The following is a 47,316-nucleotide window of genomic DNA, read 5'->3' on the forward strand; positions in this document are numbered from 1 at the left end:
TGGTCGGCAGTTACCGCCTGTCCATGCGTTCGATGCCGCATCATGTGCGTCGGCTGATCACCGCCGAGGGACGCGTCGCCGCCGCCGCCGTCGAGTACGCCGACGGGATCGCCGTGGCCAAGACGTTCGGCACCGGCGGCGGATTCCTGCGCCGCTTCTCCGCCGCCGTCGACGAGCAGACGGCGGCGATGCGGGTGTGGGTCGCCGAGAGCAGGGCCAGTTCGGCGGCCAGCCGCGTGCTGCTGTCGGAGGTCACCGTGCTGGCCGTGGTCCTGGCGGTGGGCAGCGCTCTCGTGGCCCACGGCTCGCTCACCGTCTCCGCCCTGCTGCCGTTCCTCGTCGTCGGGGTCGGGCTGCCCACGCCGATGCTGCCGGTCGTCCAGGGCTCCCAGACGCTGCGCAAAGCACGCATGGCGGCCGCCCACATCGAGGACCTGCTGGCCGTCACGCCCCTGCCCGAGCCGGCCGAGCCCCGGCTGCCGGAGGGCACCACGGTGGAACTGGACCGGGTGATGTTCTCCTACGACGGAGCGCAAAACGCGCTGACGGACGTGTCGTTCGTCTGCCACCGGGGTACCACGACCGCGATCGTCGGACCGTCCGGGGCCGGCAAGACCACCCTGGCGATGCTGCTGCCCCGGTTCTACGACGTCACCGCCGGCGCCGTCCGGATCGGCGGCGCCGACGTCCGCTCGATCCCCTCCGACGACCTCCTCGCCCACATCTCGCTGGTGTTCCAGGACGTGGCGCTGCTGTACGACACGGTCCGCGAGAACATCCGCGTGGGACGGCCGGACGCCACCGATGAGCAGGTGCGCGAGGCGGCCGGGGACGCGCGGATCCACGAGGTGATCGAACGGCTCCCCCAGGGCTACGACACCGTCCTCGGCGGGCAGGCGGCCGGGCTGTCCGGCGGCGAACGCCAGCGACTGAGCATCGCCCGCGCCATCCTCGCCGACGCGCCCGTCATCGTCCTCGACGAGGCCACCGCGGCGGTCGACCCGGACAACGAAACCGCGATCCAGCAGGCCGTCTCCCGGCTCACCGAAGGAAAGACCCTGATCGTGATCGCGCACCGGCTGCGCACCATCACCGACGCCGACCAGATCGTCGTCCTCGACCAGGGCCGGCTCGTCGAGTCCGGCACCCACCATGAGCTGCTCGCCCGCCGGGGACGGTGCGCCCGCATGTGGCGGGCCCAGCAGCCGGCTTCCTCCGAAGCCAGGGCCGAGCCCACGGGGAAGCCGGCATGATCCGCCGGCTGTTGCGGCTCTGGCCCCAGCGGTCGACGCTGCTCACGCTGGGAACCCTGCACATCGCGTTGGCCGTGCTCCAGGGCGCGTTGCTCGCCCTGCTCATCCCCGTGCTGCACAGGCTCCTGACACCGCACCCGGGCCTCATGGCGGCCCTGCCGTGGCTGCTGGCCGGTTCCCTCGGTGTGGCCGTGTACTGGGCACTGACCGTCTATGCCACGCCCGTCGGATTCGCGGCGAGCATGCAGCTCACCGCCGCCGCGCGCCGGACCGTGATGGAGCATGTGACCGCACTTCCGCTGGGCTGGTTCGGCGCCGCGAACAAGGCGCGTCTGGCCCGTACGACGGCCAGCTCCACCAGCGAACTGGGCCGGCTCGTGGCACAGATCGGCCCGCAGGTGATCGCCGCCACCGTCGTTCCGGCCACACTGGTCGTCGTCACCGCCCTGGTGGAGTGGCGCATCGCCGTGGTTTTCCTGCCGACGGCACCGCTGGCCGTCGCGGCGTTGCGCCGCTCGGGCCGGATCGCGGCCGAAGCCAACACAGCACTGGACGAGGCCGCCACCGAACTCGCCGGGCGGGCCGTCGAACTCGGCCAGGCGCAACACGTGCTGCGGGCCGCGGGCCAGGCCACCACCGGGGGTGAACGGTTGCGTGAGGCACTCGACGAGCACCGGCTGCGCTACCGGCGTGGACTGCGGCGTTCTCTGCTGCCGGGCCTGGGCTACGTGGCCGTCGTCATGGCCTGCTTCGTCGCTGTGATCGCGCTGGTCGCCCGGTTTCTGCTCGACGGCTCCCTCGCCGTCCCGGACGCCGTCGTGCTCCTCGTTCTGGCCGTGCGGTACGTGGAGGAACTGGGCTCGCTGAACGGGCTGATCGGCGGGTTGCGGGCGATGGAGAACGCCCTGGTGCGGGTGGAGACGCTGCTGCACACCCCGCCGCTGCCGCGGTGCGCACGGCCCGTCACCGCTCTGTCCGGCACCGACATCGTCTTCGACCGCGTCACCTTCTCCTACCCGTCCCCCGGCGATGCCACGGCCGCGGCGAGGCCCGCGCTCGCGGAGGTGTCCTTCCGCTGCCCCGAGGGCTCCACCACGGCGCTGGTCGGGCCGTCCGGCTCGGGCAAGACCACGGTCACCCGGTTGCTGGCCCGGTTCTACGACGTCAAGTCCGGCGGCGTACGGATCGGCGGCACCGATGTGCGCGACCTGGACCACGACGTCCTGATGCGGTCGCTCTCCATCGTCTTCCAGGACGTGTACCTGTTCGACGGAACGATCGAGGAGAACGTCCGGCTGGCCAGTCCGCAGGCCACCGACGCCGAGTTCGCGGCGGCGGCGCGCGCCGCCTGCCTGGACGAACTCGCCACCCGGCTGCCCGACGGCTGGGCGACCCGGGTCGGTGAGGGCGGAGCCCGGCTGTCCGGCGGGGAACGGCAGCGGGTCTCCATCGCCCGCGCGTTGCTCAAGCAGGCCCGGATCGTACTGCTGGACGAGGTGAGTTCGGCTCTGGACCCGGAGAACGAGAACGCCGTACAGCGGGCCGTCGCCCGCCTGTGCGCGGACCCGGGCCGTACCGTCGTCGTCATCGCCCACCGGCCGGCCACCCTGGCAGGAGCCGATCAGGTCGTCGCCCTGGACGAGGGGCGCATCGCAGAGACCGGAACCCCCGAGGAACTCCTCGGCCGCGACGGCGTCTTCGCCCGGATCTGGCACCAGTACGACCAGGCCCGCACGTGGCACGTCGGCCACAGGGACTAAACCCTCTTCTAGCCTTTCGGCCAATACGACCGGCCCGGCGCAACCGTCAGGATGAGGGGGTGACCCAGATGCGACGCACAGCGGAGATCGCAGGTGCCGGATTCGCCGGCCTCACCCTCGCCACAGGGCTCGCCCGTCAGGGGTGGCGTACGCGTACACGAACGCGGTCCACATCTGCGGGCGTTCGGTGCCGGCATCTTCCTGTGGGAGAACGGTCTGACGGTTCTCCGTGAACTCGGCGCGGCCGACGCCGTCCTGGCCGACAGCCACGAGGCGCCCGGCTGGCAGGAACGCGACGCGGACGGCACGCAGATCGGCTCCCGCCCGCTGCCCCTGCCCAACGGGCTGAGGATGGTCACACTCACCCGGCAAACCCTCTACTCCGCCCTGCTTGAACAGGCCAAGGCATCGGGGGTGCAGGTCCGTACCCGTTCCCGGGTCGTCGCGGCCGGGCCCGAGGGGGTGCTGCGCACCGCCGACGGACGCGCCTGGCCCGCGGATCTGGTCGTGGGCGCGGACGGCATACGGTCCGCCGTCCGCGAATCGCTCGGGCTGACAGCCGAGCACGGCACGTTCCCCATCGGCCTGTACCGGTTCCTCGTACCACTGGACCGCGCCCCCGGCGAGCACGGGCCATGGCGCGACTACGTGAACTACTGGAACACACGACTCGCGCGACGGGTCCTCTACGTCCCCTGCAACAGCCGGGATCTGTATCTGCTGCTGAGCGCCGAGCACACCGACCCGGCGCTGCGCACCCCGCTCGACGCGGACGTGTGGTGCGAGAGTTTCCCCGTCCTGCGCAGCGTCCTTGCCGACCTGCCGCCGCGGCCTCGTTTCGACCGCTACGAGATCGTACGGCTGCGCCGCTGGTCCACGGGACGCGCGGCCGTACTGGGTGACGCGGCCCATGCCATGCCTCCGACCATCGGACAGGGCGCGGGGACCGCCATGATCAACGCGCTCAACCTGGCCAGGGCCGTCGCGGCGGCCGCTCCGGGGGACATCCCTGCCGCACTGCACGGCTGGGAGACGGCGGGCCGCCCGGTCACCGAGCAGACCCAGCAGGAGTCACTGGACGCCCTGCGTGGCCTCTTCCCGCGTGCGGGGGAACGGCGGGACGAGGTCTGGACCGAGGGCACGCTGAACGCCGCACGCAACGTACCAACGCCCTGAGAACGACACGAAACGGCACCGCACGGGGGGACATACGCATGGTCGACCTGCACATCGAGGAATGGGGCCAGGGAAACCGGACCGCGGTCCTGCTGCACGGCCTCTCCGGCAGCTCGCGTACCTGGTGGCAACTGGCTCCTGCCCTGGCGGCACGCGGCTATCGCGTCCTCGCACCCGACCTCGCGGGGCACGGCAAGAGTCCGCGCGGCCGCTACAGCCGCGAGCGGTGGGCCGACGACCTGCTGGCCAACCTGCCGGCCGAGCCGAGCCTGGCGGTCGGGCACTCGCTCGGCGGCACCCTGCTGGCCATGGTCGCCGACCGGTTGCGGCCCGCCCTGGCCGTCTACGAGGACCCGTCCTGGTATGTGACCGAGGGCGGGTTCGGAGCCGCCATGGAGTGGATACGGACCTTCAAGGACCTCACGCTCACCGACCTCCAGCACACCTCGCCCCACTGGGCCCAGGGCTCCTACGAGGCGCGGCTGGCCGAACTGGCCGACTGGGACCCGGACACGACCCGTATGGACTACCTGGAGACGGCCTACCTCCCGGTCGTCCCGCTCGTGCCGTCCCTGGTGATCCTTCCGGACCCCAGCGAACTGATGCCTCCCGCCCGGGCCGCCGAATTCGAACGGGCCGGTTTCGAGATCCGTAGGGTGCCCGGCACGGGACACAACGTCCATGTGGACGACTTCGACGGCTTCCTCAGGGCGCTGACCGGCTGGGCCTGAGCGTGCCGCGGTCCGGGAGACGCAGCACGCACCGTGTCAGCGGTTCCGGGAGCCGCCTTCGGCTCAGCCCTGTGCGGCGGCTGCCCGCAACGTCTTTTTGTCGACCTTTCCGATGCCCAGGTACGGCAGTTCGTCGACGATCTCCAGGCGTTCGGGCAGCTTGTAGCGGGCGAGTCCGCGGTCCTGAAGGAACCGCCGGACGCCGTCCAGGTCGAGGTCCGGTCCCCCGGCGCGGGCGACGACGTACAGGCAGACGATCTCGCCGAAGCGGTCGTGCGGGGCCGCGACGGCCGCCGCGGCGGCAACGGCGGGATGCTCGGCGGCGAGCAGGTCCAGCTCCACGGCTGGGACCTTCTCCCCACCCCGGTTGATCACGTCCCGGGTACGGCCCTCCACGATCAGGGCGCCTGACGGGTGGAGCCGTACCAGGTCGCCTGTGCGGTAGAAGCCGTCGGGTGTGAAGGCGCGCTCGTCGGCGTCGGCGTGGTAGCCGACGACGGTGTACGGGCCCCGGGTCAGCAACTCCCCGGTCCCCTCGGCCCGCACCGGCCGGCCCTCGTCGTCCACGACCCGGATCTCGTCCGCGGGCGACAGGGGGCGACCCTGGGTGTGCAGCACGATGTCCTCGGGGTCGTCGAGCGCCGTGTAGCACAGCAGGCCCTCGCTCATGCCGTAGCACTGCTGCACGCGGCAGCCGAGGGTGTGCGGTATGTGCTGGATCTGGCGGGGGTGGGGCCGCGCGCCGCCGATCTGGAGCACCTTGAGGGCGGACAGGTCGCGCCCGGTCCCACGGGCGGCGTCCGCCCATCGTTCGGCCAGTGCGGGCACGAGGGTGCAGTGGGTGACCCCTTCGCGTTCGATGAGTGCGAAGGCCGCCTCGGGCTCGGTGGACGGGCCCAGTACCACCGTCCCGCCGGCGCCCAGCGTGCCGAGAACACCGGGGCAGCCGAGCACGAAGCCGTGGGTGGCGGGCATCACGGCCAGGTACACCGAGTCGGGGCCGACGCCGGCCACCGCCGGGGTGTGCCGGAGCTGGTGGCCGTAGGCCTCGTGAAGCCGTGGGATGATCTTCGGCTTGCCGGTCGTGCCGTTGGACAGCAGGCACAGCGCAGGATCGTCCAGGGTCGCGAACTCCGGCTCGGCCACCGGCTCTTCCTCGTCGCTCCCGGGCGTGGCGCACAGCGCGGACAGGTCGACCGTGTCCGCCGTGTCCTTCGGGCCGGCACCGGATACGAGCAGCTGACGCACGCCGGGGTGGCGGTCGCGCAACCGGCGGGCCAGGGTGAGATGGTCGAAACGTCCGTGTCTGCGCGGCACGGCGATCGCCACGGGTCGGGCGGTGGCGACGACATGCTCCAGTTCGAACTCGCGCAGGGTCACGGGAACCATGACCGGTGGCGCGCCGATCCGGGACAGCGCGAGGGTCAGCACGACCAGTTCGATGTCGTTGGGCAGTTGCACGACCACGGGCCGTCCGCGGCCGATACCCAGGGCGGCGAGCCGGGCGTCCGTCGCCCGCACCGCGCGGTCCAACTCCGCGTGCGCGTCAGCCGGCGGTCACCGCAGACGAGCGCGCAGGACCCGGCGCGTGACCCGGCGTGGGCCAGGACGATCTCGTCGACGCGCTCCGGGCGCCACAGTCCCTCGCGCCGGTACAGTTCGGCCCGCTCGGCCGCGATGACCGGCGCCCGCATGCGCTCCTGAGGGGGGCCGCCCCTGCCCTGCGACTGCCGGATACGGTCCTGCAGTTCCGCGAGGGTGAAGTCGTGCCATGCACTGGGGGAAGTGGCTTGCAGATGTCGTCCCAAAGCTATCTCGTTCCGTATCCCACCCGCGGCAGTGTGCTGGGAGAAGCAGAGCTGGCCGCTGTGTCACGCGTCCTGCGGTCGCACAGTCCGCTGTCGGCGGGCATCCACCGCGCCGCCTTCGAAAAGCGGTTCTGCGAGCTGACCGGCAGCGCCCACGCCCTGTCGGTGACCAGCGGCACCGTGGCCCTGGCGCTCGCGATCAGCGTGCTCGGTCTGCGCCCCGGCGACGAGGTGATCGCGACTTCGCAGACCTACAAGGCCACGGTGCAGCCCTTACTGGAACACCAGGTGACCGTGCGGTTCTGCGATATCGACCGAACCACTCTGAACGCCGACCCGGACAGCATCAAATCCCTGGTGAGCGAGCGGACGAAAGCAATTCTCCTGGTGCACTACGGCGGGCTTCCGGCCGACATGGAAAGCATCATGAGTATCGCGCGGCTCCACGGAATCGTCGTGGTGGAGGACTGCGCGCACGCGCTCGGCAGCCTGTACCGCGGAAGCACGCCGGGAGCCCTCGGTGACATCGGCTGTTTCAGTTTCCACTCCAGCAAGAACATCACCACCCTCGGCGAGGGCGGCATGGTGACGGTCCAGAACGATGCCTGGGCCGAGCGTCTGGACCGTATGCGTTCAAACGACTCCGACGCCGTGTTCGTACCATCGCCCCACCCGCTGGGCGGCCGGGAGGTGCCGCCCGACTGGATGCTGCACCCCGGGAACGCCTACACCCACGGCTGCGTAGAGGTGCTCAACGCCGGGACCAACGCCACCATGCCGGAGCCGAGCGCGGCGGTCGGCGTCGTCCAGTTGGACCGCCTCGACGAGTTGGTCGCACGGCGCCGGGACATCGCGCACCGGATCACGGCGCTGCTGAAGCGGTACCCGTTCGTGCGGACCGTCGAGGAGACGCACGGCGTCCGCAACGCCTACCACTTGTACACCTTCTTCCTCGACCCCGGCTGCGGGGTCGGCCGGGACGCCTTCGTCGACCGGCTCGTCAGGCGCGGGGTGGAGATACAGCTGCGCTACTTCCCGCTGCATCTGATGCCCGAGTGGCGGGCACGCGGGCACCGCCTCGGTGAATGCCCGGTCGCCGAGCGGCTGTGGTTCGAGGAACAGGTCAACCTCCCCTGCCAGCCCGGGCTGTCCGACCAGCAGGTGGCATGGCTGCTGGAAGCGCTGGAGGCGGTACTGACGGAGGTCGAAACCGGCACCTCCGTGCTCGCCTCCCCGTGAGTTGACGTCCGCGGCGCCGTGCGAGACCGCGGGACCACCTCCACACGACGACTGAGGACGGCGAAGACATGACGAACACAGGCTCCTCCCCCAGCCGCTTCGACATCGTGATCGTGGGTGGCGGCCCCGTCGGGCTGTCGACGGCATGGCACGCGGCAGCCCGGCGTCAGCGCACCCTCGTCCTGGACCGGTACGGATTCTTCAACGAACAGGCGGGCAGCAGCGGTGCGGAACGGCACTGGCGGCTGCAGTACACGCAGGAGGATCTGTTCCGGCTGACCATGGAGGCCCTGCCCATGTGGCGGCGGTTGGAGAATCTGGCCGAACGCCGGCTGGTGCACCACATCGGCAGCTTGTGGTTCGGCGACATCGACGTCGAGACCAACGAGGGGCAGATCGCGACGACCGCACGGATCATGGACAGGCTGGACGTGCCGTACCAGTGGCTGACGGCGAAGGACATCGAGAACCGGTTCGGGTTCACGGACCTGCCCTCCCACTACGAGGGATTCCTGCAACCCGATGGCGGCACCATCGATGTGCGGGGCACTCTGGCCGCGCTCTACGGCCTCGCCCAGCGCGAGGGGTGTGTGCTGAGCGGCGGGGAGACCGCCCTGGAACTCCTGCCCGACGCCGACGGCGTCACCGTACGGACCGACCGCGAGACGTACCGCGCCGGCACCGTGGTCCTGGCCAACGGGCCGGGCGTCAACGACCTGCTGGCGCCGCTCGGCGCGACCCTCGACATCCGGCTGTACGAGATGGCGCTGGTGTCACTGCGCCGGCGCGCGGCCGACGTGGACTTCCCGTTCTGGTTCGTCTTCCAGCAGCCGACCGAGGAGGACACGAACCTGTTCTACGGCTTCGGCCGCAACCCGTGGTCGCCCAGTGAACTGGTCCGGCTCGGACCGGACTTCGAGGTGCACCCCCTGGGCAGCGCGCAGGGTGCGACCGGACGGCCCGATCCCCGTCACGTGGACCGCCTGTGCTCCTGGGTGGAGCGCCACCTGCCTGCCCTCGACCCGGAACCCGCGCACACGTCGAGCTGCTTGGCCGTCCTGCCCGCTGATCCGCGCCGCCAGTTCTACCTCGGCCTCGCCGACGGCCTCGTCCCCGGCGGGAGGAACATCGTGCTCTACAACTCCGGTTGGGGCTTCAAGTTCGTGCCGCTGATCGGACGGATCTGCTCCGACCTGGCCATCGACGGCCGTACCGACTTCGACATCGCACGTCTCGCCCCGACCGGACCGCAGGAGGCAGACCGGTGACCGACCCGCGCCACACATCCGACACCACCGCCGGAGCCGTCGCCATCACCGGCATGTCCGGCCGGTTCCCGGGGGCGCCGGACCTGGACAGGTACTGGCTCAACCTGCGGGAGGGCGTCGAGTCGATCAGCACCCTGTCGCAGGAGACGCTCGCCGCCGAGGGCATCCCGCCCGAGCTGTTCTCCCGGCCCGAGTATGTCCCGCGGGCCGCGTCGCTGGACGGCGCGGACCTGTTCGACGCCGCCTTCTTCCAGATCAACGCCCGCGAGTTGGAGGAATCTGCGCCGGTTGACTTCGGGCATGGGAAAGGGCCTCTCATCTCTGGCGTACGGAACGTCAGGGGTGTGACGGAAGGTGCGCCGTGCGAGTGTTCCAAGAGCAGCGAACGCCAGAGAAGGGCGTGATGGCGTCGATGTGAAAGTCGGCGGTACAGGGAGGCGCGGGCGCCCGACGGGTCCGACCGGACCATCACGCCGGCAGCCCGGTGGAGGCGGCGGAGGCCATTGGTTCCGTCGGGCACAAGCCGGTTCGCCCCGCCGCGGCCCGGGAGCCGGGCGCCCGCATCGGTCTCGTCCTCGGTCCTGGGCGGAAGCGGACCGTGCTCGCTGTACGGCGACCCGGCGGATCGCGATGCTGCGGGGAGCCCCGGGATCGGAGGGGATGCGTGACGCGTCGGGGCGGGCCGGCACGCTGCGGGCGCGCACCCCCGCGCCCCGGTATCGGTTCGGCGTGGGCAGCGGTCGTGGCCTCGTGCGCGTACGGGCAGCGGCTCGCCGTCCTCGACACCCATGTGCACTCGCGCGGACGGGCACGGGCTCAGCGTGGGCGCGGTCGCGGCCTCGTACGCGTACCGGCAGCGGCGCGCCGTCCTCGACACCCATGTGCACTCGCGCGGACGGGCACGGGTTCAGCGTGGCCGCGGTCATGGCCTCGTCCGCGTACCGGCAGCGGCGCGCCATGCTCGACACCCATGTGCACTCGCGCGGACGGGCACGGGCTCAGCGTGGCCGCGGTCATGGCCTCGTCCGCGTACCGGCAGCGGCGCGCCGTCCTCGACACCCATGTGCACTCGCGCGGACGGGCACGGGCTCAGCGTGGGCGCGGTCGCGGCCTCGTACGCGTACCGGCGGCGGCGCGCCGTCCTCGACACCCGTGTAAGCCGGGTCTTCGCACGGGCGCGGGCCGGACCGCGAGCCGCTGCCCGAGGAGAAGCGGGCGCAGCCGCGCCGGCCCGGTGTCCAGCGGGGGACCTCGCCCGCTACGGCGACCGGGTGCCCGCCGCGCCGCAGGACGGGCCGGGCCGCTGGACCTCGGCCCGTGCGCGACGCCCAGCCCACAGGCACACTGCGCTCCAGGCGCGCTGTCCGGCGGGCGTCGCACGCGTGGCTGGGTCCGCGCTTCGCCGGGCTGTGGGGACGTGGGTGGCGAAGCGCGGGGCGGTGGGTCGGGTCAGGGCGTCAGGTAGGCCTCCACCTCGCTGAACTGCCCTGCGGGCCAGCCGGAGTTGGCGCCGACGGTCAGCCGCAGGTGGCGCAGGCTGGTGCCGCTCGGCAGGGAGACGGTGACCGTGTTGCCGGTGGCCGGGTCGAAGTGGTAGCCCTGTGCGCCGGCCACTGTGGCGTAGTTCTGGCCGTCGGTGCTGCCGAGCACGGTGATGGTCTGGGTGCGTGCGCCCCAGGCCGCGGACGGCGGCAGCTTCAGCACCAGGCGGCGCACCGCCTGCGCGGACCCGAGGTCGACCGTCAGGGACTGCGGGAAGGCGTTGTTGGTGGACTCCCAGTAGCTGTTCGCGTCGCCGTCGACCGCCCTGCCGGGTGTGTAGACGTCCACGGAGCCGGTGGCGGTGGCGGGGCGGCCCTTGGCCAGGTTGCGGGCCGGATCGGGGTCGGGGTTGCCCTGGCCCGGCTGGGGCCAGCCAGCGCAGTCCGACCAGGTGCTGCTCCAGCCGGAGTTGCCGCCGGCGTCGGTCAGGGTGAAGGAGCCGGAGCCCGTCGGGTAGGGGCAGTTGTAGATGCCGGCGGCACCGACCGCGGTGGCGGTGACGTTGCGGAAGGTGGCGGCGCCCTGGGCCTCGGCCTGGACGACGACGGTACCGGTGTTGCGCACCGTCGCGCCGTCCACGGTGACGCCCCGGACCGGGTGGCCCTGGCCGCCGCCGGAGACGAACTCGAAGGCGCTGTAGGGGCTGTCGGTGATGGTGGTGTTGGTGATGTTGACGGTCGCGTTGATGGCGCTGTCGTACGAGTCCACCCGCAGCGCGCCCATCGGGTGGTTCCAGTTCGGGTTCATGGCACCGGTGCGCACGAGGGTGTTGCCGTCGACGGTGATGGTGCCGGCCAGCGGGGAGAAGGGGTCGAGGAACTTCTGGTTGGAGATCGCGATACCGCTGCCGAGGGCGTTGGTGTCGGAGATCAGGTTGTTCTTCACGGCGATGTTCGTGCCGCCGTAGACGGCGATGCCGTTGGCGAGGTTGGGCTGCGAGATGGTGTTGTTCTCGAAGCTGCTGTCGGTGTCCGGCGCGTACAGCGACCACATGGCGAGCGAGTCGTCGCCCTGGTTGCGCAGGAAGTTGTTGCGGACCCGGACGCCCTTGGCGTTGCCGTTGAGGTTGAGGCCGTCGGCGGTGGTGTCGAGGATGCGGTTGTTCTCGACGACCAGGTTGTCGTTGTTGCCCGTCAGCCACAGACCGACCTTGACGTGCTGGATCCACATGCCGGACACCGAACTGTTCGGTCCCAGCGACCCGTTGACGAAGTTGTCGGGGCTGGAGTCGACGCGTTCGGTGACCTCGCCGATGACCGCGAAGTCCTTGATGTGGACGTTGCCCAAGGAGGCGGACTGGTCGATGAAGCGGGAGGTGTGTACGACGGAGTGCCAGCTGCCGGCGCCCTGCAGCGTCACGTTCTGCACACCGCCGAGCGACGAGGTCAGCCGGTAGTCGCCCGGCGGAATCCAGACCACTGCGCCCTGCGCGGCGGCGATGGCGTCCCGGAAGGCCTGGGTGGAGTCGCCGCTGCCGCTGGGGTCGGCGCCCTTGGAGGTGACGGAGACCGATCCGGCGGGCTGGGTGGCCGCGGCGGCCACCTGCTCGAAGTCGGCGACGTCCACGGTGACCTGGGTGCCCGTCGACTGGAAGGCGACCTTGTCGCCCGCCTGCACGTTCTGGCCGAGCAGCAGCCGGGCATTGTCGAAGAAGTGGTGGGTCCTGGCGCCCGGGATCCAGCCGGTGTCGATGTAGGAGTACTTGGCGGTGACCGTGAGCGTCTTCGCCAGCCGCTGCCCGTTGACGTACACGTCGAGGGTGCCAAGCTGGCCGTCCGGGACGCTGTAGGCGACGTTCACCGCGTTGGCCGCGCGCGGCACGGTGAACTCGACGCGCTGGCCCGAGGTGAGCCGCACGGCCTGGCGGCCGGAGGCCTCGGAGGCGAGTGTGCCCTGGGTGTGGTCGGGGCCGATCCTGGTGCCGGTGGTGGTCGCCGACTCGGCCTCGACCGAGGTGAACGGCAGGGTGGCGCCCGCCGCCGCGTGCGCGGACGGCGCGAGGGTGACGAGCATGCCGGCCGCGAGGGCGACGGCCGTGCCGATGGCCGGCATGCGCCTGACGGTTCTGCGGGTGCTGCTGAGCATGTGCTGATCCCTTCGTGGTGGGGGTGCGGGGATGAGCGAGGTGCGGGACAGCGGGGTGCCGTGGAGGGACATGGCCGGGGGTGCGGTGGGCGGGGATTGCGGGCGTGCGCCGGACGGGAACGGCAGGGGGCCGGTGGACGGGGACAGCGGCGGGTCCGGTGGACGGGGACAGCGGTGGGGCCGGTGGACGGGGACAGGGGGCCGGTGGACGGGGACAGTGGGGAGGTGTCGGCGGCTCAGGGCGGCTCAGGTGTGCAGCCAGGCCGCCGTGTCCTGGGGCAGTCGGCCCGCGCCGTCCAGCGGGCCGCTGGTGAGCAGGAGTTCACTGTGCGCGGGCAGGTCGGCGGGGGCCGCGGCGAGGTTCACCACACAGGTGGCGCCCTGCGCGCGAGTGAAGGCGAGGACGCCCTCGGGGGCGGGCAGCCAGGTCAGCGGACCGTGCCCGAAGGCGGCGCGCAGCCGGATCGCCGCGCGGTACAGGGCGAGCATCGAGGCGGGGTCCCGCTGCTGCCGGTCGGCGGCGTAGTCGGCCCAGCCGGCCGGCTGCGGCAGCCAGGGCTCCTGCCGGGATCCGAAGCCCGCGTACGGCGCCTCGGCCACCCAGGGCAGCGGCACCCGGCAGCCGTCGCGGCCCGGGTCGGTGCCGCCGGAGCGGAAGTACATCGGGTCCTCGATGCGGTCGATCGGTATGTCGGCCTCGGGCAGGCCCAGTTCCTCGCCCTGGTAGAGGTAGACCGCGCCGGGCAGGGCCAGGGACAGCAGCGCGGCGGCCCGGGCGCGCCGGGTGCCCAGGGCGAGGTCGGTCGGGGTGCCGAAGGCCTTGGCGGCGAAGTCGAAGCCGGTGTCCGCACGGCCGTAACGGGTGACGGTGCGGGTCACGTCGTGGTTGCACAGCACCCAGGTGGCCGGGGCACCCACCGGGGCGTGCTCGGCGAGCGTCGTGTCGATCGAGTCCCGCAGCCGCCCGGCGTCCCAGGGGCACGACAGGAAGGAGAAGTTGAAGGCGGTGTGGAGTTCGTCGGGTCGCAGGTAGCGGGCGAAGCGCTCGGGGTCGGGCAGCCACACCTCGCCGACGAAGACGCCGTCGTAGGCGTCGGCGACGGACCGCCAGGAGCGGTAGATGTCGTGGAGTTCGTCGCGGTCGACGAACGGGTGGGGGTCCTGCCCCTCGGTGAAGTCCGGCAGCGCGGGGTCCTTGGCGAGCAGGGCCGCCGAGTCGATGCGGACACCCGCGACGCCCCGCTCGAACCAGAAGCGCAGGATGTCCTCGTGTTCCTGACGGACCGCCGGGTGAGCCCAGTTGAGGTCGGGCTGCTCGGGCGTGAACAGGTGCAGGTACCAGTCGCCGTCGGGCAGCCGGGTCCACACCGGTTCGGTGGAGCCGGCGAACTGGGACGGCCAGTCGTTGGGCGGCAGTTCGCCCTGCTCGCCGCCCCCGGGCCGGAAGTGGAACAGTTCGCGTTCGGGGCTGCCCGGTGGCGCGGCGCGCGCGGCGCGGAACCAGGGGTGCTGGTCGGAGACGTGGTTCGGTACGACGTCGACGATGGTGCGGATGCCCAGCTCCCGGGCCTCCGAGATCAGCTTCTCCGCCTCCGCGAGGGTCCCGAAGGCCGGGTCGATGGCCCGGTAGTCGGCGACGTCGTAGCCGCCGTCCTTCATCGGCGACAGGTACCACGGGTTGAACCACAGCGCGTCCACGCCGAGTTCGGCGAGGTAGGGGAGCTTCGCGCGGACTCCCGCGAGGTCCCCGGTGCCGTCCCCGTCGCCGTCGGCGAAACTACGCACGTAGACCTGGTAGATGACGGCGGAGCGCCACCAGTCGGTCTGCTCGCGGGCCTGGGTGGGCTGTCCCACAGTGCGTGCCTTTCTGTCGAGGGGGCCGTGTCAGCCCTTGGTGCTGCCGGCGCTGATCCCGGCGATGATGTGCCGCTGGAAGACGAGGAACAGGACGACCATGGGGATGCTGGCGATCACCATGGCGGCGACCAGCACGGTCAGCTGGATGTTCTGGGACAGCTGGACCAGGGCCACGCTGATCGGCTGTTTGTCGGTGTCGGAGAAGACCATCAGCGGCCACAGGAAGTCCTGCCACACGGCGACCAGCGCGAAGATCGAGACCACGCCGAGGACCGGCCGGGACATGGGCAGCACGATGGACCACAGGGTGCGCAGCTTTCCGGCGCCGTCGATCTCGGCGGCCTCCAGGACGTCCCGCGGGAGCTGGTCGAAGAACCGCTTGAGGAGATAGAGGTTGAAGGCGTTGGCGACGGCCGGCAGCCAGATCGCGAGGGGGTCGTTGAGCAGGCTGGTGTGGAGCAGCGGCAGATCGGCGACCGTCAGGTACTTCGGTACGACCAGGGCCTGGGCCGGGACCATCAGGGTGGCCAGGATGCCGCCGAGGACCACCTTGCCGAAGGCGGGTCTCAGTTTGGCCAGGGCGTAGGCGGCGGCCGTGCAGAACACCAGCTGGAACGCCCAGGCGCCGGCGGCCTGCACCACCGTGTTCCCCAGGTGCTGCGGCAGCTGCATGAGGTCCCAGGCGTCGGTGAAGCCGTCGATGTGCCAGCGCTCCGGGACGAGGGTGGGCGGGGTCCGTGCCACCTCGTCCGGCGACTTCATCGCGCCGGTCACCATCCAGTAGACGGGGAAGAGGAAGGCGAGCACGAAGAGCACGACGACGCCGGTGAACACGCTCCAGTAGACGGCCTTGCCGCGCGGCCGGGCCAGGACGGACGGGGAGACGAGGGTCCGGGTGCTCATGCGTCCCCCTCCGAGCGGGTGAGCCTGAGATAGACGGCGGAGAACGCCCCGAGCAGGACCAGGAGCATCACGCTGAGCGCGCAGGCGCCGCCGAAGTCGTTGTAGAGGAAGGCGTACTTGTAGATGAGGTACAGGACGGTGACCGTGGCGTTCTCCGGGCCGCCGCCCGTGATGACGAACGGCTCCGTGAACACCTGCATGGTGGCGATGATCTGAAGGAGCATCAGCATGAGGATGACAAACCTGGTCTGCGGGATCGTCACGTGCCGCACCCGCTGCAGGAGGTTCGCGCCGTCCAGTTCGGCCGCCTCGTACAGCTCGCCGGGGATGGACTGGAGAGCGGCCAGGTAGATCAGCACGGTGCCGCCCAGGTTGGCCCAGGTCGCCACGATCACCAGGGAGACCAGGGCGGTGTCGGTGCCGTTGGACCAGGTGGAGGTCGGCAGGTGCAGGAGGCGCAGCGCCTCGTTGGCGAGGCCGGCCCCCGGGTCGTAGAACCACTTCCACAGCAGGGCGCTGACCACCGGCGGGATCATCACCGGCAGGTAGACCACGACCCGGAAGAAGGCCTTGGCGTGCCGCAGTTCGTTGAGCACCAGGGCGAGGACGAACGGGATCGCGAAGCCGATGAGCAGGGCGAGCAGGGTGAAGGTGAGCGTGTTGCGCCAGGCCGCCGCGAACTCCGGATCGTGCAGGACGCGGGTGAAGTTGGCGGTGCCGACCCACTCGGGCGGGGAGCCCGGTGTGTACTTCTGGAAGGCGATCACGACCGCGCGGATCGCCGGGTACCAGGAGAACAGGGCGAAGCAGACGAGGCCGCCGAGGAGGAATCCGTAGGCCTGGAGCTGGTCTTGGAGGAGGCGCCGCCCCCGGCCCCCTACCGGGGGCGGCGCCGGAAGGGGGCGTGCGGCGATCGCCGGGGCGTCCCGCCGCGCTGCCGTCTTCGTCATCGCGGTCAGCTCCGGGCCAGAATGCCGTCGATCTTGCCGGAGGCGTCCTTGAGGAGCTGGTCGATGTTCGCTTCCTTCTTGGTGAGGACGGCGGAGACGACCCCGTCGAGGACGGAGTAGATCTGCTGGGCGTTCGGCGGCTCGATCTTCATCCGGAGGTTCTGGTTGCCGTCGAGGAAGGCCCGGTAGTTCCCCACCGGGACGTTGGCGTTGGCCTTCTTGATCTCCTGGTCCTCGGCGTCGGCCGCTCCGGTGAACAGGCGCGGCTCCGGGAGGCCGACCGGGGCGTCGTTCTGCCGGGCGCGGGCGTAGTCGCCGAGGAAGCCGGAGCCCGGGGTGAGGAACATGTGGTCGAGCCACTTGAGTCCGGCCCGGATCTGCTCGGGCGTGGCCTTCTTGTTGACCATGTAGCCGTCGCCGCCGATGAGCGTGGCCTTGCCGCCGGGCATCGGGGCGAGCGCCAGGTCCTTGTAGTCGCCGCCCTTCTCCTTGACGAGGATCGGGATGTTGTCGGGGGCGGCGAGGTACATGCCGAGCTTGCCCGAACCCATCATCTGCTGCACGTCGTTGATGATGAGGAGCTGCTTGCTGCCCATCGAGTCGTCGCTCCAGCGCATGTCGTGCAGGTTCTGCAGGACGGCGTGGCCCTCGGGGGTGTCGACGGTGGCCTTCTTGCCGTCGGTGCTGACGACGTCGCCGCCCTGCGAGTACAGCTCGGCGGTGAAGTGCCAGCCGCCCTGGTTCTGGGCGCTGTAGTCGGCGTAGCCGACGGTGCCGCCGCCGAGCGCGGCGATCTTCTTGGCGTCGGCGCGGACCTCCTCCCAGGTGGCCGGCGGCTTGTCGGGGTCGAGGCCCGCCTTCTCGAAGAGCGTGCGGTTGTAGATCAGGCCCATCGAGTAGCCGGTGCGCGGAATGCCGTAGACCTTCCCGTCGACGGTGTAGATGTCGCGCAGCTGCTGCTGGATGGTCTCGTAGCTCTTCAGCTCCTTGACGTACGGGGTGAGATCGGCGGCCTGGTCGATGTCCACGACGTGCCTGGCGTCGGTGAAGTAGGTGTAGAAGACGTCCTCCATCTGGCCGCCGGCCAGTTTCGCGTCGAATGTCTTCGGGTCCTGGCAGGGGAAGGCGTCGCGTGCGACGACGTCGATGTCCGGGTTCTTCTTCTCGAAGGAGGCGATGTCCTCCTCGAAGAACTTCCGATCGACCTTGGCGCTCTTGGGCGGCTCGCAGTTGACGGTGATGCGGGTCTTGCCGCCGGCCGACTCGTCGTCGGACGACCCGCAGGCCGAGGCGGCGAGGGCAAGGGAGGAACAGACGCCGATCGCGACAAAGGTGCGGCGGAAGCCGGTGCTTGACATCGGTGGACCCCTCTGGACAGGAGCTGTGGGCGCCTCACACTCAAGCACCGGCGACAGCGCTTCGCAAGATGTCGCGCAGAATCTGTAATTATTCGACAGTCGCTGCAGGGGATCTGCTGGATCTCAGGCACGCGGTGCTTGCGCGGTGGAGCCACGGACCACCAGTTCCGGCTCGAACAGCAGCTCGTCGGCCGGTACGGAGGTGCCACCGATCTGCGCGTTGAGCAGCTCGACCGCGGCCCGGCCCATCGACTCGATGGGCTGGCGGACCGTGGTCAGCGGCGGTTCCGTGCAGTTCATCAGCGCGGAGTCGTCGTAGCCCACGACGGAGACCTGTGCGGGCACATCGAGTCCCTTGCGCCGGGCGGCCCGTACGACGCCCAGCGCGAGCGGGTCGCTGGCGCAGATGAAACCGGTGACCCCGCGGTCGATCAGCTTGGCCCCGGCCGCGTGGCCGCCCTCGATGGAGAAGATCGCGCGGGCCACGTGTGCGTCGGGCAGCCCGCCCGCGAGGGCGCGGGCGGCCGCGAGCTTGCGCGCCGACGGAACGTGATCGCCCGGCCCGAGCACCAGACCGATCCGCTCGTGCCCGAGGGAGGCCAGGTGCCGCCAGGCCTGCTCCACGGCGACCGCGTCGTCGCACGACACTCCTGGGAAACCGAGGTCGTCGATGGCCGCGTTGACGAGCACCACCGGGATGTTGCGGTCGGCGAGCCGCCGGTAGTGGTCGTGCGGCGCGTCCGCCTGCGCGTACAGGCCGCCGGCGAACACGACGCCGGAGACCTGCTGTTGCAGCAGCAGGTCGACGTAGTCCGCCTCGGAGACGCCGCCCTTGGTCTGGGTGCACAGCACCGGGGTGAGCCCGAGCTGGGCCAGCGCGCCCCCGATGGCCTCGGCGAACGCCGGGAAGATGGGGTTCTGCAGCTCGGGCAGGACGAGGCCGACGAGCCGGGCCCGTTCACCGCGCAGCTGGGTCGGCCGCTCGTAGCCGAGGACGTCGAGGGCGGACAGCACCGCCTGCCGGGTGGCCTCGGAGACTCCGGGCTTGCTGTTGAGCACCCGGCTGACCGTGGCCTCGCTGACCCCGACCTTCTTGGCCACTTCCGCAAGTCGTCGTGTCATGCCCGCAAGGGTAGCGCAAGTTACGCAAGCTGCTTGCATAAGAGGCTCGGGCAAGCACCCCGACCATGGCTGCCCCGGGTCACCGACGGCCCGGGGCTCCCGGGGTCTCCCCCACCCACCCCCGGCCCGCGGTCGTGCACGTCGCCGTCATGGCCACCATGAGCCTGCTGCGCGCCTGACTTGCACATCGCACCGTCGTACGCATCGCACCGTCGTACGCAGCGCGGCGGAGCCCACCCGCCGGGCGGAGGCCGCCGTGGCGGGCACCGCGCTGGAGGCGGCCGTCCGGCGTGACACGGCTCGTGCCCTGCCGTGGCGTGCCGCTGGTGCCGGCGGTGACGGCAGACGTCGTGACGGCGGGCCTAGCCGGCGCGCGGCGGACCCGCCCGGCGCCGTCGGCGACCTGAACGCCGGCGGTGCCGGGTCAGGGCTCCGGGGTGGGTACGACGGTCAGATGGGTGGCCGCGCCACGGGTGCGACGCGGGCGGCGCGCGGTGACCGCCCGGCGGCGGGAGTCGCGCAGCACGAGCGTGAAACGGGTGTAGCCGAGTTCCCGGAGGGTCTTCGCGGTGTCGTTCACGAACCGGCAGTCGGTCGCGCCCCAGCGCGGGTCCGGGTGCAGCAGCGGGCGGATGGCGCCGTCGTGCTCGGCGGCACCCTCGCCGACCGCGCGGATCCAGTGCGGCAGGCCCTGCCGGAAGGCCGCCTCCATGATCGGGTCCTGGGCGATCTCCCGGCGGATCGCCTGGAGCCCGTGGTCGTGGGCGTACCGCTCCAGGGCACGCTTGAAGTGGGCCAGCATCGGCAGGCCCCAGCTCGACTCGCGCTCCCTGAGGACCGTGCCCGCGTCCGGGTGGAACAGCACGAAGCGGAGGAAGTTGTCACCGGGCATGGCCGTGGGATGCGGGCCGATCCCGCGGAAAAGCGTCTCGAACGCGCCGTTGGTGAGGACCACGTCCCAGCGGTGGTCTACGACGAGGGACGGGAACGGGACCGATTCGAGGAGCGTGCCGTAGTCCTGGAGGTACGCCTGGGCCTCGCGGCCCTCGGGGACCAGCCGCGGCGCCGGCCGCTGCCCACCTGCCTGATATGCCATCGGGAGGTCACCCCTCTTGCCTATGCGGCCTTCACGCGGCGATGTGATCCTGCTGCCCCGACGACAGTCATGTCAACTATCGTGGCATTTCGTGGCCGTTGACGGCTGAAATTGGCCACAGTTGTGGCGAGACCTGGATGTGGGTTCGAGGCACGGGCTACCCTCCGGGAAGTTCACGGCAATCTCTGGTGGCAGGGCACTGAATCCCTTGAGAGACGTAGGAGTTCTGTCGGTGACGGATGGCTACGAGGATCCGGGCGCCACGGCGACCGCCCAGCTGCCGGCCGTCGTCGCCCGCGTCACCGCGCTCGCCGACCGGCTCGGCGTGCCGCATCCCGAAGTCTTCGACGTCGGGCGGCTCTCGGTCGCCTGCGGCGTCCCCGAGCCCGTCGTCAGGGCCCTGCTGAGCGGCCGGTCCGCGGGCGAACCCGATGTGCAGGCCCGCTTCCTGCAACGCCTTGACCTGTTGCGCCGCACCCGGCTCAAACCCAACGGACGCAAGTACACCCAGCAGGAGATCGCCGACGGGGCGGGCATGTCCCGGCAGCAGGCCGGGGCCCTCATCAACGGTGATCGCCGGCCCACCATGGAGCACTGCGACGCCCTCCAGCGTTTCTTCCGCGTGCATGCCGGATTCCTCACCGCGGAGGACCCAGAGGCCGTCGCGGGCGCCCTCCAGCGCACCGAGCAGGAACTGCTGCAAAAGCTCGCCGACCGTGAGCGGGAGGCGGCCGAGGCCGCCGCGGACCCGCTGGAACGGCTGCTGCAGGACCACGGTGTGCGGGGCATCGCCTGGCGCGCCGCGCAGCTGCCCACCGACCAGCACCGGGACAAGGTCGCCGAGTGGCTGGACATGCTCCTGGAGAGCGTCAAGCGGCCCGAGTCGTGAGCCGGGGGAGGAACGTGGGCATCGGCAAGGACATGCGGCGGCTGTGCGGGGCGCTGCTCGGAGAACTGACACTGCCCACGCCTGCCCGTCCGCGGGACCTTTACACCGCGCTGTGCGACGCGATGAGCCACCGCCGCGGCCGGCCCGTCCACTTCCGTACGGCCGTCTTCCCGACCGGGACGGCGAGCGGGCTGTGGCTGGACATGACGGACCAGGACCTCATCGTGATCGAGGAACGCACCGCGCCCGACCACCAGTTGGTGATCCTCGGCCATGAGCTGTGGCACATGCAGGCCGGGCACCGCGGCCACCTGGTCGGCGGCGCGGCCGTGACCGCGCGGCTGCTCGGCGACAGCGTCGACGACGCCGGCCGGGCCGCCCTCCAGGCGGCGGTGCACCGGGTCGCCGCACGCACCCGCTCCGACCTCCACGACGAGCGCGAGGCCGAGGCCTTCGGCCTGCTCCTCGCCAGCAAGTGCCGTACGCGGCTGACGGGTTCGGCGCTGCGCGGCCCCGCGCAACGCGACCACCTGGCGGGCCGGATCGAGGCGTCCCTGGGCTACCGCGGCCCCCAGGGCTGACCCCACGGTGCGCGGCTGCGCGGCCGGGGGCGGGGTGCCCGGCCGCACGGCCCGCGGCGGGTGCCTCCGAGGTTCCGGCTCGGCCGAGCGGGCGACAACGGGTGTGGACGGACGGCGTTGTCAGTGGTGGACGGCAAGCTGGAGGGACGCCGCCGCCACGCGCGGCGCACGCGCCGTCCCGGCGCGTGACCGCAGAGCCGACCCGGGGAGAGCCGACCAATGCCCACCGCCGTACTGACCGACCGCGAGCGTACCGCCGTACAGGCCTATCTCCGGCTGCTCCATACGGTGCGCGCGGCCTTCGACGGCCCACCGGACGGCGGCCGGCCGTTCCTGGTCCCACCCCATGTGCTCGCCGAGGCGGAACAGGCGATGACGGACGCGGGACTCGTCGGCAACGAGGAGGCGTTCTTCCGGCTGCTGCACACCTGGTGCCCGCGGCCCTGAGGAGCGGCGGCGCCCGCGCCGCGCGGGTCGCGCCCTGCTGAGGCGCCCCCGGTGACACCGCCGCCGTGCGGACGCAGCGTCGGCGGCGGGCGTCCGAACGGCGGGATCCGGGGTGCGCAAGAACCGACACCCGGCATGGGGGAATCCGTAACACGCGCGTTGCAGACGGGCCTCCGGAAAGTCGTATGATCGCCCCAACACCACCGTCCCGATCTCCCTCAGCACGGGCGGTTCGGTGTCCCTCCCACCACCTTGCCCGGGCACGGGCCGCTGCGCCCTGCCCGAAAACCCCGAAAGGCGGCCTGCATGCTCTCTCGCGTACGCGTCTGGCTCAACCGCACGTACGCGGAGAACGTGTTCTTCATGGATCAGCTGCGCAGAAATCCGAGCGACCGCGCGGTCGAGATCCATGCCACGCACGGGGACGCCGACTCCCCCGTGCTCGCCGCCGCCGACACCGCCGAACCGGAACCCGAGGGCCTGTCCCCGGCCGGGTACGTCGAGTACGCGCTGGACCAGTGCGCCCGGCGCGGCATCGACGTGTTCGTGCCCCGGCTGCACCAGGCGGCGATCGTGGCGCACCGCGCCGAGTTCGAGGCGGCCGGTACGGCGCTGCTGGCGCCGACCCCGCAGGCCATCGCCGTCTTCGAGGACAAGGCGACCGCGTACGAGGCGGTCCACTCGGTGGGGGTGCCGGTGCCGCCGTTCCAGCGGGTCCGGACGGCCGACGAACTCATCGCCGCGGTCGAGGAGTTGGAGGCGGGCGGGCACAAGGCGTGCTTCAAACCGGCCTGCGGCGCCGGCGGGACGGGCTTCCGCGTGATCACCCGCAGCCCCTTCTCGCTGCTGCATCTCGGCGGGTTCCCCGGGCCCTACGTCCAGCTGGACCTGGTCGTTTCGGCGCTCCGCCGGGCCGACCACCTGGTGGACTGGCTGGTGATGCCGCGCCTGGAGCAGCCGGAGGTGTCCGTGGACTGCCTGACCGGGCCGGACAACCGGGTCCGGCTGGCCGTCGGCCGCACCAAGAACGGCCGCCGTCGCGGGTTCACACTCCATGAACAGTGGCTTGAGCCGGCCCGGCTGATCGCCGAGGGCTTCGGGCTGCACCATCTGTCCAACATCCAGTTCCGGATGTACGGCGACCGGCCGGTGCTGCTCGACGTCAACACCCGGCCCGCGGGCGGCCTGTACCAGCTGTCCCTGTGCGGCATCAACGCCCCTTGGGCGGCGGTGCAGTTGGCGCTCGGGGAGGACCCCGGTCAGATCGTGCCGCCGTTCCTCGGGCAGGACTACACGGTGGTGTCGGGGCCGCGTCCGGTGCGGGGCGTGCCGGTCGACCGGCAACGGCTGGAGGAGACCGAGCCGTTGCCTCCGGCGGTTTCCGCGGCTGTGGCGTTGCCGTTGGGCTGAGCGTGTCCCTGCCGGGCGGTCGCGCCCCAGCGATGGGAGGGCGGGGTGCGTGGGGCGGGTGCGGCTGGGTTGTGGCTGGTCGCGCCGTTCCCCGCGCCCCTGACGGGGCCCTGGGCCGTCGGCGATCCGCGGCACGGGGAAGGGGCGCCCCAGCGACGGGAGGGCGGGGGTGTTCGGCGGGTGCGGCTGGGTTGTGGCTGGTCGCGCCGTTCCCCGCGCCCCTGACGGGGCGCGGGCGTCGGCAGCCCGCTGTACGGGGAAGGGGCTTAACGGGCGGTCATGTGCCGTCGACGGTGAGGCGTAGGGTTTGGATCTCGAACGGTCGTAGGGTTACGGGGACGGTGTTTCCGTGCGTGTCCGTGGGGCCCAGCGGGCGTTCCAGTAGGTCGGTGAGGTGGGCTTCGGCCAGGGGGAAGCCGGTGCGTAGCAGGCCGCCGGACCGGCCGCCGCGGGATTCGTAGATCCGCACGATCACATCGCCGGAGCCGTCGTCGGCGAGCTTCACCGCCTCCACGGTGACGCCGTCGCCCTCGGTGGAGACCACCGGCCGCGGGGCGCCCGCCGAGTCCGCCGACCGCAGTGGCAGGTTGAGCGCGTATCCCTCGGCGACCGCGTCCTCGATGCTCGCACCGGGGAGCAGGGAGTAGGTGAAGCGGTGCCTGCCCTGGTCGGCCCCCGGGTCCGGGACCCGCGGGGCGCGGACCAGGCTGAGCCGGACCGTGGTCGTCGTCCCGCCGTCCGCGCGGACGGTGCGGGTGACGTCGTGGCCGTAGGTCGAGTCGTTGATGACGGCGACGCCGTAGCCGGGCTCGGCGATGTGCACCCAGCGGTGGCCGGAGACCTCGAAGCGGGCCGCCTCCCAGCTGGTGTTGGTGTGGGTGGGCCGCTGGATGTGGCCGAACTGGATCTCGGCACTGGAGTGCGGCGCCCGGATGTCGACCGGGAAACCCGCCTTGAGGATCTTCTCCGCCTCGTGCCAGTCGATCTCGGTCTCGAAGTCGATGCGGGGGCTGCCGGCCCGGACGGTGATCGTCTGGGTGATCCTGGAGCCCTTGCCGAAGGAGCGCTCCACCCGGATGGCGCCGATCAACGGGTCCCGCTCGACGACGGTCACCGAGTCCGGCTCCAGCAGGTCGGTGTAGCGGTTGCGGTAGTGCTTGTCGATGTCCCAGGCGTCCCAGTAGTTGGGCAGGTCGGTGTGCAGGCGCAGCAGGTTGCCCCGGTCGGCGAGGACCTCGCGGCCCGCCCGCAGGTCGCGCACGGAGGCCAGGGTGCCGTCCGCGGCGACCTCGACGCGCACCAGGCCGTTGTCGAGCACCCGCTGCGAGACCTCGACCGGACACGGCGGCGTGCCGGTCCCGGTCAGCGCGGCGCTGCCGTGCGCGGGCACCCGCACATACACCGGAGTGCCGTCGGCCGTGCGGACCACCTCGGCGCGGTCGAAGGGGCTGGTGTTGAACACCCGTGCCCCGCCACCGCCCAGCGCGGCCATAGCCTCGGCCGTCAGCGTCTCCAACTCCTGTGCGACACGGGCGTATTCGGCCTCCGCCTCACGGTGCACCCAGGCGATGGAGGAGCCCGGCAGGATGTCGTGGAACTGGTACAGCAGGACCGTCTTCCACAGCCGGTCCAGCTGCTCGTGGGGGTAGGCGTAACCCGGCGCGTGCAGGGCGGCGGTCGTCGCCCACAGCTCCGCCTCGCGCAGCAGGTGTTCACTGCGCCGGTTGCCCTGCTTGGTGCGCGCCTGCGAGGTGTACGTCGCCCGGTGCAGCTCCAGGTACAGCTCGCCGACCCAGACGGGGGCGTCCTCGTACTCGGCGCGGGCCTTGGCGAAGAACGCGTCCGGGTGTTCCACCTCGACCTTCGGTGAGCCCTCCAGGTCGCGCAGCCGGCGGGCCCGTTCCATGAGTTCGCGGGTGGGGCCGCCGCCGCCGTCGCCCCAGCCGAAGGGCGCGAGCGAGCGGGTGGCGCCGCCCTTCTCCCGGTAGTTGCGGACGGCGCGGGCCATCTCCTCCCCGCTGAAGCAGGCGTTGTAGGTGTCGACCGGCGGGAAGTGCGTGAAGATGCGGGTGCCGTCGATGCCCTCCCACCAGAAGGTGTGGTGGGGGAAGGCGTTGGTCTGGTTCCAGGAGATCTTCTGGGTGAGGAACCACTCGTTGCCGGCCAGCTTGGCGAGCTGCGGATAGGCCGCGGTGTAGCCGAAGGAGTCCGGCAGCCACACGCCCTTCGTCTCGATCCCGAAGTGCTCGATGAAGAACCGCTTGCCGTGGATCAGCTGGCGGGCCAGGGCCTCGCCGCCGGGCAGGTTGCCGTCGGCCTCCACCCACATGCCGCCGACCGGCGCCCACTGGCCGCGCTCGACCGCCTCCTGGATGCGGGCCCACACCTTCGGGTAGGCGTCGCGCACCCACTCGTACTGCTGGGCCTGTGAGCAGGCGAAGACGAACTCCTCGTACTCGTCGGCCAGCGCGGTCACGTTGGAGAAGGTGCGGGACGTCTTGCGCTTGGTCTCGCGGATGGGCCACAGCCAGGCGGAGTCGATGTGGGCGTGCCCGACACCGGAGACGATGTGGGCGCTGGCGTGGGCGGGTCTGGCGAGCACGGGCGCGAGCGCGGCGCGCACGGCGGGCGCCGAGCCGGCGATGTCGTCGAGGTCGAGCAGGTCCATCGCGTGGTCCAGCGCGTGCATGATCTCGTGCCGGCGCGGCTCGTGCTCGCCCAGCTCCGCCATCAGTTCGCGCAGCACGTGGAGGTCAAGGTCGAGGTGGAAGACGTCCTCGTCGAGGACGGCGAGGTCGGCGCGGCGGAAGGTGTACAGGGGCGCGTCCCCGGCGGTGAGCACATCGCCGAGCGGCGTCGGTCCGGCGAAGTCGTTCGCCAGGATGTCCGGGTTGGAGGCCGCCTCGACCAGGTAGTCGACCCGTTCGCCGCCGCCTGCGGGGTGGGCGATCGGCACGTACTGGTTGAGCGGGTTGACCGCCTTCAGCGGGGTGCCGTCGGGCAGGTGCACCAGGGCCTCGGCCTGGTTGCCGGGCCAGTCGCCGACGAAGCCGAGGTCGATGACGGCCTCGACGCGCCGGCCCGCCCAGTTCTCGGGCACCCGGCCGTGCATCCGGAACCAGGTGGTGCCCCAGGGCGGGCCCCAGGGGGTGCCCGTCACGAAGGGCTCGTAGGGGGCGGCGGCGGCCTCGGCGAACGGGACGGGCTCCCCCGGCGCCTGCCAGGCCGCGATGTCGAGGGGCACGGTGGCCGCGTACAGGGCTGGCTTGATGCGCTGGTTGTGGAGGCGCTCCACGCGCTCCTCGATCCGGCGGCGTTCGTCGTGCATGGAAAGTCTCCAGAGAGCGGGGCCGGGCGGCGCTTACTTGAGGTAGGACAGGCCGGGATGGACCTCGGTGTATCCCTCGACCAGCCTGCGGGCCACGTTGACCGAGTCGACCAGCGGATGCAGCGCGAACGCCGTCACGGCCCGCGCCCGGGAGCCGGACTCGGCGGCGGACAGCACCTCACGCTCGACCGCCTTGACGGCGCAGACCAGACCGGTGGCGTGGGTGGGCAGCGGGTCGACGGCGACCGGGTGGGCGCCGTTCGCGTCGACCAGACAGGGCACCTCGATGACGGCCTCGGCGTCCAGCGCGGACAGGGTGGCGCGGTTGCGGACGTTGAGGATCAGGGTGGTGCGCTCGTCGCGGGCGATGGCCCGCATCAGGGCGAGGGCCACCTTCTCGTACCCGCCGGAGAGGTCGTCGGCGTCGCGTTCGCCCGCGCCCGCCGTCTCCCGGTTCTCGGCCATGTACGTCGCCTCACGCTCGGCCCGGGTGTCTTCCCAGGCCGCGAGGGCCGCGGCGGCCGGGTCCTTCACCTGCGCGTAGAAGCGCGCCTGCTGGTCGCGGAGGAAGGCGCCGCGGGTCTGCCGGGCCTCCTGGTAGGCGCGGACGGTCTCCCGGTTGAAGTAGTAGTAGTGCAGGTACTCGTTGGGGATCGCGCCCAGCGACCTGAGCCAGTCGGCGCCGAACAGCTTGCCCTCCTCGAACGAGCCGAGCAGCCGGGGGTCGGCGAGCAGGCGCGGGAGTTCGTCGCGGCCGGCGACGCGCAGGCCGCGCACCCAGCCGAGGTGGTTGAGGCCGACGTAGTCGATCCACGCCTGCCGCGGGTCGGCGCCGAGCACGCGGGCGATGCGCCGGCCGAGGCCGACCGGTGAGTCGCAGATGCCGATGACGCGGTCGCCGAGGTGGCGGGACATCGCCTCGGTGACCAGGCCGGCCGGGTTGGTGAAGTTGATGACCCAGGCGTCCGGTGCCAGCCGGGCCACACGGCGCGCGATGTCCACGGCGACGGGGACGGTGCGCAGGCCGTAGGCGATGCCACCCGCGCCGACCGTCTCCTGGCCGAGGACGCCCTCGGCGAGGGCCACCCGCTCGTCGTCCGCCCGGCCCGCGAGGCCGCCGACGCGGATCGCGGAGAAGACGAAGTCGGCGCCGCGCAGCGCCTCGTCGAGGTCGGTGGTGGCGCTCACCTCGGGCGCGCCGGGCACCCCTGCGGCCTGTTCGGCGAGCACCCGGGTCACCGCGGACAGCCGCGCGGCGTCCAGGTCGTGCAGCACGACCTGGGTGACCCGGCCCGCCGCGCGGTCCGTCAGCAGGGCCCCGTACACGAGCGGCACCCGGAATCCGCCGCCGCCGAGAATCGTGAGTCTCACGCCGTCACCTCTTTCGCCACCAGCACCTCGACCCCGGCATCCTGCAACGCGGACCGGGTCACGGTGTCCACCGGCGCGTCGGTCACCACCATGTCCAGGTCCTCCGGCCCGCAGACCTTCGCCATTCCCGTGCCGGGGAACTTCGCCGCGTCGGCGAGCAGGACGACCTTGTCACCTGCCCCGATCATGGCCCGCTTGACCGGCACCTCGACCACCGTCGTGTCCATCACCTGGCCGCCCGGCCGCACCCCGCTGGTCCCGAGGAAGAGCCAGTCGGCGTGCAGCTGGCGCAGGTTGTCCTCGGTGAGGAAGCCGACCAGGGAGCGGTACTCGCGGCGGACCATGCCGCCGAGCAGCACCAGTTCGATGCCCTCGTCGTCGGCCAGTTCCTCGTAGACCACAAGGTTGCTGGTGATCACGGTGAGGCGGCGGCCGTGCAGCCGGCGGGCCAGCCGGTAGGCGGTGGTGCCGATGTCGAGCAGCACCGACTGGCCGTCCTGGACGAGCGCCGCGGCGCGCTCGGCTATGGCGTCCTTGGCGGGCACCCGCACCTCGGCCACCTCGGCGAAGGGCTGGTCGCCCTCCTCGGCGACGGCGCCGCCGTGCACCCGGGTGAGCAGGCCGTCCTCCTCCAGTTTGACCAGGTCGCGCCGGATGGTGGCGGGGCTCGCGCCCAGCTGCTCGGAGAGATCGGTCACGGCCGCGGGGCCGCCGGAGCGCAGGGCCCGCAGGATGAGTTGATGTCGTCGTTCTGCCAGCACGACACGCACAGTACTCGTCATCTTCAATCATTTCTATGCTCAGTTCTGCTCGGCTATTGACCGAAGTCGAAGAGCAGCGCACGATTCCGTGCACCGAATGTGAACGGTTCTGACGAGAGGACGATCGCGTGGACGACGACCGGCCCGATGTGCTGCTGACCGGGCTGCTCTTCTACGACCTCGTCCTCACGGGTCTCGACGGCCCGCCCACACCGGGCGAGGAGATCTGGACGACCGGGATGGGCTGCGGCCCGGGCGGCATCGCCAACCTCGCCGTGGCCGCCGCCCGGTTCGGGCTGCGCACCTCGCTCGCCACGGTCTTCGGTGACGACTTCTACGGCGCCCACTGCCGGCAGATCCTGGCCGGCCAGGAGGGCGTGGACCTCGCGCTGTCCCGCACGGCGGACGGCTGGCCCACCCCGGTCACCGTCTCCCTCGCCCTGCCCCGCACCCCCGGCCGGGCCGGCGCGGCCCCCGTGCACGACCGGGCCCTGGTCACCCACGGTCAGGAACCGCCGTACTCCCAGGACGCGCTCATGGGCGACCCGCCCGCGGCCCGCACCGCCCTGGTCCACCTGGAGGCAGAACCGCGCGCCTGGCTCGCCAAGGCCGCCGCGAACGGCACCCGCATCTTCGCCGACGTCGGCTGGGACCCCACCCGGCAGTGGTCCCGCGACCTGCTCGGCCAACTCGCCCTGTGCCACGCCTTCCTGCCCAACGAGGCCGAGGCGATGGCCTACACCCGCACCGACAGCCCGGCCGCCGCGCTCGGCGCGCTCGCCGACCTGGTGCCGGTGGCCGTCGTGACCCGCGGCGGCGACGGCGCGGTCGCGGTCGACCAGACGACCGGCGAGTACGCGGACGTCCCGGCCCTCGACACCGATGTGCTGGACGCCACCGGCGCCGGGGACGTCTTCGGCGCGAGCTTCGTCGCGGCCTCGCTCGGCGGCTGGCCGCTGGCCGAGCGGCTGCGGTTCGCGGTCCTTGCGGCCGGACTCTCGGTGCGCCGGCACGGCGGCGCCCTTGCGGCCCCCGGCTGGTACGGCGTGGATGGCTGGTGGCGCTCGCTCACCGACCCGGAACTGACCGCGGCGTACGGCTTCCTCGCGGACCGGCTGCCGGCCGACCCCGGCCCTCCCGTGCGCCACGCCCCCGTCACCCCGCCCGCGCGGCCGTGCTGACCCGCGTACGCATGCGAAGTCCCGAACAGATCCGAAAGGCGGTGGGAGCTGTGCGGCTCTCACGAAGAGGCGTGCTGCGCGCCGGGCTGGCCGGTGCGGCCGTCACCGGGCTCGGCGGCCTGACGTCCGGCTGTGCCGTTCCGACCGGTTCGACCGGCCGGAACATGGTCCTGTGGTACTGGGACGGCGGCCTCGGCGACACGGTCGTGCGGCGGGCCAGGGCCCGTTTCGACGACGCGGTCGACCTGCGGACCGTCAAGATCGGCGGCTACTACCGCTCGAAGCTCATCACCACGCTGGCCGGCCGCGCCCACGTCCCCGACATCGCGGGCCTCAAGGGCGAGGACATGGCCTCCTATCTGCCCGACGCCGACCAGTTCGTGGACCTGCGCACACTGGGCGCGGACCGGCTGAAGAGCGGCTACCTGCCCTGGAAGTGGCAGGCGGGCATCGCCGACGACGGCCGGATGGTCGGCTTCCCGATCGACTGCGGGCCGGTCGCGCACTACTACCAGTACGCGGTGTTCCGGAAGGCCGGGCTGCCCTACGAGCCCGCGGACGTCTCGGCCGAACTGAACACCTGGGAGAAGTTCTTCGCGGCCGGCGAGCGGCTCGGCAAGCGCCTGCCGGGCACCCATATCCTCACCGACATCACCAGTGTCTTCGAGATGTCGGTCAATCAGGGCACCGAGCGGTTCGTCGACCGGGACCGGCACTTCATCGGCGACGGGGAGCATGTGCGCACCGCCTGGGACCGTGCGGTGGAGGCCAAACAACGCGGCATCGTCTCCAACCTCGTCAGCGGCACCCCCGACCAGTGGTCGGCGACCGAGGACGGCAAGCTGCCGAGCCAGCTCAACGCCTCCTGGGCCACCAACGACATCAAGAACGGCGTGCCGCGGACCAAGGGCCGGTGGCGGGTGGCCGCGTGTCCCGGCGGGCCGTCCAACATCGGCGGATCGTTCCTGTCGATCACCAAGGCGTGCCGGGAGCCCGAGCGGGCCTTCGAGATCATCACCTGGGTACTCGGCGCCGCCAACCAGGCGCAGGGCTTCGTCGACGCGGGCCTGTTCCCGTCCACGCCCGCCTCGTACACCATGCGGAAGCTGCGCGAGCCCGACCCGTTCTTCGGCGGCCAGATCACGATGGACGTCTTCGGACCGGCCGCGCAGCGCGTCCCGGTCGCCTACGCCAGCCCGTACGACGTGGCCCTCGGGCAGCCCGTCAAGGACGAGATCAAGAACGTCGGCGTCCTCGGCAAGAACCCCGAACAGGCATGGAAGGACGCCATGAGCAAGTGCCGCCGCATCGCGAAACACCTGGGGGTGAGCGTCTGATGGCCACCACGCTGGAGAAACCCCCCGTCACCGCGGAGCGGCCCGGCACCGCCCGGCCGAAGACCGGCCTGCGCAGGCACTGGCACCTGTACGCCGCGATCTCCCCCTTCTACCTGCTGTTCCTCGCCTTCGGTCTGATCCCCGTCGGCTTCTCGCTGTATCTGTCGCTGCACCGCTGGGACGGCCTCGGCCCGATGGAGTGGGCGGGCCTGACGCAGTATCAGTACCTGCTGTCCGACGCCGACTTCTGGAGTTCGATCGGGAACACGATCGTCATCTGGGCGCTGGCCACCTTCCCCATGATCTTCCTGGCGATGGTCACGGCCGTGATGCTGAACTCGGCGGTCCGCTTCAAGAACGTCTACCGCTTCGCCTACTTCCTGCCCAACGTCACCTCCGTGGTCGCCGTGGCGATCATCTTCGGATCGGTGTTCTCCACCAACTTCGGCCTGGCGAACGCCCTGTTGCAGGCGGTCGGCCTGGACCAGGTGGCCTGGCTGAACACGCCGTGGGGCATCAAGGCGACCATCGCCACCCTCATGACCTGGCAGTGGACCGGCTACAACGCGATCATCTTCCTGGCCGGCCTGCAGACCATCCCGGGCGAGCTGTACGAGGCGGCGCGCATCGACGGGGCGGGGCCGGTGCAGACCTTCTTCCGGATCACGCTCCCGCTGATGCGTCCGGTGCTGCTGTTCGTGCTGGTCGTGTCCACCGTGACCGGCCTGCAGAGCTTCTCCGAGCCGCAGGTGCTGCTGCAGAACACCGCCAACGAGTCGACGTACTCCGGCGGTCCGGGGCACGCGGGCCGCACCATGGTCCTCTACTTCTTCCAGCAGACCTTCGACAACAACGACTTCGGCTACGGCGCCGCCGTCGCCTGGGGCATCTTCCTCGTCGTTGTCATCTTCTCGATCATCAACTGGCGCCTGGTGCAGCGCCGGGGCGAATAGGAGGCCGGTTCACCATGGCATCCGTCAAGGGCTCCCGGAGCCGGGGCATCGCGCTGCACGCCGTCCTCGTGGCCGGCCTGCTGCTGTCGGCCTTCCCGTTCTACTGGGCCGTCATCATGTCGACCCACACCTCCAGCGAGATCTTCTCCTACCCGCCCAGGCTGCTGCCCGGCTCGCACTTCCTGGAGAACTTCCGCAACCTGTTCGACAGCATCGACTTCTTCGGTTCGATGCTCAACTCGCTGCTGGTGGCGGGGTCGGTGACGGTCCTCGTCCTGTTCTTCGACTCCCTGGCGGCCTTCGTGTTCGCCAAGTTCGAGTTCCCTGGCAAGCGCGTGCTGTTCGCGCTGCTCATGCTGATCTTCATGGTGCCGGCGCAGCTCGCGGCCATCCCGCAGTTCGTGATCATGGCGAGGATCGGCTGGATCGGCTCCATGACGGCGCTGATCGTGCCGGCCGCGGCCAACGCGTTCGGTATCTTCTGGATGCGGCAGTACATGAAGGGCGCCATCCACGACGAACTCCTCGACGCCTCCCGCATCGACGGGGCGAACTTCCTGCGCCAGTACTGGCACGTCGCCCTGCCCGTGGTCCGCCCCGGCCTGGCCTTCCTCGGCATCTTCACCTTCATGGGCCAGTGGAACGACTACGCCTGGCCGCTGATCGCCCTGACCGACCCGGACAACGTGACCCTCCAGGTGGCGCTGTCCCAGCTCAACGGCACCCATGGCACGACCGACTACGGCATGGTGATGACCGGCGCCCTGCTCGCCCTCGTACCGCTGCTGATCGTGTTCGCCCTCGGCGCCCGGCAGATCATCGGCGACCTCGCGAAAGGAGCCATCCGATGACGGACCCCCTGCTGGCGCTGCGCCCCTGGGAGGCACCCGAGGTGACCTCCCTCGGACGGCTCCCGATGCACGCGATCGACCGGCGCACCGGCGCCGTCCGGCTCGACGGCGACTGGCGCTTCCAGTTGCTGCCCGCGCCGGACGCGCCGCTCACCGGGACCTGGTCCACGGCGCACGTCCCCGGCGCCTGGACCCTCCAGGACACCGGTGACCTGCCGCAGTACACCAACGTCCGGATGCCGTTCCCGCAGTTCCCGCCGCAGGTGCCCGCCGCCGACCCGACGGGCGTCTACGAACGCGAGGTGGACATCCCCGCCGAGTGGGCCGGGCGGCGGATCGTGCTCCAGGTCGGGGCCGCGGAGAGCGTCCTGCTGGTGCACGTGGACGGACGGCCCGTCGGTGTCTCCAAGGACTCCCATCTGGCGGCCGAGTTCGACCTGTCGCAACGCGTCCGGCCCGGGACGCGCTCGCTGCTGCGGCTGACCGTGGTCAAGTGGTCGGACGCCTCGCACATCGAGGACCAGGACCACTGGTGGCACGGCGGCATCACCCGTTCGGTGCTGCTGTACGCGACGGACCCGCTGCACCTGGCCGACGTGACCGTGCGAGCCCGGCAGGACGGCGCGCTGCGGGTGGACTGCCGGGTCCGGGACGCGGGCGGCGCGCTGCCCGCCGGCTGGTACGTCAGCGGGGAGCTGGACGGCCAGCCGCTCGTCCAGGACACGGAGTTCGACCGGGCCAACGCCGCGGACGAACGGGTCTCCGACTTCCTCGGCGAGGCGCGGCTCGCGGCCACCGTGCCCGAGGTGCGCACCTGGAACGCGGAGACGCCCGAGCTGTACGACCTGACCGTCCGGCTGCACCGCGCCGACGGCACGGTCGCCGACACCTCACGACACCGCGTCGGCTTCCGCGACGTCGAGATCGCGGGCCGGGACCTGCTGGTCAACGGCGAACGGGTGTACATCCGCGGCGTCAACCGGCACGACTTCCATCCGCTGACCGGCCGCACGGTCGGGTACGAGGACATGCGGGCCGACCTGGTGCTGCTGAAGCGGTTCGGCTTCAACGCGATCCGCACCTCCCACTACCCGAACGACCCGGCGCTGTACGACCTCGCCGACGAACTCGGCTTCTACGTCGTCGACGAGGCCGACATCGAGTCCCACGACCACGCCCACGAGATCGCCGACGACCCCCGCTATCTGAACGCCTTCGTCGACCGGGTCTCACGGATGGTGCTGCGGGACGTCAACCACCCCTCGGTCATCATCTGGTCACTGGGCAACGAGTCCGACTACGGCGCGAGCCACGACGCGGCGGCCGGCTGGGTACGCCGGCACGATCCGACCCGGCCGCTCCAGTACGAGGGCGCGGCCAAGACGGGATGGGCGGATCCCTCGGTCGCCTCCGACATCGCCTGCCCGATGTACGCACCGCTGGAGGACTGTGTGGCACATGCGCTGTCCGGGCGGCAGACGAAGCCGCTGATCCAGTGCGAGTACTCACACGCCATGGGCAACAGCAACGGCACGCTCGCCGACCATTGGGCGGCCATCGAGTCAACGCCTGGCCTTCAGGGCGGGTTCATCTGGGAGTTCTGGGACCACGGCATCCTCCAGCGGGTGAGCGACGGAAAACCCGCCGGGCGCTCCGGCGCCGGGCTGTACGCGGACGGCGTCGCCGGGCCCGGCCACCGCTGGGCGTACGGCGGCGACTTCGGTGAGGCCGTGCACGACGGCGCGTTCGTCGCGGACGGACTCGTCTTCCCGGACCGCTCGCCCAAGCCGGCGATGTACGAGCACCGGGAGCTGGCGGCTCCGGTCCGGATCGAGTGCTACCGGCACGAGGGCATCGTCCTCGGCAACCACCAGCACTTCCGCGGCCTTGACTGGCTGGCGGGCGAGTGGGAGCTGGCCCTCGCCGACGGCCGCACGCTGACCGCGCCGGCCGAGCTGCCGGACCTGCGGCCGGGCCAGACGGCGGCGGTGCCGCTGCCCTTCCGGCTGCCGCCGGACGGCGGCGAGGCCTGGCTGACGCTGCGGGTACGGACGGCACGCGACGAGCCGTGGGCGCCGCGCGGCACCGAGCTGTGCGCACCGCAGCTGCGGCTGCGGGCGCCGGTCGCCGCACCGGCGGCGCCCGCGGCGGGCCGGCCCGTCGAGGTGGACGCCGAGGGGCTGCTCGTGCACCCGCTGCTGACCACCGCGCCCGTGCTGTCCCTGTGGCGGGCGCCCACCGACAACGACGAGCTGGGCGGCATGGCCGAGCGCTGGCGGGCCTGGGGCCTCGACTCGCTCGTCCGCAAGCTGGTCTCCGTGGACCGCTCCGAGGGCCGGGTGCGGGTGCTGGCCGAGTACGCGGGCACGGTCGGCATCGTCCGGCACCGGCAGGAGTTCACCGCCGTCGAGGGCGGACTGCGCGTCGACGAACAAGCCGAGCTGCCGGCGGAGTTCGACGACGTGGCGCGGGTCGGCTCGGTGTTCGAGACGGTGGCGGGCCTCAATCTGCTGGAGTGGTTCGGGCAGGGGCCCTGGGAGTCGTACCCGGACCGCAGCGCGGGCGCGCCGGTCGGCCATCACGCGCTGCCGGTGGACGAGCTGTTCACCCCGTATCTGCGTCCGCAGGAGAGCGGCGGCCGGCACGGCGTGCGCCGCTTCACGCTGTCGGCGCCGGACGCCACCGGGCTCGCGGTCGAGCTGGACGAGCCGCGCCAGGTGTCCGTCACCCGGTTCCGTGCCGCCGACCTGACCGCCGCCGCACACCACGACGAACTGGTGCCGCGGCCCGGGTGCGTGGTGCACCTCGACGCGGCCCACCGCGGACTGGGCACGGCGTCCTGCGGCCCGGACACCTCACCCGCCCACCGCATCGCCCCCGGCATCCACCACTGGACCTGGACCCTGCGCACCCGGTAACCCACTCCAGCGGGAGGGGGCGTGGCGGCGGCCTGCCGTGATCGGAAGGTGATCCACGGGCCTGTCGGCCGTCACCCATGACGTGCACAATCAACCACATGACGATCACCACGGTCGCCCCGCCCACGCACAACAGGCCCACCGGCCTCGCCCTCGGGTTTCTGACGGGCGGTGTGATCGGGGCGTCGTTGACCGCCTTCATCGGCGGATGCGTCGTCGAGAAGGCGTCACTGATCGTCATGGGGCCGGTTCTTGCCGCGGCCTACAGCCTGCTCTTCTTCCTCTGCACCCTGCCCCGCCGCGCGCGTGAGGCGGCCGTCGTACCGCGCACGGCGCTCGCGATGATCGAGAGCCTGGAGGCCGTACGGGGTGAGTCCAGCGACGTACCGGTGCGGTTCGAGCTGACCGTCGCGCCGGACGACGCGCCCGCGTACCGCGTGGAGATGCAGCAGGACATCAACCTCGTCGAGCTTCCCGACTACCAGCGGCGCGGGATCGTGGTGGTCACGTATCCGCCGGACCGCCCGTGGAAGGTGCGGATCGTGAAGCGGCCGACGCCTGAGTGGGAGGAGCGGACGGCCGGGGCACGCCTGGACTCGGCGCCGGGTCCGGCCATGAAGAGCGACATCTCGGGGGGCTGCGCCGGCGGTCTCCTCACGCTCCTCGGCCTGTTGCTCGGTGCAGCCGCCGTGCTCCTGCTGTTCCGCGCCGACCTGTTCGGTTCCGACGAGAGCGGCGCCTCGCCCAGGCCATCCGTCTCCTCCTCGTCGTCCACGACCACCGTGACGTCGGCGACCGGCACGGTCACCCTCGGTCCGGGCCAGTCGATGCTCGTCCGGGGCGAACTGCGCACGGCCGTCGAGTCGTTGACACGGGGCGGGGACAGGCGCCGGGCGCTCACCGTCGTCGTACAGGACCGCCTGCTGACGGTCGTCTTCTCCCCCACCGGCGTGAACACCGCCGGGTTCGACCCGCGTTCCCTGCCCTACAATCGCGTCCCCGCACTGGTCGAGGAGGCCAGGACCAGCCTCGGCGTCGGCTCCCCGCAGAGCTGGCAGCTGACCGCCGACGGCGTCGGCGGCTCGCTCACGCTCCGGATCGTGGTGACCGGCGACGGGGGTACGGGAGTGTTGGAGGCGGACGGGGAGGGGAACGTCCTTCGGCGCAGCGGCAGTTGACCAGATCGACGAACGGAGGGCGCATGGGGTGGGACGAGTTCCTGCTGCTGTGGTGTGCGGTGTGGGGTGGGGTGGCACTGGTCGGGTTCGGCATGTCGCTGGCCGGGGTGACCAAGGCGCAGCGGACGGTCCGGCTCACGGGGCGGATCGAGCGGGTGCGGGAACCCCGGCACGGCGGGTCCCGTAAGGGCGGGATATCGGTGGTCGTCTCCTATCGCGACCCGGCCTCCGGGCAGGAGGTCACCGTGACGAACGACGGTGAGCGCGGCGAGATGATCACTGCGGCGTGGGAGGGCCGGGAGATCGGGGTCAGCCACCCGCGGAGAAGACCGCACGCCTACCGTTTCTCGAACATCCCCGAAGAGCCCGGTCGCGGTCTGGGCCGGCCGAGTTTCGCGGTCTTCCTTGTCTACGTCGGGCTGGTCGTCCTCGCCGCGGTCGACCTGGGGTGGCCGTGGGCGCTGATCGGATTCGGCGGGCCGTGGGCGGTCGTCGCGGCCCTCCACCTGCCCGGGACGGTCCGTGCCAAGAACGATCGCCTCGGCAGGCTGGCCGATATGGCGAGCGTGCAGGGACGCGTCGTCGCGGTGTTGAAGGACGTCAGCATCGACCAGGACGACGGCCACACCTGGACCACCATCACCCCGGTTGTGTCGTTCACCACCCGCGAGGGCACGGTCGTCACGGCCCACTGCACGGCCAACCTCCCCCATCCTGCCGAGGCGCACGGCCGTGACGTCACGGTCCACTACACGCCCGCCGACCCGGCCGACTTCACGCTGGACCGCGCCGCCGAACACCGCTCGGAGAATCAGGACGTGACGTTCAACGTCCTGGTGATCGTGGTCCTCGCGGCGACGGCCATGGCGGGAGTGGCGTTCCTCTGAGCGCCGGGAAGGGTGCCGGTGAGACCCAAGATGGCGACAACGAGCGGACCGCCCCGGACACCCCGGCTTCGAACGTTCCCCGCGCCGCCGAGCCGAGCACGGTGATGAAACGTCAGTTTCCTTACCGGCAGGGGACTTTCTTGGCTTCAACTCTTGACGTGCGCAGGCGCCCGGAGCACATTGGCCGCATCTTGAGAGCGCTCTCACGGATGTCCCCCGCCCGTTCCGCACCCGAGAGGCCCCCCATGAGCGAACCCTCCGGAACCCACAGACGCGGCCCGCTGCGCCGCGCGCTCGTCGCCGTGCTCGGCACCCTCGCCCTGACGGCCGCCGCCGCCACGGCCGCCACCCTGCCCGCCAACGCCTCCGCGCCCACACCCCCGTCGGGCTGGACCCAGGTCTTCCTCGACGACTTCAACGGCGCGGCGGGATCCGCGGTCAGCACCTCCAACTGGCAGTACGCGACGGGGACTTCGTACCCGGGTGGCGCCGCCAACTGGGGCACGGGCGAGGTCGAGACGATGACGTCGAGCACCAACAACGTCGCGCTCGACGGCAACGGCAACCTGCTGATCACTCCGCGCCGCGACGCCGCGGGCAACTGGACCTCCGGCCGCATCGAGACCAACCGCACCGACTTCCAGCCCCCGGCCGGCGGCAAGCTGCGCGTCGAGGCCCGCGTTCAGATGCCGAACGTCACCGGCGCCGCCGCCAAGGGCTACTGGCCGGCCTTCTGGATGCTCGGCGCGCCGTTCCGCGGCAACTACTGGAACTGGCCGGGCGTGGGCGAACTGGACATCATGGAGAACGTCCAGGGCCTCAACACCGCCTGGGCCACGATGCACTGCGGCACCAACCCGGGCGGCCCCTGCAACGAGACGACCGGCATCGGCGGTTCGACCTCCTGCACCGGCACGACCTGCCAGGCGGGCTTCCACACCTACCGGATGGAGTGGGACCGTTCGACCAGCCCCGAGGAGATCCGCTTCTACCTCGACGGCGTCAACTTCCACACCGTGCGGGCCGACCAGGTGGACGCGACGACCTGGTCGAACGCGACCGACCACGGCTTCTTCATCATCCTCAACGTGGCCATGGGCGGCGGCTTCCCGGGTGCCTTCGGCGGCGGCCCGGACGCCGGCACCGAGCCGAACCACCCGATGGTCGTGGACTACGTGCAGGTACTGCAGTCCGGTGGGGGCGGTACCACTCCCCCGCCGACCGGCAACCGGGACGCCTACAGCGCCATCCAGGCCGAGTCGTACGACAGCCAGTCCGGCGTGATCGCCGAGGCCACGTCGGACACCGGCGGCGGACAGGACATCGGCTCGATCGCGAGCGGGGACTGGGCGCAGTACAAGGGCGTCAACTTCGGGTCCACGGCCGCCACCCAGTTCTACGCCCGGGTGGCGAGCGGCGCCGCGAGCGGGGTGAGCGGTCTTGTGGAGGTGCGCCTGGACAGCCGCAGCAACGCCCCGATAGGCAGCTTCGCGCTGGCCGACACGGGCGGCTGGCAGTCCTGGCGGACGGTCCCGGCCAACATCGGCCGGGTGACCGGCATGCACGATGTGTATCTGACGTTCACCAGCGGCCAGCCGGCCGACTTCGTGAACGTGAACTGGTTCGACTTCGGCCACTGACCGGCTCCGCCGCACCAAGGGGGCCCCGCACGAGCGGGGCCCCCTTCGCCGCGCGCGGACCGCCCTCAGCTCAGCTCGGCTCGGAACGCCGCCGGGGTCCGGCCGGTGCGCAGGTGGAAGAACTTGGAGAAGTTCGCCGCGTCGGGGAAGCCGACGGCCGCGCCGACCCGGCCGATGGGCAGATCGGTGTGCGCCAGCAGCCGCTTGGCCTCCAGAACCACCCGCTTGTCGATGAAGCCCTTGGGGGTCTCCCCGGTGGCGGCGCGGACCGCGCGGACGAGGGTGCGGCGGGAGTAGCCGAGGGCATCGGCGTAGGCGCTGACGCTGTGATTGGTGGAAAAGCCCTGCTCGACCGCGTCACGAAAGAGCGTGAAGGTCGTGTCGTCCTGCTGCCGGGCCGCCTCCGCGGAGCTGGCCGCGAGATGGGCGAGGCGCAGCAGGAACGCCGTCAGGGAGTGCCGCAGCACCGCCGTGTGCAGGCTGAGCGGAAGGGTCGCCGTGTCCTCGTACTCGCGTCGCAGCTGGTCGAGCGCGGCGCGCAGGGCGTCGAGCCGTGCCGGGTCGGGGTGCAGCAGGGGCGGCAGGTCGTAGCGGTACAGGCCGGTGGCCTCGACGGTGGCGCGGGGCAGGAAACCGGGCTGCATGGCAAGGACGGTTCCGCGGTACTCGCTCGCCCGGGAGAAGCGGTGGACCTGTCCGGGCCGGATCCACAGCACGTCGCCCGCCGCCGCCTCGTACTCGGCGAAGTCGATCATGTGGTGGACGGGGCCGCCGCTGAACAGCATGACCACATGGAAGTCGATGCGGTGGACGCGGTGCAGCGGGGCGTGCGTGTGCCAGATGCGGCCGGTTTCCATCGGGCCGACCTGGATGCCGACGCCGCCGACGCTCAGGTCGACCGGGAAGGGGAACGTTCTGATCCCGTCGCCGCCCTCACGACCGTCGCCGCCTTGCGCTCTTCTGCCTGCCATGTCCCTCTTGTGCCGCCTCTGCGCTGCCGTCGGTGTCCCATTTTCACCACAGGCTGACACACCCCGACCTTCCTCCCCAAAAGTCAGACTTTTACTTTTGAACGCGTCCAGCCAGAACCCCGCTGAGATCGAGGATTTCTTGAAGATGAGCACGCAGACAACCGACGGCTTCGAGTGGACCGATCTCGACCGGCGTGCCGTGGACACCGCCCGCCTCCTGGCGGCCGATGCCGTGCAGCAGGTCGGAAACGGGCACCCGGGCACGGCGATGAGCCTCGCCCCTGCCGCGTACACGATCTTTCAGAAGCTGATGCGTCACGATCCGGCCGATCCGGAGTGGACCGGCCGGGACCGCTTCGTGCTGTCCCCCGGCCACACCTCGCTGACCCTCTACACCCAGCTCTTCCTCGCCGGCTACGAGGTGGAGCTGGACGATCTGAAGGCGTTTCGCACCCACGGCTCGAAGACGCCCGGCCACCCCGAGTACGGGCACACCGCGGGCGTGGAGACCACCACAGGTCCGCTCGGCCAGGGCGTCGCGAACGCCGTCGGCATGGCGATGGCCGCCCGCTACGAGCGCGGTCTGTTCGACCCCGACGCCCCCGAGGGCACCTCACCCTTCGACCACACCATCTGGGCGATCGTCTCGGACGGCGACCTGGAGGAGGGCGTCTCCGCCGAGGCGTCCTCGCTCGCCGGCCACCAGCGGCTCGGCAACCTGGTCTTCCTCTACGACGACAACCACATCTCCATCGAGGGCGACACCGCCACAGCCTTCTCCGAGGATGTGCTCGGGCGCTACGAGGCGTACGGCTGGCACGTGCAGCGCGTCGAGCCCGCGGAGAACGGCGATGTCGACGTGCCCGCCCTGTACGCGGCGCTGGACGCGGCCCGAGCCGAGACCGGGCGCCCGTCGATCGTCGCGCTGCGCACGATCATCGCCTGGCCCGCCCCCCACGCCCAGAACACCGAGGCCGCCCACGGCTCCGCCCTGGGTGCCGAGGAGGTCGCCGCCACCAAGCGGGTCCTCGGCTTCGATGCCGAGCAGCACTTCGCCGTCGCCGACGACGTCCTCGCGCACACCCGGCAGGCCCTGGACCGGGGCGCCGAGGCCCATGCCGCCTGGGACAAGCGGATCGCCGAGTGGCGCACCGCCCTGCCCGAGCACGCCCGCCTGTTCGACCGCGTCGTCGCCGGTCAGCTCCCGGACGGCTGGCAGGACGCCCTGCCCGTCTTCGAGTCCGGCAAGTCCCTCGCCACCCGCGCCGCCTCCGGCAAGGTCCTCCAGGCCCTCGGCCCGGTCGTACCCGAACTGTGGGGTGGCTCCGCCGACCTCGCCGGCTCCAACAACACCACCATCGACGCGTCCTCCTCGTTCCTGCCGAAGGGCAACCCGCTGCCGGGCGCCGACCCGTACGGCCGCACCGTCCACTTCGGCATCCGCGAGTTCTCCATGGCCGCCGAAATGAACGGCATCGCCCTGCACGGCAACACCCGCATCTACGGCGGCACCTTCCTGGTGTTCTCCGACTACATGCGCAACGCCGTCCGCATGGCCGCCCTCATGCAGCTCCCCGTCACCTACGTGTGGACGCACGACTCGATCGGCCTGGGCGAGGACGGCCCCACCCACCAGCCCGTCGAACACCTCGCCTCGCTGCGCGCCATCCCCGGCCTGAGCGTCGTCCGCCCGGCGGACGCCAACGAGACCGTGACCGTCTGGGCCGAGATCCTGAAGAGGCACACCACCAAGCCCGCCCCGCACGGACTCGCGCTGACCCGTCAGGGCGTGCCGACGTACGCGCGCAACCCGGACGCGGCCAAGGGCGGCTACGTCCTGCACGACTCGTCCGCCCAGACCCCGGAGGTGATCCTGATCGCCACCGGTTCCGAGGTGCAGCTCGCCGTCGCCGCACGGGACCTGCTGGAGGCCGAGGGCATCGGCACCCGTGTGGTGTCCATGCCCTCCGTGGAGTGGTTCGAGGAGCAGGACCGGGCCTGGCGGGACAGCGTCCTGCCGCCCGCCGTCAGGGCCCGGGTCGCCGTCGAGGCCGGCGTCGGCCTGACCTGGCACCGCTACGTCGGCGACGCCGGACGCATCGTCTCGCTGGAGCACTTCGGCGCCTCCGCCGCCGCGCAGACCCTGTTCGCCGAGTTCGGGTTCACCCCCGAGAACGTCGCCGCCAAGGCCCGGGAATCCCTGGCCGCCGCCCGCGGTTGATCCGATCGCCAGAAAGAAGATGATCACAGTGACCGAAGCAACCGCGACCGCGGGAGCACTCCAGCGCCTGACCGAGGAGGGCGTGTCGATCTGGCTCGACGATCTGTCGCGACGCCGGATCAGCAGCGGCAACCTGGCCGAACTCGTCGCCCGCAGGCACATCGTGGGTGTCACCACCAACCCGTCCATCTTCCAGGCCGCCATCGGCTCCGTGGACGGGTCCCCCGACCCGAGCGAGGCCGACGGCGGGTCGGGGTACGAGGAGCAGCTGGCCGACCTGGCCGTGCGCGGTGTCACGGTCGACGAGGCCGTACGGATGATGACCACCGCCGACGTCCGCGCCGCGGCCGATGTGCTGCGGCCGGTGTACGACGCGACCGGCGGCCGGGACGGCCGGGTCTCCATCGAGGTCGACCCGCGCCTCGCGTACGACACCGCGGCGACGGTCGCCGAGGCCAAGCAGCTCGCCTGGCTCGTCGACCGCCCCAACGTGATGATCAAGATTCCGGCCACCGAGGCGGGACTGCCGGCCATCACCGAGGTGATCGGCCTCGGTATCAGCGTCAACGTCACGCTGATCTTCTCGCTTGAGCGCTACCGGCAGGTCATGGACGCCTATCTGGCCGGTCTGGAGAAGGCCCGCGCGGCGGGCCTCGACCTGTCCGCCGTGCACTCCGTGGCCTCCTTCTTCGTCTCACGGGTCGACAGCGAGATCGACAAGCGGCTGACGCTCCTCGGCACCGACCGGGCCCGCGCCCTCAAGGGCAGGGCGGCGCTGGCGAACGCGCGACTGGCCTACGAGGCCTACGAGGACGTGTTCGGCGGCCCGCGCTGGACCGCGCTCGCCGGGGCCCGGGCCACCAAGCAGCGCCCGCTGTGGGCGTCCACCGGCGTGAAGGACCCGGCCTACAAGGACACCCTGTACGTGGACGGTCTGGTCGCGCCCGGCACCGTCAACACCATGCCGGAGGCGACGCTCGACGCCACCGCCGACCACGGCGACATCACCGGCGACACGGTGACCGGCGGCTACGCACAGGCCCGAGCCGACCTCGCGGCCGTGGAACGGCTCGGCATCTCCTACGACGACGTCGTCCGCAAGCTGGAGGACGAGGGCGTCGCCAAGTTCCGGGCGGCCTGGCAGGAGCTGCTGACCGCCGTCACGAAGTCACTGGACAGCAAGGGAGTTGACGCCCGATGAGCACCCCCGAACAGGAACCGGCGCCGGCCGCTGCGCGCGTCCCGGCCGCACGGGCCGCCGATGCCCCGCCGACCGCCGACTGGGTGAACCCGCTGCGCGACCCCCGCGACCGCCGGCTCCCCCGGATCGCCGGCCCCTCCGGCCTGGTGATCTTCGGTGTGACCGGCGACCTGTCCCGCAAGAAGCTGATGCCGGCCGTCTACGACCTGGCCAACCGGGGTCTGCTGCCGCCGGGCTTCTCACTGGTGGGCTTCGCCCGCCGGGACTGGGCGGACCAGGACTTCGCGCAGGAGGTGCACGACGCCGTCCGCGAGCACGCCCGCACGCCGTTCCGCGAGGAGGTCTGGCAGCAGCTCGCCGAGGGGATGCGGTTCGTGCCCGGTGACTTCGACGACGACACGGCGTTCAAGCAGCTGCGCGAGGCCGTCGAGGAACTGAACGCCTCCCGCGGCACCGGCGGCAACTTCGCCTTCTACCTCTCCGTGCCGCCCAAGTTCTTCCCGAAGGTCGTGCGGCAGCTGAAGAAGCACGGCTTGGCGGACCCCCCGGAGGGCTCCTGGCGGCGCGCGGTCATCGAGAAGCCGTTCGGCCACGACCTGAAGTCGGCCGAGGAGCTGAACAAGGTCGTGCACGAGGTGTTCGAACCGGATCAGGTGTTCCGGATCGACCACTACCTGGGCAAGGAGACCGTCCAGAACATCCTGGCGCTGCGCTTCGCCAACCAGATGTACGAACCCGTCTGGAACCGCTCGTACGTCGACCATGTGCAGATCACCATGGCCGAGGACATCGGCATCGGCGGCCGGGCCGGCTACTACGACGGGATCGGCGCCGCCCGTGACGTCATCCAGAACCATCTGCTCCAGCTGATGGCACTCACCGCCATGGAGGAGCCCATCGCCTTCGACGCGGAGTCGCTGCTCACCGAGAAACTGAAGGTGCTCAGGTCGGTGCTGCTGCCCGAGGACCTCGGCGCGCACACCGTCCGCGGGCAGTACGCGGCCGGCTGGCAGGGCGGCGAGGAGGTCGTCGGCTACCTCCAGGAGGACGGCATCGACGCCAGGTCGAAGACCGACACCTACGCCGCGATCAAGCTGGAGATCGACAACCGCCGCTGGGCGGGCGTCCCCTTCTATCTGCGCACCGGCAAGCGGCTCGGCCGCCGGGTCACCGAGATCGCGGTGGTCTTCCAGCGGGCCCCGCACTCCCCCTTCGACCACACCGCGACCGAGGAACTGGGCCAGAACGCGGTCGTCATCCGCGTCCAGCCCGACGAGGGCATGACCGTCCGGTTCGGCTCGAAGGTGCCGGGCACCTCGATGGAGATCCGGGACGTGTCCATGGACTTCGCCTACGGCGAGTCGTTCACGGAGTCCAGCCCGGAGGCGTACGAACGGCTCATCCTGGACGTGCTGCTCGGCGACGCCAATCTGTTCCCCCGGACCGAGGAAGTGGAAGAGTCCTGGAAGATCCTCGACCCGATCGAGGAGTACTGGGCGGCGCACGGCAGGCCGGCCCAGTACGCGTCGGGCGGCTGGGGACCCGAGGAAGCCGACGAGATGCTCGCACGAGACGGACGGAGCTGGCGCAGGCCATGAAGATCGACCTGACCGACACCACGGCAAGCAAGATCAACAAGGCCCTTGTGCGGGGTCGCCGTGCCATCGGCACCCCGGCGGTGGGCATGGTCCTGACGATGGTGATCGTCACGGACGAGGAGAACGCCTACGACTCCATCAAGGCGGCCGAGGACGCCTCGCGCGAGCACCCCTCGCGCACCCTCGTCGTGATCAAGCGGCACGCCCGCACCCCCCGCGAGCGCACCCGGCCGCGGCTGGACGCGGAGATCCGGGTCGGCTCCGAGGCGGGCACCGGCGAGACGGTGGTGCTGCGCACGTTCGGCGAGGTCTCCGACCACGCCGACTCCGTGGTGCTGCCGCTGCTGCTGCCGGACGCCCCGGTCGTCGTGTGGTGGCCGGTGGACGCCCCCGACAATCCGGCGAAGGACCCGCTGGGCGCGCTCGCCCAGCGCCGGATCACCGACATGTACGCCGTGGAGCACCCGCTGGACGCCCTGGAGGCCCGGGTCCGCTCCTACGCGCCCGGCGACACCGACCTGGCCTGGACCCGGCTCACCCCGTGGCGCTCGATGCTGGCCGCGGCCCTGGACCAGGCCCGGGTGAAGATCACCTCGGCCGTGGTGGAGAGCGAGGCGGAGAACCCCAGCGCCGAACTGCTCGCCCGCTGGATGGAGGCGCGCCTCGGGGTCCCGGCCGAACGGATCGTCACGGCCGGGCCGGTCGTCACGGCCGTCCGCCTGGGCACCACGGACGGCGAGATCGTCATCGACCGGCCGGAGGGCCCGCTCGCCACGCTGACCCTGCCCGGCCAGCCGCCGCGCACCCTCGCCCTGAAGGTCCGGCCCACCTCGGAACTCATCGCCGAGGAGCTGCGCCGCCTCGACGCCGACGAGATGTACGCCATCGCCCTGCGCGGCGAGGGCACCAAGGAGAACGTCTGATATGCCCGAGTCCCCTCACCCCGTGCTCACCCGGCGGCCCGAGTGGGTCGCGCTCGCCGACCACCGCGCCGCGTGGCAACCGCAGTTGCGCGAGCTGTTCGCGGCCGATCCCGGGCGGGCCGAGCGGTATGCCGTACGCGTCGGCGACCTGCTGATCGACTACAGCAAACACCTGATCACCGACGAGACGCTGGCGCTGCTCCAGGAACTGGCGGTGGCGAGTGATGTGTTCGGGTTGCGGGATGCGATGTTCCGTGGGGAGAAGATCAATGTCACGGAGGACCGGGCGGTGCTGCATACGGCGTTGCGGGCGCCGCGGGATGCGGTGATCGAGGTCGACGGGGAGAACGTGGTTCCCGCGGTGCATGCGGTGCTGGACAGGATGTCGGGTTTCGCCGAGCGGGTGCGTTCGGGTGCCTGGACGGGTCATACGGGCCGGCGGATCAGGAATGTGGTGAACATCGGGATCGGTGGATCGGATCTGGGTCCTGCGATGGCGTACGAGGCGTTGCGGGCGTACAC

At 71.4% G+C, this 47,316-nt stretch carries 35 protein-coding genes and 1 pseudogene (1 of these 36 running past the window's edge); 24 read left to right on the forward strand and 12 right to left on the reverse strand.

The annotated features are described in order from the left end of the window. The 4 genes from ACFYTE_RS34770 to ACFYTE_RS34785 form a co-directional block, all read left to right on the forward strand. Positions 1-1,253, forward strand: the 3' portion of a protein-coding gene (locus ACFYTE_RS34770) for an ABC transporter ATP-binding protein (RefSeq protein ID WP_388719241.1). 601 nt of this gene lie to the left of the window's left edge; 1,253 of the gene's 1,854 nt are visible here — the last part of the coding sequence; its start codon lies off the left edge, out of view; it ends in the stop codon at positions 1,251-1,253. Further along, entirely contained in the window at positions 1,250-3,013 is a 1,764-nt protein-coding gene (locus tag ACFYTE_RS34775) for an ABC transporter ATP-binding protein (protein ID WP_388719243.1), read from the forward strand. Before ACFYTE_RS34770 ends, ACFYTE_RS34775 begins: the two co-directional genes overlap by 4 nt. 93 nt (positions 3,014-3,106) lie before the next feature. Next, entirely contained in the window at positions 3,107-4,189 is a 1,083-nt protein-coding gene (locus ACFYTE_RS34780; RefSeq protein WP_388719245.1) for an FAD-dependent oxidoreductase, read from the forward strand. Positions 4,190-4,227: 38 nt separating this feature from the next. Continuing rightward, positions 4,228-4,920 (forward strand): alpha/beta fold hydrolase, encoded by a 693-nt coding sequence (locus tag ACFYTE_RS34785; protein ID WP_388719247.1) that lies wholly within the window; start codon positions 4,228-4,230, stop codon positions 4,918-4,920. A gap of 63 nt (positions 4,921-4,983) precedes the next feature. Here the strand turns inward: ACFYTE_RS34785 and ACFYTE_RS34790 are convergent, their stop codons facing one another. Further along, on the reverse strand, positions 4,984-6,441 hold the full coding sequence (locus tag ACFYTE_RS34790) for a (2,3-dihydroxybenzoyl)adenylate synthase (RefSeq protein ID WP_388719249.1): 1,458 nt from the start codon (positions 6,439-6,441) through the stop codon (positions 4,984-4,986). A gap of 275 nt (positions 6,442-6,716) precedes the next feature. On the opposite strand from ACFYTE_RS34790, the gene ACFYTE_RS34795 reads away from it, so the two are divergent. From ACFYTE_RS34795 to ACFYTE_RS34805, 3 genes are all read left to right on the forward strand, one after another. Then, positions 6,717-7,967 (forward strand): DegT/DnrJ/EryC1/StrS family aminotransferase, encoded by a 1,251-nt coding sequence (locus tag ACFYTE_RS34795; RefSeq protein WP_388719251.1) that lies wholly within the window; start codon positions 6,717-6,719, stop codon positions 7,965-7,967. Between the two features lie 68 nt (positions 7,968-8,035). Further along, positions 8,036-9,235, forward strand: coding sequence for an NAD(P)/FAD-dependent oxidoreductase (locus ACFYTE_RS34800; protein WP_388719253.1), 1,200 nt, complete (start codon positions 8,036-8,038; stop codon positions 9,233-9,235). After that, the gene (locus tag ACFYTE_RS34805) at positions 9,232-9,639 is read left to right on the forward strand and encodes a beta-ketoacyl synthase N-terminal-like domain-containing protein (protein WP_388719255.1); all 408 of its coding nucleotides are present in this window, start codon (positions 9,232-9,234) and stop codon (positions 9,637-9,639) included. The genes ACFYTE_RS34800 and ACFYTE_RS34805 overlap by 4 nt, the downstream gene beginning before the upstream one ends. A 1,045-nt stretch (positions 9,640-10,684) precedes the next feature. Here ACFYTE_RS34805 and ACFYTE_RS34810 read toward each other — a convergent pair. The 7 genes from ACFYTE_RS34810 to ACFYTE_RS34840 all read right to left on the reverse strand — a co-directional run bounded on the left by ACFYTE_RS34810 (position 10,685) and on the right by ACFYTE_RS34840 (position 20,148). Continuing rightward, complete coding sequence (locus ACFYTE_RS34810; protein ID WP_388719257.1) at positions 10,685-12,862, reverse strand: discoidin domain-containing protein; 2,178 nt, start codon at positions 12,860-12,862, stop codon at positions 10,685-10,687. Positions 12,863-13,108: 246 nt separating this feature from the next. Next, positions 13,109-14,716 (reverse strand): glycoside hydrolase family 13 protein, encoded by a 1,608-nt coding sequence (locus ACFYTE_RS34815; protein WP_388719259.1) that lies wholly within the window; start codon positions 14,714-14,716, stop codon positions 13,109-13,111. Positions 14,717-14,746: 30 nt separating this feature from the next. Next, on the reverse strand, positions 14,747-15,622 hold the full coding sequence (locus ACFYTE_RS34820; protein WP_388719261.1) for a carbohydrate ABC transporter permease: 876 nt from the start codon (positions 15,620-15,622) through the stop codon (positions 14,747-14,749). Then, entirely contained in the window at positions 15,619-16,572 is a 954-nt protein-coding gene (locus tag ACFYTE_RS34825) for a carbohydrate ABC transporter permease (protein WP_388719263.1), read from the reverse strand. The genes ACFYTE_RS34820 and ACFYTE_RS34825 overlap by 4 nt, the downstream gene beginning before the upstream one ends. Positions 16,573-16,577: 5 nt before the next feature. Next, positions 16,578-17,930 carry an ABC transporter substrate-binding protein gene (locus tag ACFYTE_RS34830; RefSeq protein WP_388719265.1) on the reverse strand — a complete coding sequence of 451 codons (1,353 nt, stop codon included), beginning with the start codon at positions 17,928-17,930 and terminating at the stop codon, positions 16,578-16,580. A 123-nt stretch (positions 17,931-18,053) separates the two neighbouring features. Beyond that, positions 18,054-19,052, reverse strand: a complete 999-nt coding sequence (locus ACFYTE_RS34835; RefSeq protein WP_388719267.1) for a LacI family DNA-binding transcriptional regulator — start codon at positions 19,050-19,052, stop codon at positions 18,054-18,056. 424 nt (positions 19,053-19,476) lie between these two features. Next, positions 19,477-20,148, reverse strand: a complete 672-nt coding sequence (locus ACFYTE_RS34840) for a hypothetical protein (protein WP_388719269.1) — start codon at positions 20,146-20,148, stop codon at positions 19,477-19,479. 232 nt (positions 20,149-20,380) lie between these two features. Here ACFYTE_RS34840 and ACFYTE_RS34845 point away from each other — a divergent pair, with 232 nt between their 5' ends. From ACFYTE_RS34845 to ACFYTE_RS34860, 4 genes are all read left to right on the forward strand, one after another. Next, complete coding sequence (locus ACFYTE_RS34845) at positions 20,381-21,037, forward strand: helix-turn-helix domain-containing protein (RefSeq protein WP_388719271.1); 657 nt, start codon at positions 20,381-20,383, stop codon at positions 21,035-21,037. Between the two features lie 14 nt (positions 21,038-21,051). Beyond that, positions 21,052-21,618, forward strand: a complete 567-nt coding sequence (locus tag ACFYTE_RS34850; protein WP_388719273.1) for a toxin-antitoxin system, toxin component — start codon at positions 21,052-21,054, stop codon at positions 21,616-21,618. Positions 21,619-21,837: 219 nt separating this feature from the next. Beyond that, positions 21,838-22,065, forward strand: a complete 228-nt coding sequence (locus ACFYTE_RS34855) for a hypothetical protein (RefSeq protein WP_388719275.1) — start codon at positions 21,838-21,840, stop codon at positions 22,063-22,065. Positions 22,066-22,371: 306 nt separating this feature from the next. Beyond that, positions 22,372-23,475, forward strand: coding sequence for an ATP-grasp domain-containing protein (locus ACFYTE_RS34860; protein ID WP_388719277.1), 1,104 nt, complete (start codon positions 22,372-22,374; stop codon positions 23,473-23,475). Positions 23,476-23,752: 277 nt separating this feature from the next. Here the strand turns inward: ACFYTE_RS34860 and ACFYTE_RS34865 are convergent, their stop codons facing one another. Genes ACFYTE_RS34865 through ACFYTE_RS34875 form a run of 3 tightly spaced genes read right to left on the reverse strand, consistent with a single transcriptional unit; the run spans position 23,753 to position 28,935 of the window. After that, the gene (locus ACFYTE_RS34865; RefSeq protein ID WP_388719279.1) at positions 23,753-26,803 is read right to left on the reverse strand and encodes an alpha-mannosidase; all 3,051 of its coding nucleotides are present in this window, start codon (positions 26,801-26,803) and stop codon (positions 23,753-23,755) included. Positions 26,804-26,836: 33 nt separating this feature from the next. Then, the gene (locus ACFYTE_RS34870; RefSeq protein ID WP_388719281.1) at positions 26,837-28,174 is read right to left on the reverse strand and encodes a 6-phospho-beta-glucosidase; all 1,338 of its coding nucleotides are present in this window, start codon (positions 28,172-28,174) and stop codon (positions 26,837-26,839) included. Beyond that, positions 28,171-28,935 carry a DeoR/GlpR family DNA-binding transcription regulator gene (locus tag ACFYTE_RS34875; RefSeq protein ID WP_388719311.1) on the reverse strand — a complete coding sequence of 255 codons (765 nt, stop codon included), beginning with the start codon at positions 28,933-28,935 and terminating at the stop codon, positions 28,171-28,173. The genes ACFYTE_RS34870 and ACFYTE_RS34875 overlap by 4 nt, the downstream gene beginning before the upstream one ends. A 128-nt stretch (positions 28,936-29,063) precedes the next feature. Here ACFYTE_RS34875 and ACFYTE_RS34880 point away from each other — a divergent pair, with 128 nt between their 5' ends. The 8 genes from ACFYTE_RS34880 (at position 29,064) to ACFYTE_RS34915 (ending at position 39,880) form a co-directional block, all read left to right on the forward strand. After that, positions 29,064-30,116, forward strand: coding sequence for a carbohydrate kinase family protein (locus ACFYTE_RS34880; RefSeq protein WP_388719283.1), 1,053 nt, complete (start codon positions 29,064-29,066; stop codon positions 30,114-30,116). 50 nt (positions 30,117-30,166) lie between these two features. After that, positions 30,167-31,453, forward strand: a complete 1,287-nt coding sequence (locus ACFYTE_RS34885) for an extracellular solute-binding protein (protein ID WP_388719285.1) — start codon at positions 30,167-30,169, stop codon at positions 31,451-31,453. Further along, positions 31,453-32,406, forward strand: coding sequence for a carbohydrate ABC transporter permease (locus tag ACFYTE_RS34890; protein WP_388719287.1), 954 nt, complete (start codon positions 31,453-31,455; stop codon positions 32,404-32,406). Before ACFYTE_RS34885 ends, ACFYTE_RS34890 begins: the two co-directional genes overlap by 1 nt. A gap of 14 nt (positions 32,407-32,420) precedes the next feature. Continuing rightward, positions 32,421-33,257, forward strand: a complete 837-nt coding sequence (locus ACFYTE_RS34895) for a carbohydrate ABC transporter permease (RefSeq protein WP_388719289.1) — start codon at positions 32,421-32,423, stop codon at positions 33,255-33,257. Further along, positions 33,254-36,175, forward strand: a complete 2,922-nt coding sequence (locus ACFYTE_RS34900; RefSeq protein ID WP_388719291.1) for a glycoside hydrolase family 2 TIM barrel-domain containing protein — start codon at positions 33,254-33,256, stop codon at positions 36,173-36,175. The genes ACFYTE_RS34895 and ACFYTE_RS34900 overlap by 4 nt, the downstream gene beginning before the upstream one ends. A gap of 98 nt (positions 36,176-36,273) precedes the next feature. Further along, positions 36,274-37,353 (forward strand): hypothetical protein, encoded by a 1,080-nt coding sequence (locus ACFYTE_RS34905; RefSeq protein ID WP_388719293.1) that lies wholly within the window; start codon positions 36,274-36,276, stop codon positions 37,351-37,353. A 23-nt stretch (positions 37,354-37,376) separates the two neighbouring features. Beyond that, positions 37,377-38,240, forward strand: a complete 864-nt coding sequence (locus ACFYTE_RS34910; protein ID WP_388719295.1) for a DUF3592 domain-containing protein — start codon at positions 37,377-37,379, stop codon at positions 38,238-38,240. A 245-nt stretch (positions 38,241-38,485) separates the two neighbouring features. Next, positions 38,486-39,880, forward strand: a complete 1,395-nt coding sequence (locus tag ACFYTE_RS34915) for a glycoside hydrolase family 16 protein (protein WP_388719297.1) — start codon at positions 38,486-38,488, stop codon at positions 39,878-39,880. Between the two features lie 65 nt (positions 39,881-39,945). Here ACFYTE_RS34915 and ACFYTE_RS34920 read toward each other — a convergent pair whose 3' ends face one another. Further along, entirely contained in the window at positions 39,946-40,851 is a 906-nt protein-coding gene (locus ACFYTE_RS34920) for a helix-turn-helix domain-containing protein (RefSeq protein WP_388719299.1), read from the reverse strand. Positions 40,852-40,996: 145 nt separating this feature from the next. Here ACFYTE_RS34920 and tkt point away from each other — a divergent pair, with 145 nt between their 5' ends. From tkt to ACFYTE_RS34945, 5 genes and pseudogenes are all read left to right on the forward strand, one after another. After that, positions 40,997-43,072 (forward strand): transketolase, encoded by a 2,076-nt coding sequence (gene tkt / locus ACFYTE_RS34925; RefSeq protein ID WP_388719301.1) that lies wholly within the window; start codon positions 40,997-40,999, stop codon positions 43,070-43,072. Positions 43,073-43,091: 19 nt separating this feature from the next. After that, positions 43,092-44,273, forward strand: a complete 1,182-nt coding sequence (tal, locus tag ACFYTE_RS34930) for a transaldolase (RefSeq protein ID WP_388719303.1) — start codon at positions 43,092-43,094, stop codon at positions 44,271-44,273. Next, positions 44,270-45,871, forward strand: coding sequence for a glucose-6-phosphate dehydrogenase (gene zwf, locus ACFYTE_RS34935; RefSeq protein ID WP_388719305.1), 1,602 nt, complete (start codon positions 44,270-44,272; stop codon positions 45,869-45,871). Before tal ends, zwf begins: the two co-directional genes overlap by 4 nt. Then, positions 45,868-46,794: a glucose-6-phosphate dehydrogenase assembly protein OpcA gene (gene opcA, locus ACFYTE_RS34940; protein ID WP_388719307.1), complete on the forward strand. Its 927-nt coding sequence runs from the start codon at positions 45,868-45,870 to the stop codon at positions 46,792-46,794. Before zwf ends, opcA begins: the two co-directional genes overlap by 4 nt. Before the next feature lies 1 nt (position 46,795). Then, positions 46,796-47,316, forward strand: a pseudogene (locus ACFYTE_RS34945) (glucose-6-phosphate isomerase); the annotation flags it as partial.

It is taken from the genome of Streptomyces sp. NPDC004629 (assembly GCF_042873595.1).
Taxonomy (GTDB): domain Bacteria; phylum Actinomycetota; class Actinomycetes; order Streptomycetales; family Streptomycetaceae; genus Streptomyces.

Excerpts from the sequence above, each read along its gene's own strand:
- ACFYTE_RS34890 (WP_388719287.1), top strand. The coding sequence starts at position 31,453 with ATGGCCACCACGCTGGAGAAACCCCCCGTCACCGCGGAGCGGCCCGGC.
- ACFYTE_RS34775 (WP_388719243.1), top strand. The coding sequence starts at position 1,250 with ATGATCCGCCGGCTGTTGCGGCTCTGGCCCCAGCGGTCGACGCTGCTC.
- ACFYTE_RS34830 (WP_388719265.1), bottom strand. The coding sequence starts at position 17,930 with ATGTCAAGCACCGGCTTCCGCCGCACCTTTGTCGCGATCGGCGTCTGT.
- ACFYTE_RS34795 (WP_388719251.1), top strand. The coding sequence starts at position 6,717 with ATGTCGTCCCAAAGCTATCTCGTTCCGTATCCCACCCGCGGCAGTGTG.
- ACFYTE_RS34915 (WP_388719297.1), top strand. The coding sequence starts at position 38,486 with ATGAGCGAACCCTCCGGAACCCACAGACGCGGCCCGCTGCGCCGCGCG.
- opcA (WP_388719307.1), top strand. The coding sequence starts at position 45,868 with ATGAAGATCGACCTGACCGACACCACGGCAAGCAAGATCAACAAGGCC.
- tkt (WP_388719301.1), top strand. The coding sequence starts at position 40,997 with ATGAGCACGCAGACAACCGACGGCTTCGAGTGGACCGATCTCGACCGG.
- ACFYTE_RS34920 (WP_388719299.1), bottom strand. The coding sequence starts at position 40,851 with ATGGCAGGCAGAAGAGCGCAAGGCGGCGACGGTCGTGAGGGCGGCGAC.
- ACFYTE_RS34860 (WP_388719277.1), top strand. The coding sequence starts at position 22,372 with ATGCTCTCTCGCGTACGCGTCTGGCTCAACCGCACGTACGCGGAGAAC.
- ACFYTE_RS34810 (WP_388719257.1), bottom strand. The coding sequence starts at position 12,862 with ATGCTCAGCAGCACCCGCAGAACCGTCAGGCGCATGCCGGCCATCGGC.
- ACFYTE_RS34785 (WP_388719247.1), top strand. The coding sequence starts at position 4,228 with ATGGTCGACCTGCACATCGAGGAATGGGGCCAGGGAAACCGGACCGCG.
- ACFYTE_RS34910 (WP_388719295.1), top strand. The coding sequence starts at position 37,377 with ATGGGGTGGGACGAGTTCCTGCTGCTGTGGTGTGCGGTGTGGGGTGGG.
- ACFYTE_RS34855 (WP_388719275.1), top strand. The coding sequence starts at position 21,838 with ATGCCCACCGCCGTACTGACCGACCGCGAGCGTACCGCCGTACAGGCC.
- ACFYTE_RS34840 (WP_388719269.1), bottom strand. The coding sequence starts at position 20,148 with ATGGCATATCAGGCAGGTGGGCAGCGGCCGGCGCCGCGGCTGGTCCCC.
- ACFYTE_RS34835 (WP_388719267.1), bottom strand. The coding sequence starts at position 19,052 with ATGACACGACGACTTGCGGAAGTGGCCAAGAAGGTCGGGGTCAGCGAG.
- ACFYTE_RS34820 (WP_388719261.1), bottom strand. The coding sequence starts at position 15,622 with ATGAGCACCCGGACCCTCGTCTCCCCGTCCGTCCTGGCCCGGCCGCGC.
- zwf (WP_388719305.1), top strand. The coding sequence starts at position 44,270 with ATGAGCACCCCCGAACAGGAACCGGCGCCGGCCGCTGCGCGCGTCCCG.
- ACFYTE_RS34905 (WP_388719293.1), top strand. The coding sequence starts at position 36,274 with ATGACGATCACCACGGTCGCCCCGCCCACGCACAACAGGCCCACCGGC.
- ACFYTE_RS34895 (WP_388719289.1), top strand. The coding sequence starts at position 32,421 with ATGGCATCCGTCAAGGGCTCCCGGAGCCGGGGCATCGCGCTGCACGCC.
- ACFYTE_RS34825 (WP_388719263.1), bottom strand. The coding sequence starts at position 16,572 with ATGACGAAGACGGCAGCGCGGCGGGACGCCCCGGCGATCGCCGCACGC.
- ACFYTE_RS34800 (WP_388719253.1), top strand. The coding sequence starts at position 8,036 with ATGACGAACACAGGCTCCTCCCCCAGCCGCTTCGACATCGTGATCGTG.
- ACFYTE_RS34865 (WP_388719279.1), bottom strand. The coding sequence starts at position 26,803 with ATGCACGACGAACGCCGCCGGATCGAGGAGCGCGTGGAGCGCCTCCAC.
- ACFYTE_RS34900 (WP_388719291.1), top strand. The coding sequence starts at position 33,254 with ATGACGGACCCCCTGCTGGCGCTGCGCCCCTGGGAGGCACCCGAGGTG.
- tal (WP_388719303.1), top strand. The coding sequence starts at position 43,092 with ATGATCACAGTGACCGAAGCAACCGCGACCGCGGGAGCACTCCAGCGC.